The 57395-nt window shown below is 68.3% G+C and carries 52 protein-coding genes, 1 tRNA gene and 1 pseudogene; 34 read left to right on the top strand and 20 right to left on the bottom strand.

What is annotated here, in order from left to right:
* Positions 1–261: 261 nt before the first annotated feature.
* The 3 genes from AC069H_RS34660 to AC069H_RS34650 all read right to left on the bottom strand — a co-directional run bounded on the left by AC069H_RS34660 (position 262) and on the right by AC069H_RS34650 (position 2591).
* Positions 262–480 (bottom strand): hypothetical protein, encoded by a 219-nt coding sequence (locus AC069H_RS34660; protein WP_478235145.1) that lies wholly within the window; start codon positions 478–480, stop codon positions 262–264.
* A gap of 1373 nt (positions 481–1853) precedes the next feature.
* Positions 1854–2267: a hypothetical protein gene (locus AC069H_RS34655; protein WP_478235144.1), complete on the bottom strand. Its 414-nt coding sequence runs from the start codon at positions 2265–2267 to the stop codon at positions 1854–1856.
* Between the two features lie 135 nt (positions 2268–2402).
* Positions 2403–2591 (bottom strand): hypothetical protein, encoded by a 189-nt coding sequence (locus tag AC069H_RS34650; protein WP_478235143.1) that lies wholly within the window; start codon positions 2589–2591, stop codon positions 2403–2405.
* Between the two features lie 294 nt (positions 2592–2885).
* Between AC069H_RS34650 and AC069H_RS34645 the strand changes: the two genes are divergently transcribed.
* The gene (locus AC069H_RS34645; protein WP_478229152.1) at positions 2886–3155 is read left to right on the top strand and encodes a hypothetical protein; all 270 of its coding nucleotides are present in this window, start codon (positions 2886–2888) and stop codon (positions 3153–3155) included.
* A gap of 430 nt (positions 3156–3585) precedes the next feature.
* Here AC069H_RS34645 and AC069H_RS34640 read toward each other — a convergent pair whose 3' ends face one another.
* On the bottom strand, positions 3586–4461 hold the full coding sequence (locus AC069H_RS34640; RefSeq protein WP_478235142.1) for an AraC family transcriptional regulator: 876 nt from the start codon (positions 4459–4461) through the stop codon (positions 3586–3588).
* Between the two features lie 95 nt (positions 4462–4556).
* Between AC069H_RS34640 and AC069H_RS34635 the strand changes: the two genes are divergently transcribed.
* Positions 4557–5561, top strand: a complete 1005-nt coding sequence (locus AC069H_RS34635) for an aldo/keto reductase (RefSeq protein ID WP_478235141.1) — start codon at positions 4557–4559, stop codon at positions 5559–5561.
* Between the two features lie 479 nt (positions 5562–6040).
* On the opposite strand, the gene AC069H_RS34630 is transcribed toward AC069H_RS34635, so the two are convergent.
* Both AC069H_RS34630 and AC069H_RS34625 read right to left on the bottom strand, forming a co-directional pair.
* Positions 6041–6478, bottom strand: coding sequence for a hypothetical protein (locus AC069H_RS34630; RefSeq protein WP_478229156.1), 438 nt, complete (start codon positions 6476–6478; stop codon positions 6041–6043).
* A gap of 503 nt (positions 6479–6981) precedes the next feature.
* A tRNA-Ala gene (locus AC069H_RS34625) sits at positions 6982–7054 on the bottom strand.
* A 270-nt stretch (positions 7055–7324) separates the two neighbouring features.
* Between AC069H_RS34625 and AC069H_RS34620 the strand changes: the two genes are divergently transcribed.
* Complete coding sequence (locus AC069H_RS34620) at positions 7325–9478, top strand: RICIN domain-containing protein (protein WP_478235140.1); 2154 nt, start codon at positions 7325–7327, stop codon at positions 9476–9478.
* Between the two features lie 102 nt (positions 9479–9580).
* Positions 9581–10135 (top strand): HdeD family acid-resistance protein, encoded by a 555-nt coding sequence (locus tag AC069H_RS34615; RefSeq protein ID WP_478235139.1) that lies wholly within the window; start codon positions 9581–9583, stop codon positions 10133–10135.
* On the opposite strand, the gene AC069H_RS34610 is transcribed toward AC069H_RS34615, so the two are convergent.
* A complete protein-coding gene (locus AC069H_RS34610; RefSeq protein ID WP_478229159.1) occupies positions 10122–10847 on the bottom strand; it encodes a hypothetical protein in 726 nt (241 codons plus the stop codon). The genes AC069H_RS34615 and AC069H_RS34610 overlap by 14 nt on opposite strands.
* Before the next feature lie 25 nt (positions 10848–10872).
* Between AC069H_RS34610 and AC069H_RS34605 the strand changes: the two genes are divergently transcribed.
* The 7 genes from AC069H_RS34605 to AC069H_RS34575 all read left to right on the top strand — a co-directional run bounded on the left by AC069H_RS34605 (position 10873) and on the right by AC069H_RS34575 (position 19777).
* Positions 10873–12528: an NAD(P)/FAD-dependent oxidoreductase gene (locus AC069H_RS34605; protein ID WP_478235138.1), complete on the top strand. Its 1656-nt coding sequence runs from the start codon at positions 10873–10875 to the stop codon at positions 12526–12528.
* Positions 12525–13946: an ATP-binding protein gene (locus AC069H_RS34600; RefSeq protein WP_478235137.1), complete on the top strand. Its 1422-nt coding sequence runs from the start codon at positions 12525–12527 to the stop codon at positions 13944–13946. Before AC069H_RS34605 ends, AC069H_RS34600 begins: the two co-directional genes overlap by 4 nt.
* 139 nt (positions 13947–14085) lie before the next feature.
* Positions 14086–15174, top strand: coding sequence for a hypothetical protein (locus AC069H_RS34595; RefSeq protein WP_478235136.1), 1089 nt, complete (start codon positions 14086–14088; stop codon positions 15172–15174).
* Positions 15174–16328, top strand: a complete 1155-nt coding sequence (locus AC069H_RS34590) for a toxic anion resistance protein (RefSeq protein ID WP_478235135.1) — start codon at positions 15174–15176, stop codon at positions 16326–16328. Before AC069H_RS34595 ends, AC069H_RS34590 begins: the two co-directional genes overlap by 1 nt.
* A complete protein-coding gene (locus tag AC069H_RS34585; RefSeq protein WP_478235134.1) occupies positions 16325–17950 on the top strand; it encodes a substrate-binding domain-containing protein in 1626 nt (541 codons plus the stop codon). Before AC069H_RS34590 ends, AC069H_RS34585 begins: the two co-directional genes overlap by 4 nt.
* Complete coding sequence (locus AC069H_RS34580) at positions 17947–18543, top strand: hypothetical protein (RefSeq protein ID WP_478235133.1); 597 nt, start codon at positions 17947–17949, stop codon at positions 18541–18543. Before AC069H_RS34585 ends, AC069H_RS34580 begins: the two co-directional genes overlap by 4 nt.
* Before the next feature lie 130 nt (positions 18544–18673).
* Entirely contained in the window at positions 18674–19777 is a 1104-nt protein-coding gene (locus tag AC069H_RS34575) for a peptidase inhibitor family I36 protein (protein WP_478235132.1), read from the top strand.
* A gap of 285 nt (positions 19778–20062) precedes the next feature.
* On the opposite strand, the gene AC069H_RS34570 is transcribed toward AC069H_RS34575, so the two are convergent.
* Positions 20063–20857 (bottom strand): LmeA family phospholipid-binding protein, encoded by a 795-nt coding sequence (locus AC069H_RS34570; RefSeq protein ID WP_478235131.1) that lies wholly within the window; start codon positions 20855–20857, stop codon positions 20063–20065.
* A 45-nt stretch (positions 20858–20902) separates the two neighbouring features.
* Positions 20903–21157 carry a hypothetical protein gene (locus AC069H_RS34565; RefSeq protein ID WP_026467456.1) on the bottom strand — a complete coding sequence of 85 codons (255 nt, stop codon included), beginning with the start codon at positions 21155–21157 and terminating at the stop codon, positions 20903–20905.
* Positions 21158–21332: 175 nt separating this feature from the next.
* On the opposite strand from AC069H_RS34565, the gene AC069H_RS34560 reads away from it, so the two are divergent.
* Positions 21333–22037 carry a class I SAM-dependent methyltransferase gene (locus tag AC069H_RS34560; protein WP_478235130.1) on the top strand — a complete coding sequence of 235 codons (705 nt, stop codon included), beginning with the start codon at positions 21333–21335 and terminating at the stop codon, positions 22035–22037.
* 25 nt (positions 22038–22062) lie between these two features.
* Here AC069H_RS34560 and AC069H_RS34555 read toward each other — a convergent pair whose 3' ends face one another.
* On the bottom strand, positions 22063–22653 hold the full coding sequence (locus AC069H_RS34555; RefSeq protein ID WP_478235129.1) for a maleylpyruvate isomerase mycothiol-dependent enzyme family protein: 591 nt from the start codon (positions 22651–22653) through the stop codon (positions 22063–22065).
* Positions 22654–22660: 7 nt separating this feature from the next.
* Complete coding sequence (locus AC069H_RS34550) at positions 22661–24130, bottom strand: M20/M25/M40 family metallo-hydrolase (protein WP_478235128.1); 1470 nt, start codon at positions 24128–24130, stop codon at positions 22661–22663.
* An 86-nt stretch (positions 24131–24216) separates the two neighbouring features.
* Here AC069H_RS34550 and AC069H_RS34545 point away from each other — a divergent pair, with 86 nt between their 5' ends.
* A complete protein-coding gene (locus tag AC069H_RS34545) occupies positions 24217–25380 on the top strand; it encodes a HEAT repeat domain-containing protein (RefSeq protein WP_478235127.1) in 1164 nt (387 codons plus the stop codon).
* A 100-nt stretch (positions 25381–25480) separates the two neighbouring features.
* On the opposite strand, the gene AC069H_RS34540 is transcribed toward AC069H_RS34545, so the two are convergent.
* Positions 25481–26674, bottom strand: a complete 1194-nt coding sequence (locus AC069H_RS34540) for an HNH endonuclease signature motif containing protein (protein WP_478235126.1) — start codon at positions 26672–26674, stop codon at positions 25481–25483.
* Positions 26675–26792: 118 nt separating this feature from the next.
* Here AC069H_RS34540 and AC069H_RS34535 point away from each other — a divergent pair, with 118 nt between their 5' ends.
* Positions 26793–27242 (top strand): hypothetical protein, encoded by a 450-nt coding sequence (locus tag AC069H_RS34535; protein WP_478230503.1) that lies wholly within the window; start codon positions 26793–26795, stop codon positions 27240–27242.
* Between the two features lie 126 nt (positions 27243–27368).
* On the opposite strand, the pseudogene AC069H_RS34530 reads toward AC069H_RS34535, so the two are convergent.
* Positions 27369–27512: pseudogene (locus AC069H_RS34530) on the bottom strand (hypothetical protein); the annotation flags it as partial.
* Positions 27513–27795: 283 nt separating this feature from the next.
* On the opposite strand from AC069H_RS34530, the gene AC069H_RS34525 reads away from it, so the two are divergent.
* Entirely contained in the window at positions 27796–28368 is a 573-nt protein-coding gene (locus AC069H_RS34525) for an RNA polymerase sigma factor (protein WP_478230504.1), read from the top strand.
* On the top strand, positions 28361–29245 hold the full coding sequence (locus AC069H_RS34520) for a CU044_5270 family protein (RefSeq protein ID WP_478235125.1): 885 nt from the start codon (positions 28361–28363) through the stop codon (positions 29243–29245). The genes AC069H_RS34525 and AC069H_RS34520 overlap by 8 nt, the downstream gene beginning before the upstream one ends.
* Before the next feature lie 205 nt (positions 29246–29450).
* Here the strand turns inward: AC069H_RS34520 and AC069H_RS34515 are convergent, their stop codons facing one another.
* Together AC069H_RS34515 and AC069H_RS34510 are read right to left on the bottom strand one after the other, a co-directional pair.
* Positions 29451–29861 carry a hypothetical protein gene (locus AC069H_RS34515; protein ID WP_478230506.1) on the bottom strand — a complete coding sequence of 137 codons (411 nt, stop codon included), beginning with the start codon at positions 29859–29861 and terminating at the stop codon, positions 29451–29453.
* Between the two features lie 140 nt (positions 29862–30001).
* Positions 30002–30598, bottom strand: a complete 597-nt coding sequence (locus AC069H_RS34510; RefSeq protein ID WP_478230507.1) for a TetR/AcrR family transcriptional regulator — start codon at positions 30596–30598, stop codon at positions 30002–30004.
* Positions 30599–30692: 94 nt separating this feature from the next.
* Between AC069H_RS34510 and AC069H_RS34505 the strand changes: the two genes are divergently transcribed.
* From AC069H_RS34505 to AC069H_RS34495, 3 genes are read left to right on the top strand one after another with little or no spacing between them, the layout of a single operon-like run.
* Positions 30693–31919, top strand: coding sequence for a metal-dependent hydrolase family protein (locus AC069H_RS34505; RefSeq protein WP_478235124.1), 1227 nt, complete (start codon positions 30693–30695; stop codon positions 31917–31919).
* On the top strand, positions 31916–32770 hold the full coding sequence (locus AC069H_RS34500) for an alpha/beta hydrolase (protein ID WP_478235123.1): 855 nt from the start codon (positions 31916–31918) through the stop codon (positions 32768–32770). Before AC069H_RS34505 ends, AC069H_RS34500 begins: the two co-directional genes overlap by 4 nt.
* Positions 32760–34058: an NAD(P)/FAD-dependent oxidoreductase gene (locus AC069H_RS34495; RefSeq protein WP_478235122.1), complete on the top strand. Its 1299-nt coding sequence runs from the start codon at positions 32760–32762 to the stop codon at positions 34056–34058. Before AC069H_RS34500 ends, AC069H_RS34495 begins: the two co-directional genes overlap by 11 nt.
* Positions 34059–34061: 3 nt before the next feature.
* Here the strand turns inward: AC069H_RS34495 and AC069H_RS34490 are convergent, their stop codons facing one another.
* Positions 34062–34526, bottom strand: coding sequence for a VOC family protein (locus tag AC069H_RS34490; RefSeq protein WP_478230511.1), 465 nt, complete (start codon positions 34524–34526; stop codon positions 34062–34064).
* Between the two features lie 49 nt (positions 34527–34575).
* Between AC069H_RS34490 and AC069H_RS34485 the strand changes: the two genes are divergently transcribed.
* Positions 34576–35592, top strand: coding sequence for an NAD-dependent epimerase/dehydratase family protein (locus AC069H_RS34485; protein ID WP_478235121.1), 1017 nt, complete (start codon positions 34576–34578; stop codon positions 35590–35592).
* 17 nt (positions 35593–35609) lie between these two features.
* Here the strand turns inward: AC069H_RS34485 and AC069H_RS34480 are convergent, their stop codons facing one another.
* On the bottom strand, positions 35610–37961 hold the full coding sequence (locus tag AC069H_RS34480) for a helix-turn-helix transcriptional regulator (protein ID WP_478230513.1): 2352 nt from the start codon (positions 37959–37961) through the stop codon (positions 35610–35612).
* Positions 37958–39103 carry a molecular chaperone DnaK gene (locus AC069H_RS34475; RefSeq protein WP_478235120.1) on the bottom strand — a complete coding sequence of 382 codons (1146 nt, stop codon included), beginning with the start codon at positions 39101–39103 and terminating at the stop codon, positions 37958–37960. Before AC069H_RS34475 ends, AC069H_RS34480 begins: the two co-directional genes overlap by 4 nt.
* A gap of 295 nt (positions 39104–39398) precedes the next feature.
* Between AC069H_RS34475 and AC069H_RS34470 the strand changes: the two genes are divergently transcribed.
* The 3 genes from AC069H_RS34470 (at position 39399) to AC069H_RS34460 (ending at position 43577) form a co-directional block, all read left to right on the top strand.
* Positions 39399–40484, top strand: a complete 1086-nt coding sequence (locus tag AC069H_RS34470; RefSeq protein WP_478230515.1) for an IniB N-terminal domain-containing protein — start codon at positions 39399–39401, stop codon at positions 40482–40484.
* 121 nt (positions 40485–40605) lie between these two features.
* Positions 40606–42372, top strand: coding sequence for a dynamin family protein (locus tag AC069H_RS34465; protein ID WP_478235119.1), 1767 nt, complete (start codon positions 40606–40608; stop codon positions 42370–42372).
* Complete coding sequence (locus AC069H_RS34460) at positions 42369–43577, top strand: GTPase (protein ID WP_478230517.1); 1209 nt, start codon at positions 42369–42371, stop codon at positions 43575–43577. The genes AC069H_RS34465 and AC069H_RS34460 overlap by 4 nt, the downstream gene beginning before the upstream one ends.
* Positions 43578–43653: 76 nt before the next feature.
* Here the strand turns inward: AC069H_RS34460 and AC069H_RS34455 are convergent, their stop codons facing one another.
* A complete protein-coding gene (locus AC069H_RS34455; RefSeq protein ID WP_478230518.1) occupies positions 43654–44055 on the bottom strand; it encodes a PPOX class F420-dependent oxidoreductase in 402 nt (133 codons plus the stop codon).
* A 142-nt stretch (positions 44056–44197) separates the two neighbouring features.
* Here AC069H_RS34455 and AC069H_RS34450 point away from each other — a divergent pair, with 142 nt between their 5' ends.
* The 5 genes from AC069H_RS34450 to AC069H_RS34430 all read left to right on the top strand — a co-directional run bounded on the left by AC069H_RS34450 (position 44198) and on the right by AC069H_RS34430 (position 50065).
* Positions 44198–45415 (top strand): family 8 glycosyl hydrolase, encoded by a 1218-nt coding sequence (locus tag AC069H_RS34450; protein WP_478235118.1) that lies wholly within the window; start codon positions 44198–44200, stop codon positions 45413–45415.
* Positions 45416–45726: 311 nt separating this feature from the next.
* Positions 45727–46695, top strand: coding sequence for an ABC transporter substrate-binding protein (locus tag AC069H_RS34445; protein ID WP_478230520.1), 969 nt, complete (start codon positions 45727–45729; stop codon positions 46693–46695).
* Positions 46682–47581, top strand: a complete 900-nt coding sequence (locus AC069H_RS34440; protein WP_340685035.1) for an amino acid ABC transporter permease — start codon at positions 46682–46684, stop codon at positions 47579–47581. The genes AC069H_RS34445 and AC069H_RS34440 overlap by 14 nt, the downstream gene beginning before the upstream one ends.
* On the top strand, positions 47574–48341 hold the full coding sequence (locus tag AC069H_RS34435; RefSeq protein WP_478230521.1) for an amino acid ABC transporter ATP-binding protein: 768 nt from the start codon (positions 47574–47576) through the stop codon (positions 48339–48341). Before AC069H_RS34440 ends, AC069H_RS34435 begins: the two co-directional genes overlap by 8 nt.
* A complete protein-coding gene (locus AC069H_RS34430) occupies positions 48338–50065 on the top strand; it encodes an aminotransferase class V-fold PLP-dependent enzyme (RefSeq protein WP_478235117.1) in 1728 nt (575 codons plus the stop codon). The genes AC069H_RS34435 and AC069H_RS34430 overlap by 4 nt, the downstream gene beginning before the upstream one ends.
* Positions 50066–50134: 69 nt before the next feature.
* Here the strand turns inward: AC069H_RS34430 and AC069H_RS34425 are convergent, their stop codons facing one another.
* Positions 50135–51307, bottom strand: a complete 1173-nt coding sequence (locus AC069H_RS34425) for a macrolide family glycosyltransferase (RefSeq protein ID WP_478235116.1) — start codon at positions 51305–51307, stop codon at positions 50135–50137.
* 238 nt (positions 51308–51545) lie between these two features.
* Between AC069H_RS34425 and AC069H_RS34420 the strand changes: the two genes are divergently transcribed.
* The 6 genes from AC069H_RS34420 to AC069H_RS34395 all read left to right on the top strand — a co-directional run bounded on the left by AC069H_RS34420 (position 51546) and on the right by AC069H_RS34395 (position 57098).
* Positions 51546–53057 (top strand): alpha/beta hydrolase, encoded by a 1512-nt coding sequence (locus AC069H_RS34420; RefSeq protein ID WP_478235115.1) that lies wholly within the window; start codon positions 51546–51548, stop codon positions 53055–53057.
* A 143-nt stretch (positions 53058–53200) separates the two neighbouring features.
* On the top strand, positions 53201–54103 hold the full coding sequence (locus AC069H_RS34415) for an ABC transporter ATP-binding protein (RefSeq protein ID WP_478235114.1): 903 nt from the start codon (positions 53201–53203) through the stop codon (positions 54101–54103).
* On the top strand, positions 54100–54831 hold the full coding sequence (locus AC069H_RS34410; protein ID WP_478235113.1) for an ABC transporter permease: 732 nt from the start codon (positions 54100–54102) through the stop codon (positions 54829–54831). The genes AC069H_RS34415 and AC069H_RS34410 overlap by 4 nt, the downstream gene beginning before the upstream one ends.
* A gap of 20 nt (positions 54832–54851) precedes the next feature.
* A complete protein-coding gene (locus tag AC069H_RS34405) occupies positions 54852–55481 on the top strand; it encodes a hypothetical protein (RefSeq protein WP_478230526.1) in 630 nt (209 codons plus the stop codon).
* Entirely contained in the window at positions 55478–55801 is a 324-nt protein-coding gene (locus AC069H_RS34400) for a winged helix-turn-helix domain-containing protein (protein ID WP_340685043.1), read from the top strand. The genes AC069H_RS34405 and AC069H_RS34400 overlap by 4 nt, the downstream gene beginning before the upstream one ends.
* Entirely contained in the window at positions 55788–57098 is a 1311-nt protein-coding gene (locus tag AC069H_RS34395; protein WP_478235112.1) for a DNA polymerase IV, read from the top strand. The genes AC069H_RS34400 and AC069H_RS34395 overlap by 14 nt, the downstream gene beginning before the upstream one ends.
* Positions 57099–57395: the final 297 nt, after the last annotated feature.

Genomic DNA, 57395 nt, shown 5'->3' with positions numbered 1-57395 from the left:
AGAGGTTTAGCTTGTCGTTTACCCCTGAACCGAAGTCACCGCGGCCGGCTAATCCCGGACTGCCGACGAAACGGACTTTCCCCGCCCCAAAACCCCGGAGTTCGACGGTTGGCGTGCGCTGTTCTTCACCGCTGCGGTGTGTCGTAGTCGTGCTGGGAGATCGACCTGGCCGACCGGATCCCGGAGATCATGGGCGTGGCGGCCGGGCTGGGTTATCTGGTGCTGGACGGGGAGATCGTCGCGCTGCGGGGTGGCCGGCTGTTACTGGTCCGACATGCAGATGATGAAGTCCTTGGTTTCCCTGTTGGGGCAGGTCACTCCGACAGCCACGTCGAGAACGGGCTTCGCTGCTGGGGCGATGTCGAAGACGGTGCAGTAGAAGCCGCCGTCGGTCGGGTCGGTGTGGCATCCGTTGTTCCCGAACGGGCCGGACTGGTGTTCACTGCCGGCCGCCGTGGCTGCGGCGGCTGATGGTGTCATCAGTCCCATGGCGCCCAGTGCGAGGCCTGTGGCGGCGAGTGCGGCGGGTTACTCGGGCGCGGGTCAGCATGCGTGTACGTTGCGACATTCTTGTCCTTTTCAGTCCCTGCTCCCGCAGGAGTTGAGGGAGGTCGTCGCCTTCCCGGGAATGCCGCGAAGATCGAATCAACCGGTCTGTAACTAAGGCAAGCCCTGGACCGACGTCTGGGCGAAGGTATAACGAGTGTCCGTTCAGAGCCGACGTGGTGATGGCTGAAACAACTGGGAAGAAGCGTTGGCTTTGGGCAGGCTCGGTGGTGGCGCTCGTAGCTGGATTGCTTACCATGTTGGCAAATAATCGATGGTGCATGGTCGTTGGGGGAGAGATTTTTGGCACGGGCTCCGAGCCTGCGGCAGAGGCTCCTCGCTCGAGTCTCACGCCGCCGACAGGTGAGACCGGTATAGACGCTACCGCGACTGCAGGGGCAGAAACTGCTCAACCGGCGACCGAGTCGGCTCGTCAGTCTAGTGACACGGTGCTGCCGTCAAAGGTATCGCGAGCAACGCCGTCGAACCGGTCGCGAGGTCCCCTGTTGATCACTTTCGCGATCGCCGATGGTTTGGCAGTCGGCAAGGATAAGGCTGGAGCCTGCAATGCCGCACGGGTGTGGTGCGTCATCTTGAAAGACTCGGTCTCAGGGGATTCGGGACGGACTACCTCTGGGTGCACGCTGTCGTGGCGGCTCTACGCCGACGTCTCGGAAGTCCTTGTCGAAAAGGGATCTGTCGCCGGCAATGTCAACTCTGAAGGAATACGGCTTGGCGTCAAAAGGGCATGCCTGTTGGCGATTACCGTCTTGATGCCAATGAGTCTTTCCGCGTAAGCACTGGTGACTCTGGGGGGGGGCGACCTTGGGTGTGGCCGGTACCGGCGACTGAAGGTGGCGGCACGTGGTGCCGACCGCGGCTATTCAAGCCGGTGCGGTCCGAATTGTTTCCGGACCGTGTGTGGACCATCGGTAGATGCTTGTTCGGAATCGCCAGAAAAATGGGCTGCAAACTGGGGTTTGGTGCACCCAGCAATACCCGTTGCAAACCCAAATCTGCAGGTCAGTGGCGCAGAGGTGGTCGTAGAACCAGCACATACCAAGATTCGACGCCACGGATACCGGTTGTCGAACAAGACGGTCAAGCGTTGTTGATCGTTGTCCGCTCATGCCGATGAGAGCGCGGTCTAGCGGCTGGAGCGGGCATGATCAGCATTCAACAGGGTCGCGTTCGAAGCGAATGTCGACATAGGTTGATCTTCAGAGGGTTTACCCCCAGCCAGGACATCGAGATTGGAAGCGCCAGAGGGGCGATGGCGGCACGGCTAAGCGCCGCGGGCAGCTCGGTCAGGAACCGAAGAGGGCGCGGATTCCGCCCAGTGTGGTGAACCTGGCCCATAGGTCATTGTCGGGCGAGCGCAGGATCTGTCCGGTGATCAGCAGTTCGAGGAAGGCGCTGTGCAGGTCTGGCCGGTCGTTGCGGCCAGCCTCCATCCAGGCCGTGGTGATTCGGTAGCCACCTTCGCAAGGGGCGAAGATGGCGTCGTAGGCGCACTGCCCGACTCCGGCGCGATAGATGGACAGCCGGTCGCCTTCGACCAGCGCCACCCATTTGTCGTCCATGTCCTTCTCCTGCAGTCCCAGCCTGATCCGCTCCCATTCCGAATTGGCCCACAACCGTTGCGGAGCGGGCAGCTCGCGGGGGTTGGCGATTGGCAGCAAGGCGTGCTTGAACGAGGTTCGGGTCACGGGGCGGGACATGCGGTGAGGGTACTTCGTTGACACCGGTTCGAGGGTAAAACCACGACTTGCTTCCCGCTCAGGGTGATGAGCGGGCTGATCTCAGCGGCCAGAGCCGGGCTGCCGTCCGCAGCGACCGCCAGTTCTTCCTCAGGCTCAGCGCCGGAGTGCCCGGTAGCGCTTGAGAAGGGCGGTGATCCGAGCGGGGTCGCGTGCGCCGTTCAGCTCGGCGAGCAGGTCGTCGGGGCACAGTTCGTACTGGTCCCCCCACCACCGCGACGCCTTGTTGTCCCAGATCCGATAGCCGCCGGGCACGCCCCTCGCCACGTACCGTCGCTTCGCCAACCAGCCCTCCCTGTTCCGCCGTCCGCCACCATGATCGCACCGGATGGCGACCTGGTCTCCTGGGTTCAGGCTGGACGTACTCCTGGGACGCCAGCGCACGACAGCCGAAGCGACCACTCACGATCGGCGCTTGGGATGATGGCTCGGTGACTGCAACGACCCGAAGCCTGCGGTTTGAGCGGATATTGGCTCGGTCCTGAGGCACCCGGGTGGCCTGACGTTCGGTCGTTCGTCGATCAATCACTCGATGCCGCGCTGCGCGATCGAGCGGTGGAATACCGTCGTGGCGGGAGCGTGTTCGCCGCTGCCGCCGGCAGGTCGCTTTGTCGCATCTGCGGGCAGGCGAACGGTAGTGCGGAGCTGACCAACGGCGTTCGCTTCATCTGGCCGGAAGGGCTCGCGCACTACGTCGAAACGCACAACGTCAGACTGCCGACTGAAGTCACCGCTGCGATGGACGCCGCCCCACCGCGGGTGGACGTCACTGAGTTCGAGCGCCACCTGCTCGACACGGACGATTTGATCGTCGACGAACACTGGTGGCCTGACCTCAGGGGATACTGAAGGCCGGGCGCACCGGCTCACCACACTGACATTCCGCTCATGCCGCGATGAGGAACTTCGGACAGGTGGCTGTACCAGAACCGAGAACGCCCAGGTCAACAAGATCGACACGCCATGGCCGGCGAGAACCTACAACCGTTGTAGGTTCTCAATTTCGACGTCGTAATCTCACGAATGATGTCGTACGAAAGTCATATACGACATCACCTTGAGACTTGCTCCTTCGCCGGTCTGCCAGGGCTTATACGATCGCGACCTCGCGGGCGAACGGGGAAACTCGCTGTTCAAGGCCACCTTCAAGGCACTGCGCAACGTCAGCATCTGCGCCTGGATGATCGGCAAGATCGCCGCCGCGCCGGTGCTCCTCCACGTCGAGCACGACCCACCAGCTGATCATCCAAGGCCACGAACCGTTATGCGGTAAGGCCCGCTAGGAGCGGCTGTCGGTGAGTCTGCCGCGCAGGCGGGCGGCGTCGCGCACCGGCGGCAGGCCGTAGGCGCGGCGGTATTCCCGGGTGAACTGGGTGGCGCTGGTGTAGCCGACGGCATCGGCGGTGTGCGCGGCCGTGGTGTCGCCTGCCACCAGCAGGCGCCGCGCCTCCTGGAGTCGCAGGTGCTTCTGGAACCGCAGCGGGCTCATGCCGGTGGCGGCCTTGAAATGCCGATGCAGGGTGGCCGGGCTCATGTGTGCGACCGCCGCGACCTGCTCCACGGTGATGGGCTCGGTGAAGTGGGCGGCGATCCAGTCGGCCGCGGCGCGCACCCTGGTCAAGGCCGAGCCGGTGGCCGCGAACTGGCGCAGGGTCGGGCCAAGCGCGCTGCCGAGCAGGCGGTAGAGGATCTCGGCCTCCACGCGGGCGGCCAGCGGCCGGATGTCGTCGGGGGTGTCGAGCAGCCGCACCCAGCGGGTGACGGCGTCGACCAGTTCCGGGGTCATCGTGGCGGAGACCTGGCCCGCGGCCGGGGTGGCCGGGGCCTCGCCGTCGAGTTCGAGCAGCAGGTCGGCCAAGGCGGGGCCATCCAGGTGCAGCACGGCCGAGCGGTACGGCACCTCCTCGAACACGGCGGTGACCGGCAGGTCGAGCGAGTTGAGGAACATGTCGCCGCGGCGGGCCGACCGGCTGTGTTCCCCCGTGACGGTGCGCTTGGAGCCCTCGGCGATGAAGCACACCATCGGCTCGTAGCGCAGGTCGAGAGGGTTGACCACCTCGTCGAGGGCGACCACGGTGAGCCGGGGTACGGCGGTGGTGCCGGACCACAGGCCGTTGCGGTGACGGCCCACGGCCGCCGCGAGCTGGTCGAGCATGGGGCTGCTCCGAACAGGATGGGTGAGAGGATCAGGCAATCCTATGCGGTTCACCGCTCATGCCGGCGCGACGAGTGCGCTCTAGCGTCGAAGGTATGACACAGCTGCAGAACCTGCCCACACGCGTGCTCGGCGCGCAGGGCCTGGAGGTCGGCGCGATCGGCCTCGGCACGATGGGCATGACGATGGCGTACGGCGCGGGCGACGAGGCGGGCGGCATCGCCACTATCCGCCGCGCCCACGAGTTGGGCGTCACCCTGTTCGACACCGCCGAGCTGTACGGCATGGGCACTGGCAGCAACGAGCGGCTGCTGGGGCGTGCGGTGGCCGGGTTCCGGGACGAGGTCATGCTCGCCACGAAGTTCGGCTTCGACCTGACCGACCCGGCGAACGTGGGTGCGAAGCTCGACAGCAGGCCCGAGCACATCCGCGAGGTCACCGAGAACAGCCTCCGGTACCTGGGTACCGACCACGTCGATGTCCTCTACCAGCACCGGGTGGACCCGGACGTGCCGATCGAGGACGTGGCGGGCATGGTCGGCGAGTTGATCGCCGAAGGCAAGGTCCGCTTCTTCGGGCTGAGCGAGGCGGGCCCGGACGTGCTGCGGCGCGCGCACGCCGTGCACCCGGTGTCGGTGCTGCAGACCGAGTACTCGGTGTTCGAGCGCGCGGTCGAGGTCGAGGTGCTGCCGGTGGTGCGGGAGCTGGGCATCGGGTTCGTTCCGTACTCGCCGCTGGGCCGCGGGTTCCTCACGTCCGCGGTGAAGCCGGCGGCCGAGTACCCGGCGGACGACATGCGCAGCTGGGACGACCGGTGGCAGCCGGGCAACTACGAGCGCAACGTCGCCGCGGTCGAGGCGCTGACCGCGCTGGCACGGGAGAAGGGCGCGACGGTGACGCAGCTTGCGCTGGCGTGGCTGCTGGCGCAGGGCGACGATGTCGTGCCGATCCCGGGCACGCGCAGCCCGGGGCGGTTGGCCGAGAACGTGGCGGCGGCGCACGTGGTGCTGACGGCGGGCGACCTGGCGCGAGTGCAGGAGGTCCTGCCCAGAGGCGCGGCCGGATCCCGCTACCCCGAGGCGATGATGCCGACCTGGTGAGGTGGTCGGGCCAGCCGTAAACGCTACGCCCGGTGCGCTCGCGCCACAGCCCTATTGCCGGGCCCGGCAGTAGGGCTCACTCCCGGGATGCGCCGGGCCTTGTCCGCAGTGACTGAACAGCCGCGTCCCGATCTGGTCGTCGTTTGACAGCGGGCTCGATCAATAGCGAATATCCGGCTCATGCCGCTGACCGCATCGCCGCAGTGTGCGCATCACCGGAACTGGCACTGCTCTCTACGGCACAGAGCACCCCCGGCGACCCTGATGCCCTTCGCCCCTTGCGCAGCGGACCAGTTCGGTCGCGGCGAACCGGCGGGTATTTCGGTGCGGTGGTCGGTGCGGCACTCTCGGAATGAGCTCTGCAAGGGCTAAGGCTTGGTCGCAGGGGGTTCACGGCGTCGAGAAAGTTTAAGGTGCCAGTCAGAGTTGCGAGGACCCCGAGAATCCGCCTCGGAGATGGGCCTTTGCCATGTCCGGCATCAGCCGATCTTGAGCTGGATCTCCTCGCTCATCTTGTCAGACTCGACCCACGTCGTTTCTCGGTCCGGGCCGCCAGCATGGAAACCGTACCGGTCATGTCCGCCCTCAATCCCTGTGATCTCGAATGTGAAAGTTCGGTTGTAGCTCGACAGAATCGACAGCGACGGATCGTCGATGACGACTAGCTTCACCGTGCCGTTACCGATGACGTCGCCGCTACTGTCGACGACAGTGATCTGCGCGCCGTCCTTCAGATCGTCGTTGACCGAGGAGTTGCACGGGTAGCAGTTGAAGTTCAGGTAGCCCTTGGCGATGACCGGTTCCGAACCAGTGAGCAGAACGATGACGATGACCACGATCGCGACGAGAACTGTTGCGGCTGCCGCGGTGATGAGTTTCAGTCGGCGGGGTCTGGTGGATGCGGCGGTCTGGTCCATCGTGGTCTCCCTGTGAGCTGTGGGTACCTGTGGCTGGTCGTACGGATCACGGTTTCCGTTGCGCACTTGACCGGACCGTGACGTCACCACCTGCCGGCGGTGAAGAACATGACTGCGAAAGACCAGAGAGTTATAGCTGCGGTTACGTCGTCTCCGATTGGGCTTCGGTGCCGAAGCAGAGCCGGACACGCAATGACACGGCGTGACACCTGGCCGTCAGGCAAGGCCCGTTTTGACCTGCTTAGATGGTCGAAATTCGACACTTTGCGGCACTGGCTGACCTTGCGGCGGAGGGGACTTGTAAACAGAAGGTCAGGGGTTCGAGCCCTCTTGGCGACTCAAGATCAAAATAGCCTTTGACCTGCTGATTCACTGCCTGCCCCAGGTTTGCCCCAGTTACTGAACGGTAGCCGAAGTTCGGTGCGTCGTTTCTCAAAGTGAGGTCCAACGAAAAAACCGCCCTACCTCGGCGTATGTGCCAGGCGGGCGGTGTTTCGTCACTGTGGAGCTAAGGGGACTCGAACCCCTGACCCCCTCACTGCCAGTGAGGTGCGCTACCAGCTGCGCCATAGCCCCGGAGCGGCTTTGTTCTCCGCATCTCGTGTGTCCATACATTACACCGCCCGCGAGGGCCGTTCACGCGGGGGTCACTCTATGCACCCCTGGCTGCCGCAAACTGCGCTGACCAGCATCTTCGCGCCTTATTTTTAGCCGTGTATTGACTCCGCGTGTGACCGCCGTTACGTTTTCGACCATCGTGACGCCGAGGTCCCCGCCCGCTACGCCGCGTCTCCACTGGGCTCCGCCTCAGCTCGCCCCTGCCCGAATGACGCGGAGGAGGTCCCGATGCGGGCCAGAGCAGCCCTGATAGCCTTGTTTTCCCTGGTCGGCGCACTGTTGGTGGTGGCTCCGGCAGCGCAGGCGGCCATCGTTCCCGACACCTGGTACACCGTGTCGACCACCGGTGGGAAGTGCGTGGACGCGCGTGCCGCCGGCACGGCGAACGGGACGGTCGTCCAGCAGTACGCCTGCAACCAGACCTTTTCCCAGCAGTGGCAGTTCCAGCCCACCTCGGGCGGCTACTACCGGGTCAACACGCGCAACAACCCGGCCCAGGTGTGGGATGTCGCCGAGGTGTCGACGGCAGACGGCGGGCTGATCCATCTGTGGGCCTACGGCGGCGGGAACAATCAGCAGTGGCAGCCGGTCGAGGAATCGGGTGGGGCCTATCACTTCGTGAGCCGTAACAGTGGCAAGTGCCTGGACATCCCCGGTCTCTCGACCCAGGACAGCACCCAGCTCCAGCAGTACGCCTGCAACGGCACCGGCGCCCAGTCCTTCCGGCTCACCCCGGTCTCCGGCACCGCGAACCCCGACCTCGGGCCGAATGTGCTCGTCTTCGATCCGGGTATGTCGCAGTCGGCGATCCAGTCCCAGGTCAACAGCGTGTTCTCGCAGCAGGAGACCAGTCAGTTCGGCTCGAATCGCAAGGCGTTGCTGTTCAAGCCGGGCTCGTACAACGTCGACGTCAATGTCGGGTTCTACACGCAGGTGCTGGGGCTCGGCCTTTCTCCCGACAACGTGACGATCAACGGCGCGGTGCACGCGGAGGCCGACTGGTTCCAGGGCAACGCGACGCAGAACTTCTGGCGTGGCGCGGAAAATCTGTCCGTGAACCCCAACGGCGGCACCGATCGCTGGGCTGTTTCGCAGGCCGCGCCGTACCGCCGTATGCATGTCCGCGGGAACCTGCAGCTCGACGACGGCGGCTGGTCGAGCGGCGGGTGGATGTCCGATGTGAAGGTCGACGGCCAGGTGCGGTCCGGGTCGCAGCAGCAGTGGATCTCGCGCAACTCGCAGTTCGGGAGCTGGAGCGGTTCCAACTGGAACATGGTGTTCGCCGGCGTCGGCGGCGCGCCGTCGACCAGTTTCCCGAATCCGCCGTACACCACGGTGAACACGACGCCGGTCGTGCGGGAGAAGCCGTTCCTCTACGTCGACAGCGCGGGCGCGTACCAGGTCTTCGTGCCTTCCAAGCGGACCAACACCTCCGGCATCACGTGGGGCGCCGGTCAGCAGGGCTCTTCGCTGCCGATCAGCCGGTTCTTCATCGCGAAGCCCGGCACGACAGCGTCGCAGATCAACGCGGCCCTCGCCGAGGACAAGGACCTCCTGATCACGCCGGGCGTCTATCACCTCAACGAGACGCTCCGCGTCACCCGGCCGGATACCGTGGTGCTCGGCCTCGGACTGGCGACGCTGATCCCGGACAACGGCATCACCGCGATGACGGTGGCCGACGTCGACGGCGTCAAGATCGCCGGCGTGCTGATCGACGCGGGCACCACGAACTCGAACACACTGATGGAGGTCGGCCCGGCGAATTCGGCGCAGGACCACGCGGCCAACCCGACCTCGCTGCACGACGTCTTCTTCCGCGTCGGCGGGGCGGGCGTCGGCAAGGCCACGAACAGCCTGGTGGTCAACAGCGACGACGTCATCGGCGACCACCTGTGGATCTGGCGTGCCGACCACGGCAGCGGCGTCGGGTGGACCGCCAACACCGCCGACACCGGCCTGATCGTCAACGGTGACGACATCACGATGTACGGCCTGTTCGTCGAGCACTACCAGAAGTACCAGACGATCTGGAACGGCGAACGCGGCCGGACGTACTTCTACCAGAACGAAATGCCTTACGACCCACCGAATCAGGCCGCCTGGATGAACGGCTCGACGCGGGGTTACGCGGCCTACAAGGTGGCGGACTCGGTGACGAACCACGAGGCTTACGGGCTCGGCAGTTACTGCTACTTCAACGTGAATCCGAGCGTGGTGGCGGATCGCGCGATCGAGGTGCCGAACAACCCGAACGTCCGGTTCCGCAGCATGGTCGCCGTCTCCCTCGGCGGGAACGGGACCATCAGCCGGGTGATCAACGATCGCGGCGGACCGGCGAACTCGGGATCGACCGTGGCCAATCTGGTCGCCTATCCCTGATGACCCCGGTGCGCGCCGTGATGGCGGTCGCGGCGCGCACCGGCCTCACCCCAACGGGTGGCGTGCCGCGCGCTCCCGCACAGGCGCTCAGATACTCGGGGCATGCCTCTCGCCGGTCTCACCGTCGTCGAACCCCGCCTGGCCTGGCCGCTCGCCGCCGTGCGCGGGGTTTTCGCCATCCTCTTCGGCATTCTCGCGTTGATCTGGCCGGGAACGACTGTGCTCGCCCTCGCGATCCTCTACGGCATCTATGCCATCTTCGACGGCATCGGCGGCATCATGCAGGCCTTCCGGCCGGGCGACGCCGCTCATCGCGCCGCCTACGGAGTGCTCGGCGCGTTCGGGATCATCGCCGGTGTCCTGGTCCTGATCTGGCCGGGGATCACGGTGCTCGTGCTGGCCCTCCTGGTCGGTTTCTGGGCGATCTTCACCGGCATCGTCGAGATCGTCGCCGCGATCCGGCTGCGCAAGCAGATCGAGGGCGAGGCGTTCCTCATCGCGGCGGGCGCGCTTTCGCTGATCGCGGGGATCGTGATCGTGTTCAACCCGATCGCCGGTGCGTACGGGATCGCGCTGCTGGTCGGGATCTACGCCCTGCTCTACGGCGTGATGCTGCTCGTGCTGGCCTTCCGCCTGCGGAAGCTCACCCGAGCCTGAAGGCCTGCCGGAGCCGGATCCGCGCTCCGGCACGCCGCAGGTTCGACAGGCTCGGCGAGCCTTCCACCGCGGTCGCGACGGCGAAGCGGCGGCCTTCGCGTGCGGCCGCGGTCAGGCCGTGGAGGAGCAGCCGTGCCTGTGCGCCTTTGCCGCGATGCGCCCGTGGAGTGGCGGACCCGCCGAGGACGACGCCCGGACCGTGCGCACTCAGGGCCGCGGCGGAGATCGGCACCCCGTCCTCGATCAGCAGCGACCGCCTGATTCGCGGGTCGGCGTGTTCGGCGGCCATGAACGCCGTCACGACGTCGTCGCTTTCGTACCCGCCGAGCAGGACGCGGAGAAACGCGTCGAGGTCGGGTGAGTCGTCGACGTCGGCATCCGGCGGCGCGAGTTCAGCGAGCGGAAGGGTCGCGATCGGACGGACGCCGGCGGGTACGAGACCGGTGACGGGGAGCAGGCCCGGCGGCAGAACCAGCGTCGGCGGGTCGCCGTTCCAGCACGACGCCCCGGCCAACCGGACGGCCCGCGGCAGGTTCTCCCCGGTGATCCCGGAGATCGTGCGCAGGAACCGCAAGTCCGGCGCCGTGGCCAGGACCGCCAGCAGGCCGTCTTCACGCCAAGCCTCGAAACGGCCGGGAAGCCCCGCCGCGGTGGCCGCCTCGCACGCGACGGCGGCACGGGCGTGAATCACTTCTTCGGCTTCGGTCAGCATGGATCGAACGTAATAGGCTGATCCGGTGAGCCAGCCGATCCTGTTGACCGTCGACGACGATCCCGCCGTGTCCCGTTCGGTCGCCCGTGACCTGCGCAGAAGGTACGGAAAGGACTACCGGATCATCCGGGCCGATTCCGGTGCCGACGCCCTCGAAGCGTTGCGCGAGATCAAGCTGCGCGGCGACGCCGTGGCCGCGATCCTCGCCGACTACCGGATGCCGCAGATGGACGGCATCGTCTTCCTCGAGAAGGCGATGGACCTGTTCCCGAACGCCCGTCGCGCGCTGCTGACCGCCTACGCCGACACCGACGCCGCGATCCAGGCGATCAACGTCGTGGACGTCGACCATTACCTGCTCAAGCCGTGGGACCCGCCGGAGGAGAAGCTCTATCCGGTCGTCGACGCGCTGGTGGAGACGTGGCGCGCGGTGGGGGAGCGGCCGGTCGACGAGATCAAGCTCATCGGCCACCGGTACTCCTCGCCGTCGTTCCACCTGCGCGACTTCCTGGCGCGCAACGCCGTGCCGTACCGCTGGTACTCCGTCGACGACGACGAGGGCCGCCGGATCCTCGAGGCGGCGGACGCGGCGCCGCAGGACATCCCGGTCCTGGTCACCCCGGACGGCACGGTGCTGCGCCAGCCGTCCGGGCCGGAGCTCGCCGACGCCGTCGGCCTGTCCACGCGCCCGGCGCAGGAGTTCTACGACCTGATCGTGATCGGCGGCGGGCCCGCCGGGCTCGGGGCGGCCGTGTACGGCGCGTCGGAGGGCCTGCGCACCGTCATCGTCGAGCGCAAGGCGACCGGCGGACAGGCGGGCACCAGCTCCCGCATCGAGAACTACCTCGGCTTCCCGGACGGCGTTTCCGGCGCGCAGCTCACCGACCGCGCGCGGCGGCAGGCGCTCAAGTTCGGCGCCGAAGTGCTCACTGCCCGCGACGTCGTGGGCCTGGAGGCTCGCGGTTCCGCGCGCGTGGTCATGTTCGGCGACGGAACCGAGATCTCCGCGCATTCGGTGGTGCTGGCCAGCGGTGTCACCTACCGAGCGCTTGAGGCTCCGGGCGTCGCCGAGCTCGCCGGCCGAGGCGTGTACTACGGCTCGGCCGCGACCGAAGCGCCCGAGTGCAAGGGCGAGCACGTCTACATCGTCGGCGGCGCGAACTCGGCGGGGCAGGCGGCCGTGTTCTTCTCCAAGCACGCCGCCGACGTCACCATCCTCGTCCGCGGCCAGTCGCTCGAAGCGTCCATGTCGCACTACCTGATCGAGCAGATCGCCGGGATACCGAACATCCACGTCCGCACCCGGACCACGGTGGTCGAGGCGCACGGCGACGATCATCTCGAACGGCTGACCCTGTGCGAGAACGGCGGCGCGACCGAGACCGTGCCCACCGGGCACCTGTTCATCTTCATCGGCGCGGCCCCGCGCACCGACTGGCTCGGCACGGAGATCCAGCGTGACGACCACGGTTTCGTGCGCACCGGCCCCGATCTGCTCACCGAGGGCGGCCCGCCGCCCGGCTGGCCGCTGGATCGCGACCCGCACTACCTGGAGTCGTCCATCCCGGGCGTGTTCGTGGCGGGTGACGTCCGGGCGGCGTCGGTGAAGCGCGTCGCGTCGGCCGTCGGCGAAGGCGCCATGGCGGTCACCCTCGTCCACCGTTATCTGGAGGAGCAATGAGCGTTCTGCCCAGGGAGGAACTGCGCGGGCTCTTCCTCTTCGAGCACCTCGGCGAGGAACAGCTCGACTGGATCGACGAGCACGCCGTACTGGAGCACTACACCGGCGGCGAGACGGTCATCCGCGAGGGTGAACCGGCCACCTGCTTCTATCTCCTGTTGTCCGGCGCGCTGCGGATCACGCGGCTCGTCGGCGGCACCGAGGTCGAGGTGGTCCGATCCGACCAGCGCGGCGCCTACTGCGGCGCGACGCAGTTCTTCGTGCACCAGGAGACCGAACACACCTACGGCGCTTCGGTGCACGCGGTCAGCGACCTCACCTTCCTGACCCTGCCCGCGGCCGAGTTCGCCACCGAGTTCCGCCGCTGGTTCCCGATGGCGACGCATCTGCTGGAGGGCATGTACCTCGGCTGGCGCAACAGCGACACCGTGATCGGTTCGCGACGGCGGCTGCTGGCGCTCGGCGAGCTTTCCGCCGGGTTGACCCATGAACTCAACAATCCGGCGGCCGCCGCGGTCCGCGCGACGGCGGCGCTGCGGGAGCGGGTCGCCGGGATGCGGCACAAACTCGCGATGCTGGCGAAGAAGAACGTCGATCCGACGTTGCTGGAGCAGTTGCTGGACATCCAGGAGCAGCTGGTCAAGCAGGTCGCTTCGGCCCCGAAGCTGACCGCGATACAGCAGGCCGACCGCGAGGACGAGATCGGCGACTGGTTCGACGGCCACGGCATCGACCAGGGCTGGGACCTCGCCGACATCTACGTCCGCGCGGGTCTGACCGTGCCGGATCTGGACCGGCTGCTCGACTCGGTCGGGGAGACGTTCCTCGACGGCGCCGTCCGCTGGCTGGCGTACGCGCTCGAGACCGAGATGCTGATGGGCGAGATCGAGGATTCGACGACCCGGATCTCGGTGCTGGTCGGCAAGGCCAAGCAGTACTCCCAGATGGACCGTGCCCCGCACCAGTGGATCGACGTCCACGAAGGACTCGACTCGACCCTCGTCATGCTCGCCGGGAAGATCGGGCCGGGAATCCGGGTCGTGAAGGAGTACGACCACGCGGTGCCGAGGATCCCGGCATACGCGGGCGAACTGAACCAAGTGTGGACGAACATCATCGACAACGCGCTCGGCGCCATGGGATCCGACGGCACGCTGACCCTGCGGACGTCCAAAATGGACGATCATGTGCACGTCGAGATCGGCGACACCGGGCCCGGTATCCCGGCGGAGGTGCGGCAGCGGATCTTCGAGCCGTTCTTCACCACGAAGCCGGTGGGACAAGGGACCGGGCTCGGCCTGGACATCTCCTGGCGCATCGTCGTCGAACGGCATCAGGGCGATCTGCGGGTCGACTCGGCGCCCGGCGACACCCGCTTCACCGTGTGCCTGCCGGTCTCGGAGCAGTCCGTGATCTGATTTTCCTTCTACCCCAACGGTTCGCCAGGAGCTGACGACTTCTTTCGTTCATCGATCGTTCACTTCGAAATGGCTCACTCGCGCGTCAAAAGAGTCGAACGGGCTGAAAGATCGAGCTGGTGAACGAGGGGGTGGGCCGGTGAAACGCCGTCTGTCGATCGGCCTGGCAGTGGTGCTGCTGCTGGCCGTGGTCGCCGTGATCGTCTGGGGCCGGGACGGTGACGAGAACACCGCGCAGGGGGCGGATCTCACCACGGTGCGGGGTGTCATCGGATCGGAGAAGCTGGCCTTCTTCTCCGACAAGCGGGTGGCGGACGCGTTCGCCCGGCACGGGCTGAAGGTCGAGGCCGACACCGCCGGTTCTCGGCAGATCGCGAGTATGGACCTCGGGAAGTACGAGTTCGCGTTCCCGTCCTCGTCACCGGCCGCGCAGCGGATCCAGCGCGATCACAAGGTGACTGGCGTGCACACGCCGTTCCAGTCGCCGATGGCGGTCGCGACCTTCGAGCCGATCGTGAACCTCCTGAGCGCCGACGGGACCGTGCGCAAGGGCGCCGGGGATTACCAGGTGCTCGACATCGCGAAGTACCTCGAACTGGCGCAGAAGAGCACGCGCTGGGACCAGCTTCCCGGCAACACCGCCTTCCCGGCCCGCAAGAACGTGCTGCTCACGACCACGGACCCGCGCGAATCGAACTCGGCGGCGATGTACCTGTCGATCGTCTCCTTCGTCGCCAACGGGAACAACGTGGTCAGCACGCCGGAGGCCGAGGCGAAGGTGCTGCCCGCGGTGTCGAAGCTGTTCATCGACCAGGGCTACACGCAGAACAGCACCGAAGGCCCGTTCGAGGACTACCTCGCGGCGGGGATGGGCAAGACGCCGATGGCGCTGATCTACGAGTCGCAGTTCGTCGACAGGCTGGTCCGTGCCGACGGTTCGATCCGGCCGGACATGCGCCTGCTCTACACGGCGCCGACGGTGTACTCGAAGCACACGCTGGTCCCGTTGAAGCCGAACGGCGACCAGGTGGGCAGGCTGCTGGCGACCGACCCGGAACTGGGGAAACTCGCCGCCACCTTCGGCTTCCGCACCGGGGATCCGCGCTTGTTCGCCGACGTCGTCGCCGCGGCCAAGGCGCCGGTGCCCGCGGATCTGGTGGACGCCGTCGAGCCGCCGTCGTTCGAAACGCTGGAGCGTCTGCTCGACGCCGTGAAGAAGCAGTACTGATGGACGATTTCACGCTCACTCCACCCGAACCGGTGGAGGCGATCCCGGCCGAGCGGGCAGCGGGCCTGGTCACCCTCGCGCCGGAGGTCCACGCGGAGGTCGCGAAGCGCGCCGAAGACTTCGCCCGCCGCCTCGAAGCGCTCGACGTCCGATCGCCGGAGTTCACCCGGGTCCTGGACGAACTGCTCGCGGTCGGCGAGTCCGACATGCGGGCGGCCGCGACCGTCGCCGGCGCGCTGCTGGACCGCTCGACGCGGGCGCTGGCGGAAATCGGCTCACCGCAACAGCAGGCAGCGGTCAGCTTGGCCGGGCTCCGGCGGACAGTGGCGGAGATCGATCCGGCGAAACTGCCGATCACCGGCCGCAAACTGATGGGGATGATCCCGGTCGCGGGCAGCGCGAAGAAGACGCTGGACCGCTACCGCGCCGCCAACGAGCCGGTGAACGCGCTGGTACTGGAGCTGCGTGCGCGGCAGGACGTCCTGCGGCGGGACAACGCCGCGCTCAAGGGCGAGCGCGAGCGGTTGTGGGCGACGCTCGGCAAGTTGTCGGAAGCGGCCGCGTTCGCCGAAGCCGTCGACACCGCGGTCGAACGCCAGGCCGGGATCTTCGACTTCACCGACCCCGCGCGAGCCAAGTCGCTGAGGGCCGACGCGCTGCATCCGATCCGGCAGCGGCACCAGGACCTGCTGACCCAGCTCGCGGTCAGCGCGCAGGGCTATCTGGCGCTGGATCTGGTGCGGCGCAACAACGACGAGTTGATCCGCGGGATCGAGCGGGCAGTGTCGACCACGGTCGCGGCGCTACGGGTCGCGGTGCTGGTGAGCGGGGCACTCGCCGGTCAGCGGGACGTCCTCGACGAGGTCCAGGCCGTGCAGGCCACCACCGACGGGCTGCTCAGGGCCAACGCGGAGATGCTGGAACTGCGCAGCGCCGAGATCCAGCGAGCGGGCAGTGATCCCGCGGTGGCGGTGGAGACGATCCGCGAGTCGTTCGAGCGGATCTACCGGAGCATCGACGCGATCGACGAGTTCAAGGCGGGGGCCGTCTCGACGATGGCGGCGACTGTGGAGGCACTGTCGGGGGAGATCCGGCGGGTCGAAGACCATTTGCGCCGCTCTCACGAGACGGCGACGGCCGAGGGGGCATCGTGAAACGCTGGGCGGTCTTGGCGGTCAGCGCGGTTTGCGCGCTGTCACTGGTTTCGTGCGATTCGAGCGAAGGCGGGACGCAGAACCTGGGGGAGGCCGAGCCGGGCACGTTGCGGGTGCTCGCGGGCAGCGAACTGGCCGACCTGCGGCCGCTGCTGGAACAGGAGGCGGCCGCGACCGGGGTCAAGGTGAAGTTCCAGTTCACCGGCACGCTGGAGGGCACCGAATCGCTCGCGAACGGCAAGGTGGACGGCCAGTACGACGCCGTCTGGTTCTCGTCGAACCGCTACCCGGCGGCGGTTCCGGAGGCCGCGAAACGGCTGGGTGAGCAGGTGAAGATCATGAGCTCGCCGGTGGTCCTCGGTCTGTCGGCGTCGTCGGCGCAGCGGCTCGGCTGGACCGGACGGCCGGTGGGCTGGGGCGAGATCGCCGAGCAGGCCGGGAAGAAGGCCTTCACCTACGGCATGACCGATCCGTCGGCGTCGAACTCCGGTTTCTCGGCGCTCGTCGGGGTGGCGTCGGCGCTCGCGGGGGCGGGCAACGCGGTCGACGCGCGGCAGATCGCTTCCGTCACCCCGAAACTGACCGAGTTCTTCAGCGCGCAGGCGATGTCCGCGGGCTCGTCCGGCTGGCTTTCCGAGGCCTACCAACGACGGGCGACCGGCGAAGATCCCGGCAAGAAGGTCGACGGCCTGATCAACTACGAGTCCGTCCTGCTCTCGATGAACGCGAGCGGGAAGCTTCCCGAACCACTGACGCTGGTGTACCCGTCCGACGGCGTGGTCACCGCGGACTACCCGCTGACGTTGGTGCGGAGCGCGAATCCCGACGCGCGGGACGCGCACCGCAAGCTGGCCGAGCGGCTGCGGACGCCGGACACCCAGCGCAAGATCGTGGAGACCACGCAGCGCCGTCCGGTCGTGCCGGGTGTCCAGCTGGGGCAGCAGTTCGCGCGGAAGGACCTCGTCGAGCTGCCGTTCCCGGCGACGCAGCAAGCGGTCGACGCGTTGCTGGGCGCCTACTTCGACAAGATCCGGCGGCCGTCGCGGACGCTGTACGTGCTCGACACCTCCGGCTCCATGGCGGGCGACCGGATCGAATCACTGCGCACCGCGCTGATCGGGCTGACCGGCGCCGACGGTTCGCTGACCGGCCGGTACCGCCGGTTCCGCAGCCGTGAAGAGGTCACGATGCTGCCGTTCGACACCGTGCCCGGCAGCCCGGAGACGTTCACCGTCCCGGAAGGCGATCCACAACCCGCGCTGGACAAGATCAAGCGATTCGCCGAGGGCCTCGACGCGAACGGCGGTACGGCGATCTACGACAGCCTCCACCGCGCGTACGACATCATGGGACCTTTGGTCGCGCGCGACCCCGATCGGTTCACCTCGATCGTGCTGATGACCGACGGGCAGAACGCGAACGGCGCCAAGTTCTCGGACTTCCAGCTGAGGTTCCCGTCGCTGCCGGAGGCCGTGCGGCAGATCCCGGTGTTCACCGTGATCTTCGGCGAAGGCGACTCCGCCGAACTCGGCGAGGTCGCGAAACGCACCGGTGGCAACGTGTTCGACGCGCGAGGCGACGTCCTGCCCAAGGTGTTCCAGGAAATCCGCGGGTACCAGTGATCGGGTACCTCGGCTCCACGAAGAACCTGGCCGGCTGCGTCGGCGGGCTGATCGGGCTCGCGCTGTACCTGACCGGCGTCGTCGGCGGATTGTGGCCGCTCGTCGTCGCGGGGCTGTACGCGGTGTTCGCCCTCCTCGCGCCGCCAGAGCGGGTCCGGCTGGTCTCGGCGGACGCCGTCGCCGAGGCCGGGCAGCTGCGCGCTGACCTCGACTCGCTGGTAGGCAAGGTGACCGCGCGGGCGCAGCGAATGCCGGAGTCCTCTGTGGACGGTGTGCGGCGGATCGCCGAGGTGCTCGACGAACTGCTTTCGCGGCCGGAACGGTGGGCGGCCAACCCGGACGTCCAGCACGCCGTCACCCGGTTGGCGCGAACCGATCTGCCGCTGTCGGTGGAGACCTACCTGAATCTGCCGTGGTGGTTCGCCGCCAAACGCCGGGCCGCCAGTGAGCCGAGCGCGTCCGATGAACTCCTCACGCAACTGGAACTGCTGGAGACCGAAGCGCATCGCATCGCCGAGCGGTTCTACGCGGGCGACGTCCATCGGCAGGCCGACCACACGCGCTATCTGCGCGAGCGCGGCGAATCCGGCTGAGAGTCCCGATCATCGGCAAGCGAAGACACGTCTGCCGGTCGTTCTGCATGGGCATGCCGATCTTCCCGTGGTGAACTCGGGAAGCCGATCCGACCGTGGTCGGTTTCCGTCTTCCCCAGGGAGTTCAGACGTGCACAAGTACAGACTCGGGGCGGCCTTCCTGGCCGCTGTGGTGATGTGTCTCGCCGGCGGTGTCCCGGCGAACGCCGAGGAGCGCGGCGAGCACTGCGTCGCCGACACGGCGACCGGAGTGATCCGGTGCTTCGACAGCGTCGGAGATTCCCTCGCCGCGGCGTCGGCAGGCGAGGTCGGCGCGTCCGCGACGGTGATCAGCGTGCTCTACGAACACGGGAACTTCGGCGGCGCGAGCCTCACGGTCACTGGATCGCCGTGCGTCGAGGGGACCAACCAGAACCTCGGCTTCCTCGGTGCCTGGAACGACAAGATCTCCTCGTTCCAGACCTTCAACAACTGCTACATCACGATGTACGAGCACGCCGAATACCAGGGCGGCTCCCAGGAGTGGTACGCCAACGACAGCGGCAACTACGGGTCGAACATGAACGACAAGGGCAGCTCCGTGGTGTATTCGCGCGGGCCGTCCCGCGCCGAGCTGCTCAAGGACTGCGGCAACGCGACCAAGACCTGCAACGCCCACGTCGACCAGCGCGGTCAGGACTTCTACGGCAACTGGGGCCGGGTCGACACGGTGTTCAACTGCAGCGCCAACAAGATCACCCAGGTGATCGGCAAGCGGGACACCCGCAGCGGGAAGAACACGGTGTCGAACGAGATCAGCGTGAGCGCGGGCTTCAAGTTCCTCGTCGACTGGTCGGTCGCGTACAAGCGCACGTGGGGCCAGGAATGGGGCTGGGAGACCAGCGAGAGCGTCGAAACCCGGATCGAGGTCAACCCCGGCTACTGGGCGGGCCTGGACCGCTCACCGGTGATGCGGGTGGCCAGCGGCTCGTACGACATGTGGTACGACAAGCGCAGATGGGGCCACCACCAGTGGTACGTCTGGAACTTCAGCGGTGAGGGCCCGGCGCCCGGTGTCGTGGGCCAGACCCGGACCGTCGGCAAGAAGATGACTTCGGACGAGAAGAAGAAGGTGTGCGGGAAGTCGGCCGGTCTCGTACGGTCGTCCGCCGGAACGCAGGCGGAAAGCGCCGCCGCGACGTCGGTGCCGTCGGTGCCCGCGGTGCGTGTCGCGGAGGGGCCGCTGCACAGCTAGTTCGGCAGTGGTCACCATGGTCGTGAGTGGTGATTCGGATTCTTGAGGGGTGAAGGCAGATGTGGCAGATTGCGAAAGCCACTTTCGCAACGTCTGAAAGCGGTTTTCGCAACGTCAGCTGAAGTGGCCGGCCCAGGTGGTGGTGAAGGCCTCCTTGCCTACCCTGAAGGTAGGGAAGGAGGCCTTCGCTACGCCTCCACCGGGGTCACGAGCGGATCGCCCACCGCACCCGCCACGTTTGCCTTACCCCTCAATAGAACCCGAATCGTCATTCACGACCAGCCGTCAGCGGCCGCCGAGTCCCGGCAGGGTCAGCGTGGCCACCGCCGTCGTCACCCAGCCCAGCAGATCGCCGAGCGGGATGGTGGACAGCTTTTCCGGCCATTCCTCCGCCAGCGCGTGCAGGACAAGGTGACCGTCGTGCGCCTCGACCGCGATGAGCCGGATCCCTTGCGGAAGTTCGGGCAGTGGCAGGACGATCGGCTTGAGGCGGGACGGCGGGCCGAACCGTCGGCGTCCGATGTGGACGGACATCGGCCGGAGGACGACGGCGTCGTCCTCCACAGTGGACTCCAGGGCGAGATGTCCCCAGCGGGGCCGCTTCTCCCAGCGGACGTGGAAATGCCCGTCCTCGCCGGGGGTCACGATGATGCCCGGCCGGACCTCGGCGACGCGCGCCTGGAGAACTTCCGGTGACACCCGGATCGCCATCTTCACCTGCTCGGGGATGGCGGCCGGGGACGGGAGCGAGCGGAGACGGACGTTCGACGCCAGCACGGTGATGCGTTCGAGCGGCGTCTCCGGCCAGTCGACGTCCTCGACGACGATGCGGACGTCGCCGATCCTGCCGGTCGCGGCCAGGCTGAGGCTGTCGGCCTGGTAGTCGAGCCCGGTCAGGGTGAGCCCGACGTCGTGCCCGTCCACCTTGGCCGTCAGCCGCCGCCCGACCAGCTGTTCGGTGACGGTCTTCAGGATCGCGGCCGGGGTCACGGGCACATTGGGCAGCAGCGCCCGCCCGGCGGCGGCCAGGCCGAACAGCTCGGGAAGCGGGTTCAGGTCGAACCATCTGCCGTCGCTCATCCGTCCAGTGTCGCCGAACGGGACGCCGATCGCCGCCGCAGGGGGTCAGCGGGCCGCGAAACGGGCGATCACACCCGCCAGGATCACCCAGAACGCGGCGGCCAGACCGTAGTCGAGGATGACCGCGAGATTCGGGTCACTCACCGGGAAGAGTCCCGGCCAGAACAACGCCAGCGGTTTGGCCAGTGCCTGGATGAAGATGAAGAAACCGTTGCCCGCGTTGGCTCCCGCGAGCACCATCACCATGTACAGCAACTCGATGAAAGCGAACACCGCGCCGATGCCGGTGATGACCCGCACGGCGGTGTTGCTCCTGCTGGTGGTTCGCCATCTGGACATACCGGAAATGTTCCCGGGCTCCGTCGTGGCAAACGCTTCAGGTGCCAAGTTGCGCCGATCGGCCGTACCTCGCCCACTGCTCGGAGGCGTCCGGTGACGGAACGCCGTCTCGCTGATATCGATTATCATTGTCACTGTGACTCTTGGGGATTGGAACGACCGCTGGGAACGCCTCATGGCGAAGTACCAGCCAGGACGCGAGCGGGCGATCGAGCGGATGATCGACCTGGTCGCGTCGCGCTGTGACGGTCCGGCGCCGCGGGTGCTGGACGTGGGTGGCGGCACGGGCACGCTCTGTGCTCGTCTGCTCGAGCGCCTTCCCGGGGCGGAGGTCACGCTGGTCGATCTGGATCCGGTGATGCTGACGATCGCCGGTGCGTCCCTGCCGTCCTCGGTGGAGGTGGTCCGGGCCGACTTGCGTGACCCGGACTGGGCCACGCACCTGCCGGATGGCGGCTACGACGCCGTTCTGGCGGTCATGGCGTTGCATTACCTGCCGCCCGGGCGGCTGACCGAGTTGTACGCCGAGCTCGCCGGGCTCGTGCGGCCGGGCGGGTTCGTGGCCACTGTGGACGACATGCCGGACGTGGAGGTCGCGGCGTCCCCGAGCGACGGCGGCGAGAATCCCTGGGGTGCTTGGTGGGAGCAGGCCGCGGTGGATCCGGTGCTCGGTCCCGCGGTGCTGGAACGGGCCCGGTTGTTCGGCGATTCGCCTTCGGCCGAATGGCATCCTCCGGTCGCGTGGCACCTGCGCGCCTTGGGAGCCGGGCCGGTCGAGGAACCCGTCGTGGCTTGGCGAAACGGTATTCAAGCCGCCGTGGTGGCCGTCAGGCCTCGCTGAACGGCGCCGTGCTCTCCCGGCCGCTTCAGGCGTCCAGAGGCGGGCCGCGCCACTGCCAGCCGGCGCGGGAGGGCCGCCCGGGGAGGCTCGCCCGATCGGTCGCCCACAGCAACGCCGTCCATGGATCGACGCCGGCGGCGTCCACCTCGGGGAACATCCGCGCGAGCACTCGCGAACAGACGTCGCGCGGGGGATCGAGGGTGACGTCGAGTCCTCTGGCCATGTCCTCGCCGTGGACCAGGACCTCGACACAGCCCATTCCGGCGAAACCCTCGAGGTCGGCGCGGCCGCTCGGGTGGTACGCGCGGACGTCCGGGGCCACCGTGCGGAGGGTGGCGCTCAGGATGCCGCCGCCTACCGTGACGAATTCCAGCATCTCCGATGGAGTCGCGGCCCGGTCGGCGACGGCTTCGAAGCAGACGAAACGCGGCGTCGACGGCCGGGCGATCAGCAGTCCCGCGTAGGAGATGAGGCAGTCGCCGAGATGCTCGGCCGTGCGCCAGGCGTTGAGTTCGCCGGTGCCCGGCGCGGCCGGCCAGTCACGGCCCGACGCCTCGCGCAGGCTGTCCGTCACGCTCGCGATCGCCGCGTCGAGGTCGTCGGGGATGACTGTCATCGTGGCATCAGCTCAAAGGTGTCGGGAACGCGACCGGACCGCGGCGGCCGTTCTTCCCGACCGCGCGCACACCGAAGAACACGTTGTCCTTCGACAGATCCACTTTAGCCTCGGTCCTGTCGCCGACCTTGATCGCGTGCGTCCAGTCGGCCGCCGTCGTCTCCCGCCAGACGACCTCGTAACCGGCGAGATCCGGGTCCGTCCCGCGCCGCCACACCAAATCCGTGTCGTTCGTAAGCTGGTTCGTCCGGATTCGGACGTCTTCGGGGGTGCCCGGCGCGGTCGCCAGCGACCACATCGTCGCGGCGTTGACCCGCGCGACCCTGGCGATGAACGGGAAGTCGCAGAACTCCGGCAAATCGCCGAACCGCTTGCCGTTCTCCACCCGGACGTCCTGGTGCTGGTGCGCGTAGTCCTCGTGCGGTTCGGTGAACCGCGCGGCCGGATATCCCTGCTCGAGGAACGGGATGTGGTCGCCACCCCGGAGGTAGCGGTCTCGCCGGTGGATCACCCGCACGGTCATACCGGTCGCCTCGTTCTCCGCGACCGACCGCACGAACCGCGCCAGCTGGCGGGAGGGCGAATCGTTCTCCCCGCCGACCGCGCGCCGGATGTCGGCCTGTGCCGGGGTCTCCGACGTCGGCACGCCCTCGGCGAACAACCGGATCGTGCGCGGATCCCTCGTGCCGTCGTCCGCCCGGCTCGAACCGACGATGTCGTTGGTGAACATCGCCTGCACGTTCGTGCCCGCCGCCTTGTACAGCGTGGCCATGTGCCGCGCGCCGAACAGGCCTTGCTCCTCGCCCGCGACCGCCGCGAACACGATGGTCGCCGCCGGGCGGCGAGTGGCGAGCACCCGGGCGAGTTCCATCGCGACGGCCACTCCGGAAGCGTCGTCATCGGCGCCTGGAGCGTCCTTCGTCGCGTCGAGCGGATCCGAACACCGGGAGTCGTAGTGGCCCGACACGACGTAGACCCGTTCGGGGGTGGTGGAGCCGCGCAACGTGGCGACGACGTTGGTGATCGTGGTGGCCACCGGGATCCGGGGCGGGGCGGGCTGCTGGAGATACGACTGCAGTTCAACCGTCATCCTGCCGCCCGACCGCTGTGCGGATTTCGTCATCTCCGCGAAGATCCAGTCGCGGGCGGCGCCGATTCCTCGGACGGGATCGGTCTGCGAGGACAACGTGTGCCGGGTTCCGAAGGCGGCGAGTCTGCGTACGGTGGCCTCGATGCGGTGTTCGTCCATTTCTCGGAGGATCGCCCGGAGTTCCGCGTCGGGGCGTTGCGGAGAGAGGCGTTCGCCTGGGCCTCGGACTTCTGGTTCTTCGGGGCCGGCTGGAACATCAGCGAGGGCAGGGGAAGACAGGGCAGTGGTCGACAGGGCAGTGGTCGACAGGGCGGTGGAAGACAGGGCGGCCGCCGAGAGCGCCGCCGAGGTGGACAGGAAAACTCGTCTGGACCTTTCCTCAACCATTCTCTTGTTCCTACGCGCCTTGTGGTCGGGCGTCTACCCGCGAAAAGGATGAGCGCGGTGGCCGCGAGATGAGGGAGGATCACCGGGTGATCTTCGGGAGAAAGAAGTCCGTGGCCGAGGCGCTCCGGGAAACGCTGGAGAGCCGGGGGCGCAGTGCGGACGTGCTCGTCGACGCGCTCGTGCGCGTCGACAAATCCGGCGATGCCGCTGAAATCGCGGCGGCCTTCGAGAAAATCACTGAGACACCGGCCCTCATCGCGACACTCGACGAGTACTGGCGGTACGAGCGGACTCTTGATGACGTCGCCTTGCCACTCAGGACCGGCAAGGCAGGGCTGCTGGCAATCGCGATCGCTGCTTCGCATCACAACGGTCGGATCCGGGAACTGGCGGTCACGAGACTGCTGGCGAAACCGCGCCCGGAGACACTTCCTTTCCTGCTGGTGCGCATGACGGACTGGGCATCGCCGGTCAGCGACGTCGCCCGCGCGGGTGTCGTCCGGCTGCTGCACGATGATCCGGCGACCTACCTGCGGCCGGCTGCCGAAACGATGCTTCACCTGGGGCGCCGTCGCCGCGGCGGTTTCGGCGTGCGACAGCTGTACGCGGCTGCTTACGACGTTCCCGTGGCGGTGCTCGAGCAGCTGATGGGCTCGGTGAACTCCGCGGTGCCGAGGTTCGCGTTCGAGGTGCGAACTCGGCGTGGCGATTTCAAACTCGACGAGCTGATCGGGCTCGCCCTGACGCATTCCGACAAGGGCATCCGTGTACGAGCCGGTGAGACCGCCGCCCGCGACGCCGTCTGGACAGGTCGCGTGGACGTTCTGCGCAAGCTGGCCGCCTGTCGCCACGGCGAAGTACGGATCAGCGCGCTGACCGGACTCGCGCGTCTCGGCCATTGGGAGGAGATCGCCGGTCTGCTGGACGACCGTTCCACGCTGATCCGGGCGCTCGCACGGGATGCCGCCCGGCGTACGGGCGCCGACGCCGTCGCTTGGTACCGGTCCGCTGTGTCTGGGGTAAACCCTTCTCTCGGAGCCATCGCGGGACTTGCGGAGGCCGGGCGGGCAGAGGACGGGCAGCGGCTGTACCCGTTGCTGAGGCATCCCGTGGCCAGGGTGCGTGCTCAAGCCGTTGGGGCACTTCGGATTCTGGATGCCGTTCCGGTCGATTCGGTGCGGTCGATGGTCGAGGATCCTTCGCGGAGGGTGGTCAGGGCGGCGTTGAAGGCGTTGGAGACACGGGCTTGATGTTCGCTGCCCTCGGGCGTCGAATGACGGGCCGCGAGTGCCTCGGACGAGCGTGTGGGGAGTCCTCTCAGCGTTGTTCTGCGGCCATCCGTCTCCGTGCTCAGACTTGAGGTTCGTCGTCTTCGGGATCCGCGCGTGGTTCGTGGAACGGCTCGGGCGCTGTCTCGTAGGTATGACCGCTCGGCGTGGTGATGATCATGCCGCCGTCGCCGGTGGGCACGGCCGACCACCCGGGTTCCTCTCGAAGCAGGTTGTGGCCTTTGCAGTAACTGTGGCAGTCGTGCTGGTTGGTCTTGCCGTCGCGAGCCCAAGAGGTGATGTGGTCGATCTCGGAGAATTCGGCAGGCCGGTGACAGCCCGGTTGCGTGCACTCGCGATCCCGCGCTTTGATCAACCGTGCCAAGGACGCCGGTGACCGGTATTTGTCGGCGCCGGCTTCGAACAGCCGGCCTGTGGCGGAGTCGGTGATCAGCCGCGACCAGGTCGAGCCTGGGGCGGAAGCGATCTCGCGGACCAGCCAATCGGGGATGGGTCCGTACCCGGCGAGTGCCGCGGGGTCGTTGCGCGCGCCGGCCAGTGTCAAGAAATCGACATAGACATGGATATGCGCACGCGGCTTGCCGTGTCCGTCCTCAGCCAGCAGGCGTTCGGCGAAGATATCGGCGCGATGCTGGTCGAGGGTGCGGGATTTGTCGTTGTTCCGCCGGGCTCGCGCGGCTCGGCTCAGCGACGCGTAAACGGAACTGGCGACTTCCGTGGGAAGATGGCCGGAGAGCGTGGACATGGTCTCGTCGTGGTGTTCCAACGAGATATGCCGCAACGCGCGTTTCTTGGCGGCTCGTTCGCGATAGCCGTCAGGATCGAATTTCTGCACGGCGTGACTCACCGAGCCCCGGATCGCGCCAGGATCGCGATCGGCGAGACGTCCGGTCAGCCAGGCGTCGACCTGCGCCGCGACTTCGTCCGATACTTCCCGTGTCAGTTGCATGACCTTGGAAGCCTTGTACAGGTCGATATCGCCACGCTCCAACGCCGCCAGTGTGTTCGGCAGGCGAGCGACAAGAGCACAAGAGGTCTCGACGAGCAGGAACGCGTGATTGCGGGTGACCGAGAAGCGCAAGGCGACCTCCTCGGTCACAGATCTTCGTGATCCACCGCGAGCGGCGAAGTCGGCTAACGCTCGCACCTGACGTCCCTGTGTCCGGCGAAGTGAAAGCTCTTCGTCGAACGCGGTGTCAAGAAAGCGAGCGGCCTTCGGGTTATAAGGGAGAGTTGTGGTCATGCCCATGATCATACTCGAACCTACGTTCGAATGCGATCGCGAGCGTGATCGGATTTACGCGGAGAGTGAACGGGACTTTCGTGCAGTCGGAACGCCACCGACGGCCCGGCTCGCCTGCTTGAATAACTGAGTGAGCGAGGACTATCCGAGACTGCTGGAAGACCGGGAAGTGCTGGTGGCGCGGGGCGCCGAGCGACGACAAGCGAGGCTGCGGGGCTGGCTGGACGGCTACGACGGGCCACGGCCGCTCTATCGGATCGAGCTGTTCCTCGACGGTGACCGGTATACGGCCACCGCCATGGACATGTTCGAGTCTCTTGTCCGGCTGCGTCGTCAGCTGGAGCCTGGGGGTTGGGCGATCGCCGTTCAAGGGGCCCGCCGCGATACGTACCCGAGCGGGATGTGCAGGGATATGGGCGGCGGTTCGCGGATCTACGTCATGCGGACCGGCCACAAGGCTTCGGAAGCCGACCTGGTCGCCACGCTGGCCGATGCCGAGCTCGACCGGATCGCAACTGTCGCGGAACAGGAGACCTGTCACGCCGAATGGCGGGAAGCGGCCACAGGCCGCCGACTCTGAGCGCACGTGACGTCGTCGGCTCACGCCGCTGGGCGGTGCAGGAAACCGGTACGAGCCAGTCGCCAGTACCTTGATCCCTCGGGTGATTCGCGACGATTGCTCTCCGGGCTCGATCGTCAAGTCACCGGTCGCGGCCCAGCCGGTCGGGGTGAAACCTCTGGAGGGTGACCCGCGGCCGCACCTGGCCGTACTGATGGGACGCATCGATTCCAGCTCTCTTTCGAGGCACTTCCAGGTTCGGACTCCGTCCCAGCCTCGCTGGTCATCCATGTGCTGCTGGAAGAACTCCGCCTAGCTCGGCAAGCAAGAACTGTGGCGGACCACCTTCGGCGGCATCGGCTGTCAGCTGCAAAAGTCGTGGTCGGAGCAAGCCGTGCCTGGATCACGTTCGCGTCATGGCGGTTCAGACGCTGAGGCCACACCGGATGGGAGCCGTGACATGACGGCGCGGGCGGCACGTCACAGCCGGGCGGGAAGAAGAAACCGGCCGTCGGCGAAGTGGTGGTGAAAGCTGACTGCAGACGGGAAGGACCCACATGTCAGAGGCGGGCACATGACAGCGGGAACGGGCGAGCAGGTGACCGATGCCGACCTGGCCGCCCGGTTGCCGCAGGACCCGGAACTGTTCACCGAAGTGCACGATCGCTACTTCGCGGCCATCTACCGGTATGTGGCCGGACGGCTGGACGCGCAGACCGCGGAGGACATCGCCGCGGAGACGTTCCTCGTCGCGTTCGACCGACGCGGCGCGTTCGACGCCGAACGCGGTGAGGTGCGGGTCTGGCTGTTCGGTATCGCCACGAATCTGGTGGCCAGGCACCGCCGCAGGGAGGCTCGCCACTATCGGGCGCTGGCACGGGTGAGCGTCGCACCGGCGGTCGAGGGGCACGAGAGCAGGGTGGTCGCGTCGGTGGCCGCCAGGCGGCTGCTTCCTCAGCTCGCGAACGCGCTGTCGCGGCTGTCCGCCGGGGAACGGGACGTGCTGCTGCTCGTGGCGCTCGGCCAGCTCGGGTACGAGGAAGTGGCCGCGGCGCTCGGTATCTCCTCCGGCACGGTCGGTTCCCGGCTCAACCGTGCACGCAAGAAGCTCAACTTCATCCTCACCCCGGAGGCACTCGATGAATGACCTGCAGACGCTGCGCGCCGCGCTGGCCCTGGACGAGCCGTCCCAGGACGTGGTCGACCGCAGCCGGCACCGGCTCCAGAACCGGATTCGCGGTGGCCGGACTTCCCGGCGGCGGACCGGATGGCTGGTCGCGGGAGCCGGACTCACGGCGGCCGCCGCGGCCGCCGCGGCGATCGCGGCCATGCCGGCCGCACCGGTCGACGGTCCGCCGGTGCGAACGGTCACTGGGCAGGAGATCCTGCTCGCGGCCGCCACCGCCGCTGAGCGTTCCCCTGAGGGGGCCGGCACGTACTGGCACGTGAAGATGACCGAGGCGGAGGGCTCCGCTGCTTCGAGTGGGTATGAGTACTGGATCAAGCCGGACGGTCAGTCGTGGATGCGGGGAGCGAAGACGGGAGGCAAGGTCACACCGGTGAAGGCGCTTTCGACCACCCCGTTCTCACTGGTCGCCGTCGATCTGACCCTCGAGCAGTTGCGTGCCCTGCCGACGGACCCGGGCGCGTTGAAGGCCTGGATCGCCGAGGCCCTCGAGCGCAGCGACGCCAGGACGAGCGCGGGTGAGCTCACCGCGAGCGACCGGGAACAAGCCGGCTTCCAGTCGTTGATCTCACTGGTGTCCACCCTGCCGGCCACGCCGGAGGTCCGGGCCACGGCCTTGCGCGTGATCGCCGAATATCCAGGTGTCGAAAACCTCGGCACGGTGCCGGGCGGGCTGGGACTGTTGCTGCCCACGGGCGAGCGGCTCGTCGTCGATCCGGCGACCGGACGGGTGAACGGGACGTCGGTCTTCGTCACCATGGACGGGGCGGTGTACAAGGTGGCCGACCCCGCCGGCGCCAGGATCGACGCCGAGTGGACCGACACCCTGCCCGAATAGCGGGCCGGTGGCCGGGGGGCATGTCCCGCTCCCGGCCACTTGCGTGCGGTGGATGCGGGAAGTCCGGCGGTTCGAGCCCGAGCGGCGTTCAGGACGTCCGCACTCCGCGGTGAACCAGCACGACGACCGCGCTGGGCGTTCAGCGCGGTCCTCACGGTCAGAGGCAATGATGGGTCGTTCCCGGCCGGCCCTGACCTGGAAGTTGTTACGCCCCTTCAGAACCGGGGTCGCCGCCTCGGTCCCAGAGCGCGTAGAACGTAGCTCGGGAAACAGGTGTGAGGCCGGGGTCGAGTGCCTGGTCGGTGAGCCCGCCGGTGTCATCCTCGATGTTCCGCCACCAGTAGCGGTGAACAGCCCCGGAAGAATCCTGCTCGATCTGCTTGATGGCCACGGTCTCGTGGTCGACCGCGATCGCCTCCCACAGCCGGCGGGCTCCTTCGTCGACCAAGCCTTCGTGGTCCACGTACTCGTAGTACTGGCGAGGCTCGGAACCCTCGTCCAACGCCCGGTACCACGCGACGCTCGCCCGGAACGCGGATTCGGTCTCCGGTGGCCAGTGTCGTTGTGCTGCCAGACGTCGGTAGTGCGTCTCCACGTCCGCCGGAAAGTCGGTCACGGCCAGAGTGTGCCGGTGTACCGAGCCGGGCGCATCCGGGCACGCGGGAGACCGCGCCGGCCTTCTTTGTCGCGCAAGCATTTCCCGACTGGATCGACGCGGTGCGGGGATCACCCGCCGTCTCCCGCCCCTGAGCCTGCTCAAGGCCCCGGACATGTCCGTGGGACGGATCGGCCCTTGCTCATGCGCAGGATCAAAGCGACCGCGGCCTCCGAGTGGCCTGCCGGAGTCAGGACCTCCTGGAGGAGAAGGCCACGCATCGCGGCAATGGTGACGGTGGCCAAAGTCAGCGCTTCCTCGGCGTCGAGTCCTTCGCGTTCCGCGAGCGAGGCCAGCATCTTGGTCAGGTCGTCGAGCGAGTCGATGAACTCGCGAAAGTCCTCTGGGCTGTACGCGGCCAGACCTACGACGTGGAAGAAGCCGCGGACACGCGACAGCTGCTCCGGACGGGTGTAGGCCCGCCAGGTCGCCACGACGAAGTCGTCGAAGGTGCCCCGCTGGGCGGCCTCGAAAAGCACCTCGTTGTCACGAGATCGCTGCGCCTTGAGCATGGCTGCCAACACGCCCGGGAGCGACCCGAAGTGGTATCGCAAGAGGGCGTGGCTGGTCCCGGCCCTGGCGGCGATCTCACGGAGCGACACCTCCGGCGCGGGAAGCGCCTCGTCGAAGGCGTCGAGAAGCCGAGCCAGGAGACGCTCGCGTGCGTCGCCCTTGCGTTCCGCGCTTGACAAGATCACTCCCACAGTTTATCCATTGGAAAAGAAGCGCTGACGGTGCCGTGTCGCGTCACACATGGTCGCAGCCGGCTCGCAACGGCGGAGGGAACGACTCGTGGGACGTGTTCAGGTGGTCGGCGCGGCGGTCCTCGACGGATCGGGTCGCGACCCAGCCGACGTCGACGTCAGCATTGAAGACGGTCATATCGCCCACGTCGGTGCCTCCGTCGCACACGGCGAGCGCCTGGATGCCGGAGGCCTGACGATGACGCCCGGCCTGATCGACGCTCACGTCCACTTGGGCTTGTCGAGCCCGATCCAGCCGCAGTTCTCGTTTCGGATGAGCGCCGCCGAGCTCGCGGCGGACATCTTCGCGACGGCCGGCGCGGCGCTCGATTCCGGGTTCACCACCGTTCGGGACACCGGCGGGATCGACGGCGGCCTCGTCACCACGATCGCCAAGGGCAAGGTCAGGGGGCCACGCGTCCTGTCCTGCGGACCGGTTCAGTGCCAGATCGGTGGGCACGGCTACTACGGAGCCGACTGGGAACCCACCGAGCTGTGGAGCAGCCATCACGTTCCGGGTCTGTGCGCCCTGTCCATGATGTCGGGCAACGCGGACGAGCTGCGGCACAACGTGCGCGAAGCGTTCCGTCGCGGAGCCTCCTTCCTGAAACTCTGCGTGACCGGCGGCGTGGTCGGGGCGCACGACCGGCTGACCGACACCCAGTTCACCGTCGAGGAGATCGCCGTCGCCGTCCAGGAAGCCGCGGCGCGGGGCACCTACGTGACCGTTCACGCCCACAACAACGACGGCATCCGGAACGCGGTCGAGGCCGGGGTGCGCTGTGTCGAACACGGCACCGACCTCGACGAGTCCACGGCCACCCTGATGGCCACTCGCGAGGTCGCCCTCGTGCCCACGTTCGCCGTCGTCGAGCAACTGCTGCACGACACCGCTGGCGCCGGCCTCGACGAATCGACCCGCGATCGTGTGCTGGGTGTTCGCGAGCGGATGACCGAGGCGCTCGCTGTCGCCAAGGAGGCCGGAGTGCGGATCGGGCTCGGTTCCGATCTCATCGGTCCGGCTCAGCACCGTCGAGGTGAGGAGCTCAGGCTGCGCGCAAAGCTCGAAACACCGATGGAAGCTCTCGTGGCGGCCACCAAGACCAACGCCGAGATCCTCGGACTGTCCGGCCAAGTCGGTGTCATCGCGCCCGGCGCGCAGGCAGACCTCGTGTTGTGGAACGGCAACCCGGTCGAAGACCCGGAGCTGTTCGCTGATCCCGCCAATGCCGTCCTCGTTCTCAAGGCCGGCCGAGTCGTGAAGGACCTTCGATGAGCACTATGTGGCACGGCTGTCTCGCCGGCACCGACTACTTCGAGATGCGCTCCAGCGGTGGGCACGACTACGGCGTCTGGGTCACCACACCACCGGGCTACGACCCCGCCACGACGCAAGCGCCTGCCGTGTATGTGCTCGACGGCAACTGGGCCGTGGGCATGACGGCTCCGCTCATCGTCACCCAGGCGGACCCCATGCAACGGATACAGCCCTACATCCAAGTCAGCGTCGGCTACGCAGGCGAGGAAGCACAGCACTGGGATCGGCTGCGCAACAGGGACCTCGTGCCACCCGGCGAGCCGATCGCCAAGGAGCTCATCGATGCCGTGGAGATGGGAGTTCGAGCGGGCGCGAGGACCCGGGAGGAATCCGATGCCTACCTCGCCGAACTGCGCGACACCCACGCCGATGCGTTCCTGGGCTTCCTCACCGCGGAACTGCACCCGCGGATCGAACGCGACTACGGCACAGCCACGAGCGGTCACGGGCTTTTCGGCTACTCCTACGGCGGCCTGTTCAGCCTCTACACCTGGCTCACCGGTTGCACGCTCTTCGAGAGCATCGGAGCGGGCAGCCCCGGCGTCGCCAGTGAAGACAGCCAGATCTTCGCCCAACTCCAAGAGCTGGGGGACAGGCACCATGCCACCCAGCTGCATGTGACCCTCAACGAGCGAGAGCTGCTCGGGGACCTGGCCATCTACCAAAACCTCACGAAGAACACGGCCACCGTCCTGCACCGCCTCTCCTCACGCGGCGGAGCGGTCACCAGCGCGGTCCTGCGCGAAACGCACGTGACCGGGCTGCAGGCTTCGTTCCTCAGCTACCTCAGGACCTGCCGTGCCCGGTAAGCGCCCGAGTGCCGACGTGGTCGTGATCGGGACAGGGGTGATCGGTTCGTCGATCGCCCTCGAGCTCGCCCGGTCGGGGTACCGGGTCATCGCGCTCGATCGGGCCGCGGGGGCCGGACAGGGGTCGACCTCGGCATCGAGTGCGATCGTCCGGTTCAATTTCTCCACCACCGCCGGGGTGGCGACGGCGTGGGAGGCGCATTTCGGCTGGCTCGACTGGGCAGGCCACCTCGGGCACGATGTCGGCGACCTCGCGATGTTCCGCAAGAGCGGGCTGGTCATGCTGGACGTCGAGGCGGCTCCGCGTACGTCGTGGCTTCCGTTGTTCGATGAGATCGGGGTTCCCTACGAGGAATGGGACAGCGCGACCTTGGCCGAGCGCGTTCCAAGTATCGACGCTGGCCGCTATTGGCCGCCGAAGCGGCTCGACGACGAGGAATTCTGGGAGGACGCGAAACACTCGCTCGGTGGCGTGTACACCCCGGACGCCGGTTATGTCTCGGACCCGGGCCTCGCCGCCGTGAACCTCGCCTCCGCGGCCTCGGCATGCGGGGCGGAGTTCCGCTTCCGCAGCACGGTGACAGCGGTGGAGAAGGCAGGCGGGCGCGTGACGTCGGTGCGACTGTCGGACGGCACCCGGATTCCCTGTGCCGTCGTGGTCAACGCGGCCGGTCCGTGGTCGGGCGCGGTGAATCGCTTGGCAGGCGTGGGTTCCGACTTCACCGTCGGTGTGCGACCGATGAGGCAGGAGGTAGCGCACGTGCCGGTCCCGGAGGGCTATGGAGGGCCCGTGGTGGCGGACATGGATCTGGGCACCTACTTCCGCGGTGAAGGAGGAGAGGGCCTGCTCGTCGGCGGAACGGAACCGGAGTGTGATCCGATGCAGTGGACCGACGACCCGGACGCCGTCGACATCCACCCGACGGCCGCGGTCTTCGAGGCTCAGGTGACGCGAGCCGCGCGGCGGATGCCCGAGCTGGCGGTGCCCAACCGGGCGCGCGGCGTGGTGGGCGTCTACGACGTCGCCGACGATTGGACTCCGATCTACGACCGCACCGATCTCGAGGGCTTCTATCTCGCGATCGGAACGAGTGGCAACCAGTTCAAGAACGCGCCGGTCGTGGGGCAGCTGATGACGGAGCTGATCGACCAGGTGGAGAACGGCGCCGACCACGACGCGTCGCCCGTCCGGTTCCGGGCCCCGCGCACCGGCCTGGAGATCGGCCTGGGTGCGTTCTCCCGTAAGCGCGACCGAAACGCCGCGAACTCGGGCACGGTGCTGGGCTGACCGTCACGGACCGGCGGCCGGGTCGTCGAAGCCGAGTGGCGGCATCGTCGCCGCGTCCTTGGCCCAGGTGTCGCGAAAACCCGGCTGGACCGCGAGATCGACCAGCTCGATCCGGGCCCCGATGCTGTCGAGCCGGTGGTAGGTGAAGGAACGACCGTACGGGCAGGAGTCGAACTCGATCGGCGCGCCTCGATCCGCCAGGCGCTGTTTGTCCGTCATGACGTCCTTGGACCAGTAGCCGATGTGGTCGAAGCGGGAACCGCCGGTCGCATCCCACGGACTGCCGGCGGGTCCTTGGATCACCTCGAAGAACGGTGGCCCGTCGGTCGAGAACACGATTTCGTAGTCCCAATCCCCGAGGGTGCCCGCACGGACCGGACTCCAGGTCACACCGAGAGTGCGGGTGAGGTCCTCGGTCGCCTGTCCGATATCTCGGACGACGAAGCACAGGTGATAGAAGGCGTTCACCCGTCCTGTCTATCAACCCTCAGCGGACGAAGGGCGTTATCGTTGATCGATGTCGCACGCGGTCGTTCTCGGTGGGACCGGGCTGATCGGTCGCGCCACAGCACGCCGGTTGCTGGCCGCCGGTTGGGAGGTGACCGTTGTCGGCCGGGACTCCTCGCGTATGCCCGAGGACATCGCGGTCGCGGGCGGCCGGTTCGTCGCCGGGGACCGCGGCGAACCCGGCAGCCTCGCGGCGGCGCTCGGTGCGGGGGCGGATCTGGTGGTCGACTGTCTGTGCTTCACCGCCGCACACGCCCGTGATCTGCTGCCGCTGCTGGACGATGTGGGGTCCACGGTGATGATCTCCAGCAAAGCCGTGTACGTCGACTCGGCGGGCAACCACGTGAACTCGGCCGTCGCGCCGGTTTTCGACGGGCCGATCCGCGAGTCGCAGCCCACCATGGCCCCACGCGAGGATGTCGACTACCGCACTCGCGACGGCTACGGCGCCAACAAGGTGGCCGCGGAACATGTCCTGCTCGACAGCGGATACCCGGTCACCGTTCTGCGACCGTCCAAAGTCCATGGAGAGGGGTCGGCCAAGCCCGGCGAATGGGTGTTCGTCAAACGCGTGGCCGACTGGCGCGAAGTCCTTCTCCTGTCCCGCGGTGGCCGCGGCGTCGACCACCCGAGTGCGGCCGGGAACATCGCCGCGCTGATCGAAACCGCCGCGGAAAGCCCGGGCAGGCGTGTCCTCAATGCCGCGGACCCGGACGCACCCGACGCCCTGGACATCTCGAGAACCGTCGCGAAACACCTCGGCCATCGGTGGGAGGAAGTGCTCCTCGACGACCACGCCCCCGCCGGACTCGGCCGGCACCCCTGGGACCGTCTACCGGGTATCCGGCTGGACATGTCCGCGGCCGGGCGACTGGGCTACCGGCCGGTCGGCGACTACGCCGCCACCGTGACCGCCGAGCTGGACTGGCTGGGCTCCACCGATCGGCTCCCGGCAGGTTTCGACCACGACTATTTCGCGCCGATGTTCGACTACGCCGCGGAGGACGCCTACCTCGCGGAGCGATAGGCAGGCCCGAACCCGCCTCAGCCCTCGCCCGCGGGGAGCAACTCCCGCAGCATGGCCAGCAGCTCCCGCCGGTCTCCGGCGCCGAGTTTCCCCCGGATCCGCGCCATGTGGTGCTCCACGGTCTTCCCCGAGATGAACAGTTTGCTCCCGGCCTGCTTGTACGTCAGCCCGTCGACGACCAGCCGGGCGACCTCCAGCTCCCGTTCACTCAGCGCGCTCAGCCCGGTGGGCGCGGCGGGCTCCGGAGCGCGCCCTTGGAACTGCCGCGCCGCTTCGAGCAGCTGGACCATCGCTTTCCGGTCCGAGGTCCGGATCGCCGCCTGCCCGGCCAGCCGGGAAGCGTCCCAGCAGAGCCCGAGTTCGTGCAGTTCCGAAGAGGACGCGGTGATCGCCTCGGGATCGACGGTTCCGGTCAGGACGGCGAGCCAGCCGGTCGCGGCGGCGGCGAGTGCGGCCGGATAGCGGCCGCAGGACGCGAAGTCGTTGAGCGCGGCCAGATGTTCGCCCGCCGACGCGTGATCTTCGACGGTGATGGCGGCGTGAAGTTCATGCCAGCGCAGGGTGGCTGTCCACAGTGGAGGGTTGCCGAGCGCGTCGAGTACGGAGTGCGCCCGTTCCAGCTGGCCCGCCAGTTTGGCGCCCGCGCCGCCCCGAGCGGCCGCGATCGCGAGTTCTCCCAGTGGCAGCAACGAATACAGGTCCGGCTGCTGCCGCATCGAAGCCTGGTACGCCCGGTCCCAGGAGCGTTGCAGACCGGGAAGATCGCTCGCTCGCCGCGCCAGCCCCAACTGCAGGGTGGCGGCGAAAAGTTCGTCTCGTGCTTCGAGACCGTCCGGCGGCATCAGCGCCTCGGCGGCCGTCTTGAGGTCGCCCGCGGTCATCGCGACCCAGCCGAGCAGCAGCCGGTGCCGTTTCGCGAGCAGATCACCGCCGATCCGCCCGTCCACCGCGCGTCTCAGCACCGACTCGGCCAGCGCGAGTTCGCCGGAATGCAGGCCCACCAACGCCGCGAGGGCCGCCGGGCTGTCCGGGAGCGGCGCCGGCGCGCCCGCCGATTCCAGCATCGAGGCCGCGCCCAGCAGGGCCGACAGCGTCTCCGCGCCGCAGCCGGACACCGAATCGGTGACCGCCCGCGCCATCCGTGAAGCGGCGCCCGCGAACAGGGTCGGGACTTCGGGAGTCTCCAGCACGCCTCGGGCGGCTTCGAGATTTCCGGTGCCCAGCAACGCGATCGCGGCCAACGCCTTCGAGCCCGCCCGGCCGGACCATTGGTACAGCTCCGCGCTGTGCGCGAGTTCGCCGCGATGCGCCAGCACGGTCGCCGCCACTTCGGCGCCCGCGGCCCTGGCGTCCGTATCCGATGTGCTGCCGAGCATGCCGTCGCCGAGCCGGAGCGCGGTGTCGAGGTCACCGGCCAGCGCCGCGGCGTGCGCCCAGCCGACGGTGAGCGCCGCGCCGCGCCCACCGGCCTCGGACGCGGCTTCGTAGAACCGCGCCGCGAGTTTCGTGTCGTCGGACATCGCCTCACGGGCGGCCGCCTCGAAGGCCGCCGCCGCGCTCGCGCCCGAACTTCCGGTCCCCAGCAGGGAACGAGCGAGCTCCAGCACCGGAAGCCCGTCCCGCAGCTGGAGTTCAACCAGCCGCTGCAGCACCGTCAGCCGCCGCCCTGGCGACCCCCAGGTCCGGATGGCTTCGGCGGCGATCGGCAGCAGCACGTCGTCCTCGCCGAGCAGACCGGTCGCCCTGGCACTGTCGAAGACCTCGGGCAGCCCTTCGCGATCGCGGTTCAGCAACGCCGCCAGCAGATCGAGATTCCGGCCCGCGCCCGCCTCCGCCGCGATCAGGTAGCGGTGCACGTCGTCGTCCAGCTGCTCCAGCTCACCGCGGAAGTCCGCGAGCCTGCCGGTGACCGCGCGGAGCACGAATCCCGGGACACCGCCGGTCCTGGCGTGGACGTCCTCCGCCATGGCCACGTCACCTCCGGCGTGCTCGACGAGCCGCCGGACGTCGTCGACGCCGAACGCGCCCAACGCCACCGACCTGCCGAAGGAATCGGCGAGGACGCGCAGGGTCGTCGTCCGCGCCGCCGGCCGGAACGCCAGCACCACGGGTGCCGTGGTTTCTTCGGCCTGGGCCTTGATCTTCGCGATCTCGTCGTCGTCGAGCTGGTCGGCGTCGTCGACCAGCAGCGCTTCGACCCCCGCGTCCGCGTAGTGACGTCCGAGCTGGCCGAGCAGATGGGTCTTGCCGTGCCCGCCGGGGGCGACGACGGTGACCCGCACCGGGAGTTCCGGGGCGGTGGTCACCTCGTCGAGCAGGCGCCGGGCACCCGGATGGATGATGCCGGGCTTGTCGAGCAGTGCGTTCAACAGCGACCTTCGGGGGTGGACGGCGTGGCACCGGGGGTGGGCGGCGCGCACGAGCTCGAAGTGGTGGGAGGGGCTTCGGGACCCTTGTCCGCGGTGGCTTCTCGAGTGGTCAGGGTGAGCAGCAGGGTGGACGCGGCCAGCACCACGACCGCGGCTCCGGCGACGAGAGGCTTGCGCCGGCTGAGCAGTTTCGCCGCCCCGGTGCGTTCTGGCAAGGGGAAGGGGGTGATGTCCACCGGCGGCCGTTCGGGTCGCTCGGTGAGCTCTTCGGGCATGTCGACCCGGGGGAGCAGGGTGGTTTCGATGGTCGCGACGGCGTTCGATCCGGCCCCGCCGGGTTGAGGAACGTCACGTCGCGCAGCGATGTTGGCCGCCCCGGTCGCCACCGTCAGCACCGGGTCGCTCGACGCGAAGAGAGGGCACGGGGTCCGGCCGGGAACCGGCGGGGCTTCGCCGCAGAGCACGATGCCTGCCAGCGCTTGGGGCGGGATCCCGGCGCCGTGCGCGAGTTCGAAGACCTTGCCGACGGCCTCACCGGGCTCGACGCCTTCCACCGTTTTGACCGGCTGCCAGCCGTTCACCCCGGCGGCGGCGATCGTGACCACCGCGCCGTCCGGGCCGAATTCGCAGACACCGGCGGTGACGTCGCCGTGCGGGGCGAGGTACGCGTGCAGGGCGGCGACAGGCGCCGCCACCAGCGCGGCACGGGGGAATCCGGCTTCGGCCAGCGCCCGGCGCAGCAGGTCCCGGCGGAACGAACCCCAGCCGACGGGGTGCGTGAGCACGATGTGGCGCGGTTTCTCGCCGAAGCGTTCGGCCGCTTGATCCACCGCGGCGTCCACGAGGACCGCGCTGAGGGATTCGGGCGGGAACCGTTCACGGCCGACGATCACGGGGACGTCGTCGCCGACCCGTTCGTGGAACCCGGTGAGCAGGCGGGCGGGCGCGGACCGGCCCGCCTCGACCGCGGCGTCCCCGGTGAGCAGGTAGCCGTCGTCGTCGAGGAACACCGCGGACGCCGCCGCCGGGCCGCGCGCGCCGAGCCACGACGGCTCGGGCACGCCCCAGCCGTCGCCGGAGTCCACGCAGGTGGCGGCGGTGGTGCGGGTCGAGGCGATATCGATGCCGAGGACGTAGGGCAACGAGCATCCTCCTTCGCTTGACCAGCCCCTAAGGACCAAATAGGGCCACTCACCTGAACGGCTTGACCCATCCGGGTGAGGGTTGGCATTAAACCCAACCGAGTGCGTCTCGGTTAAGCCCCTAACGCCCTAACGATGTCATACCGATCCCCTATTGGCTGAGTGAGCGACGACCAGGAGTGATCCCCGATGTGCTCAGTGGCACCGGCTCACTAACTTCGGTGACCTGCGCTCAGCCGTGCCCTCCGGCCGCTGTGCCAGCCCCATCGACCTAGACCTCCAGGAGAGTCCTTTCATGGGTTCCGTCCAGACCCTGCACGACTTCACGCTGAACCTGCTGAACGACACCGCGGCCCGCGCGGCGTTCGCCAACGACCCGCAGCAGGTGCTGGCCGACGCCGGCCTCGGTGACATCAACGCCGCCGACGTGCACGAGGTCGTCCCGCTGGTGCTCGACTTCGTCCCGGTCGGCACCGCCACCGACCTCACCGGGAGCACCGCGGCCACCGCCGACAACCTGGCGGGCTTCGGTGGCGTCACGAACGCCGTCAACGGCACCGACGGCGAGTGCGCCGACGGCGTCCAGGGCGCGATCGACCAGCTCACCGCGCTGACCGCCGGCCTGCCGGTCGCCGTCCCCGGTGCCGACGCCCTCCCGGGCCTGCCCGAGGCCGGTCTCCCGGGTGTCCCGGCGGTGCCGGGTCTGCCGGAGCTGGGCCTGCCCGCCGTCCCGGCCGTGCCCGCCGTGGGCGACCTGCCGGTCGACGTCCCGGGCCTGCCCGCCGTCCCGGCGGTCTCCGACGTGACCGACGTGTCGAACGCCGCCGCCGGCGTGACCGCCCTCGCGCAGAACACCGTCGGCAGCTTCGGCCTGACCGGTGATCTTTCGCGTGGCCTCGACGCCGCGTCCCTCGGCCAGGCCGGCGACATCGCCAACGGCGCCGTCGACACCGCGACCGGCCTGGTCCCCGAGGTCCCGGCCGTGGACGCCGTCCAGGTTCCGGCCGTCGACTCGGTGCCGGCCGTCGGCGACCTGAGCAGCGACCTGCCGCGCACCGACGGTGTCGCGGGCGGTGCGCCGGACTTCCTGTCCGAGGTGGGCGACCTGACCAGCACCATCGGTCACGTCGACGTCGCCGACGTCACCACCAAGGTGCACGACATCGCGAACAACTACGGTGACGTCGCCAACAACCACGGCGACGTGACCGGCGAGGTCGCGGGCAACGTGGCCAACGAGGTCGCCAACGTCGCGAACCACGCGGGCGTCACCGAGGTCCACGACACGGTTTCCGAGGTCACCAACACCATCGGCAACATCGGCGACGTCAACATCGGCACTGGCGACATCGCGTCGAACAACGACATCCACATCGGCTGATACGAACATCTTTCAGCTTTGTGTCAGGGCCCCGCGACCGCACCAGGTCGCGGGGCCCGCACGGCGTTGTTGGCCCATGCCACATTGATTCCGCGCTTGGTTAAGGGAACACTGCATCCCCGTGACAGCCCCCGCCTGGCTCGACGTGCTCAACGAGACCTTGGACGCCTGTGCCGCCCACGGCCGCGCCGACCTGGCCGAACGCCTCCGGCGCAGACGAGACGAGCGAGCGCCGGGCACCCGGATCGCGGTGGTCGGTTTTCCCAAGCAGGGCAAGGGTTACCTGCTCAACGCGCTGGTGAACGCGCCGGTCTGCGCGGTCGGGGACGCGAGTACGCCCGCCGTTCCCACGGAGATCGGCTACGCCGCCGATCCCGCCGCGACGCTGGTCGGGCATGCCAGGGAAAGCGTGCCGGTCGGTGACCTGGCCAAGGAACTCGAAGTCCGGCCGCCCGGTTCCCTGCGCCGGGTCGAAGTCGGCCTGCCGCGCGAACTTCTCGGCACGGGACTGGTGCTGGTGGACACCCCGGCGATAGGGGATCCCCGATCGCCGCGCACTGCCGCCACCCTCGACGTCCTCGCCGACGCGCACGCGGTGATCCTCGTCTCCGACGCGACACAGGAACTCCAGCCCGCGGAACTCGCGCTGGCGAGGCATATCCGCACCTGGTGCCCGGCGTTGGTGCTGGCGCTGACCAAGATCGACGTGAGCCCGGACTGGCGGGAACTCGCCGCCCGCAATCGCACCGCGCTGTCGGAGACCGGTGTCGTCGCCGACGTCTTCCCGGTGTCCGCGACGGTGCGCCAGGCCGCCGCGAAGGCCGGTGACGCCGTCCTCAACGGACGGTCCGGTTTCCCGGAACTGCTGAACTGGGTGGGGGAGCAGGCCGCGCGCCCGATCGAACGCACCCGTGCGCTCGCCGCCGCGGTGAGCGTGCGCGCGGCGGCGGTCGAGCTGGTCGAGACACTGCAGACGCGGCTCAACGCGGTCTCGCAGGACAACGGGGTCGACCAGGTCACGCTGCTGCACCAGGCACAACGGCGCACCGAGGAGCTGCGGCGGCAGAACGTCCGCTGGCAGAACATGTTGTCGGACGAGATCACCGATCTGATCTCCGACGCCGAATACGACCTGCGCGAGCGGACGCGGATGATCGTGCGGCATATCGACCGCACCTTCGACGAAGGCGACCCCGTGCAGATCTGGCCGGATTTCCAGACCTGGCTGGAGGAGAACCTCGCCGAGGCCGTCGAAACGAACTACAACTGGGTGTCCGACCGGTCGGAGTGGATCGCGCAAGCAGTCGCCTCGACCTTCGGGCCGCACTACGGCCAAGCGCCGGAACTACCACTGACCGGGTCCGGAGTGGACTCGATCCCCGAGGTCGGCGCACCCAGGATCGAGCGGTTCAAGATCGGGCAGAAACTCTTCACCGGCTTGCGTGGTTCCTACGGCGGCGTGCTGATGTTCGGCCTCGTCACCAGTCTCGCCGGGCTGCCGCTGATCAACCCGGTGTCGCTCGGCGCCGGTGTCGCGTTCGCGACCAAGAGCGTGCGCGACGAAGGCGGGACACGCTTGCAGCGACGTCAGGCGCTGGCGAAGGCCGCCGCGCAGCGCCACGTCGACGACGTGTTCATCCGGTTCAGCAAGGAGATCAAGGACGAGGTCCGTCAGGTGCAGCGGCGCCTGCGCGACCATTTCGCCGCGGTGTCCGACCAGCTCTCGGAAGAGCTGACGCGGCAACGGGAACTGATCATCGCCGGATCCGCCGAACGGGACCGGCGCACCCAGCGGGTCAAGAAGGAGATCGACCGCCTCGCCGCCCTGCACCGGAAGGCGGGGGCGCTCGGCACCGGCGCCGCGCCGCGCCGGGAGCTTTCGGCGTGAACACCGCCTTGGACGTCCGGGAACTCCTGAACGAAGCGGCGGCGCACTACCGGGATCGTCCGCACGCGGTGTCGATGCTGCGGGAATGCCTGGAGCGCCTGGAAGAACCGCTGCGTGTCGGCTTCACCGGCACGCCGGGAACCGGAAAGTCCACTTTGGTCTCCGCGCTCGCGGAATGGCCGACGCGGGCCCTGCGCGAAATCGAGTTGTCCGACACCCCGGCACCCGCCGAACACGTCGACGCGACGGTGCGCCTGGTTCGCCATCTGGAACCCGACGAACTCGCGGGCACCCGGCCGGTGGGCGGTTCGGCGTTCGCCCGGCAGACGGCGGTGAACTCCGTACTGGTGCTCGGCAGGGCGGACGAGGTCGGCGCGGGCCGGATCGACGCCTTGCTCACCGCGAAACAGCTGGCGCGGCGGGCCTGGCGCGAGAACCCGGACTGCGCGGGATTCCAGGGAGTCATCGCGGTCGCCGGGCAGCTGGGTTACGCGGGGCGGGCGCTGCGGGACGACGAATTCGAGGTGCTGCGCGCGCTGGCGTCGGTCTCCCGGCCGGAACTGGAGCGGTATCTCCTGTCCGTTGATTCCTTTGTGGACGATCCGTTCCCGGTGGGGGTCCCGCCGGGAACGAGGAAGCACCTGGTGTCGCGGTTCGGGCTCTACGGGGTCCGGCTGGCGCTCACCCTGATCCGCACCGGTTGCGAGAGCAGGCTGAAACTCTCGGCGGAACTCGTGCACCGCAGCGGTCTCGGCGACCTGAGGGACACGCTCGCGGGCTGCTTCGTCGCGCGGGCCGAGGCGTTGAAGGCGCGCACGGCGGTAGTGCGGCTGGAAGGTCTTCTCGCCGCGGAGCCACTTCCGCACGGCGACCGGCTCGCCGCGCGTGTCGAGCGTTTCGCCGCGGCGGCGCACGACTTCCGGGAACTCCGGCTCATCGCCGGTATCCGCGGTGGCCGCACGGCGTTGACCGGAGAGGTCGCCGAGGAGGCCGTCCGCTTGCTCGGCGCGCAGGGAATCGCGCCCACCGAGCGGCTCGGTCTCGAACCGGACGCGGATCCGGCCGAGATCCACGCGGGTGCGGAGAGCGCGCTCGTCCGGTGGCGGCATGAGGCGGAACGGGCCGACGCCGCGCACGCCGAACGCGCGGCCGCCCGGGTGATCGTGCGCTCGGTCGAAGGGCTGCTGAGCCTGTTCGTGGCTTGACGCCTGCCGGTCCCCGAGTCACCATAGACCTCTCTATGGTGACTCTGACCAGGCGAACAGACTCGCAGGACACCGCCTAGGCGTTGCCGAGGACCCGGGTCACGGTGATCTCGACGACCACGCGTTCCGGGTTCGGCTTGGGCTGCCGGTAGCGCGCGGCGTAGCGGTTTTCGGCGTCGCGCACCGATGCCGGGTCTTCGCGCAGCACGGCGCGTCCCTCCAAAGTGGACCAACGGGGCCCGTCGATCTGGCAGGCGGCGACCGGAATGCCCTGTTCGCCCGCTTCTTTGATCAGGCGGGCCTTCTTGGACGAGCGGAACGTGATCACCCTGGCGATCCCGGCCTCGAAGTCCACCGTGACCCCCACCGCCACGACGTGCGGGGTCCCGTCGGGGCGGACCGTGGTCAGGGTGGCGAGGTGTCGTTCGGTCCAGAAGTCCAGGAAGGACTCGCCGCGCGCGCTCAGGTCGATCGTCATGCCGTCAACGCTAAGGCACGCGTCACGAAGACGTCCTTTGAGGTAATAGTAAGGAAACTTTCTTAACTCTCTTGTTTTTGCCCGACCCTGCTGTCACTCTCGAAACGCGCCGCCGCCATCAACGACGTTTCCGGAGGAGCCGATGAGAAAGACCGTTCGGACAGTGCTGGCCGCGGCCGCGCTGACCGCCGGGCTGGTCGCCACGACCACCCCCGCCACCGCGGTGACCACTCAGGGGACCCCTTACCTGCCAGGGGTTCTGCGCCCGTCCGTGGCCCAGTCGGCACAGGACGCGGCGCTCGCCAAGTACTACGACTACTGGAAGAAGAACTTCCTGACCACCAAGTGCGGGGCGGGCACGTACGCGGTCAAGGCGCCGGACGCCGACCACGCCTTCGTGGCCGAGGGCCAGGGCTACGGCATGACCATCGCGGCGATGATGGCGGGCAAGGATCCGCAGGCGCGCACGGTCTTCGACGGCATCCTGAAGTTCGTGAAGGCGCACCCGTCCGTGATCGACAAGGATCTGCACGCCGCCGAGCAGGACGAGAGCTGCAAGAGCGTCAACGGCAGTGACGCGGCGACCGACGGCGACCTCGAGATCGCGTACGGCCTGCTCCTCGCCGACAAGGTCTGGGGCAGCGGGGGTTCGGTCGACTACAAGGCCGAGGCGCTGCGGATCATCAAGGCGATCAAGCGCAGCGAGGTCAACCCCGACACCAAGTTCATGCGGCTGGCGGACTGGGCCGACAGTGGCAAGTACATCAACAGCTCGCGTTCCTCGGACTGGATGCCGGGTCACCTCCGCGCGTTCGAGAAGGCGACCGGCGACTCCTTCTGGGGCCAGGTCCGGACCCGGCAGGAGAAGGCGGTCACGCAGCTGCAGCAGCAGTACGCGCCGAAGACCGGTCTGATCCCGGACTTCGTCGTCAACACCAACGCCACGCCGAAGCCCGCTCCGGACGGCTTCCTCGAGGACCACGACCCGCACTACGGCTACAACGCCTGCCGTGACCCGTGGCGGCTCGGTGTCGACGGGATCACCGTCTCGGGCAGCCCGGCGCAGGGGCAGGTGCGGAAGATGAACACCTGGATCCAGCAGAACACCGGCGGCAATCCGGCCAAGATCACCACCGGCTACACGCTGTCCGGCTCCAAGCTGCCGGGCGAGACGGGGCAGCACCCCTGCTTCACCGCGTCGTTCGCCATCGCGGCGATGAACGACCCGGGCAGCCAGGCCTGGCTCGACAAGCTGTGGACGTCGATCACCACCTGGTCGCCGAACGCCAAGGACTACTACGGCACTGGCATCACCGTGCAGGTCCTGATCATCCTGTCGGGGAACTACGTCGCGGTCTGACCTGACTCAGTTACCCACGTGGATTCCGGCCGAGTCCGTGAAGGCCTCCTTCCCTACTTTGAGAGTAGGGAAGGAGGCCTTCACTACCTTGGTGACGGCCACGTGCGCCCCACCTGCAGCAGCGGTCGCAGCGGCTGCGCGTGAAGGCCCCCTTCCCTCGGCTTAGTCGACCCTGGGTCACGGAAGCCGCGTGAAGGGGCCCTTCGCACGCGAAACGGACATCCACCGGACAAGATTTCAACTGTGAGTTGACCTCTTCAACAGCCAGTTGTAGCGTCGGCGACCACCTGAAGCCCCCGTGGAGGTCCGTCATGCCGTCGACGCCGCTCACTTTGACCCGAACCTGGCGCCTGGCCGTGCTCACCGGCGTGGCCGCGCTCGTCACCGCGGCCTGCGGAGGCGGGCCCGACGGAGCCGGCGGACAGGAACCCGCTGCCCCAGGCGCACCCGCCGCGATCCCGGACACGACCGCGCTGATCGAGTCCGTCCAGAAGGACGCCGCCGTCGCCGGCACCCTGCCCGCGAAGTACGCGCAGGCCGGAATGCTGCACCTGGCCTCGAACCTGCAATCCGCGCCCAACAACTTCTACGCCGCGGACGGCAAGACGCCGATCGGCTACGAGGTCGACCTCGCCAAGGCCATCGGCAAGAAGCTGGGCGTCACCGTGCACCACCAGGACATGGCGTTCGGCTCGCTGATCACCAGCCTCCAGTCCGGCCGCGTCGACCTCACGATGGCCGCGATGAACGACACCAAGACCCGGCAGGCGCAGATCGACTTCGTCGACTACTTCTCCTCGGGCATCACGATCATGGTCCGCAAGGGCAACCCCGACCAGATCTCTGGCCCGGACACGTTGTGCGGCAAGAACGTCGCGGTCGTGCAGGGGACGAGCCACCAGAAGTTCGCCGAAGAGCAGAACGGCAAGTGCACGCAGGCGGGCAAGCCCGCGCTGACCGTGACCGCGACCGATTCCGACACGCAGAACCAGAACCAGCTCCGCACCGGCCGGGTCGCCGCCATCCTCAACGACCTGCCCAGCGCGGTCTACATCTCGCGGACCGCGGGTGAGGGCAAGTTCTTCGAGGTCGTCCCCGGCGAGCCGATCAACGGCGGGCCGTACGGGATCGGCGTCAACAAGGAGAACAAGCCGCTCGCGGAGTCGATCCAGAAGGCGTTGCAGTCTCTGATCGCCGACGGCGGATACGGCAAGATCCTGCAGGCCTGGGGCGTCGAGCAGGGAGCGGTCAAGGAGGCGAAGCTCAATGGCGGAAGCTGAGCCGCTGCCGATCGTCCGGCTGAGGCACTGGGGCCGCTGGGTCAGCGCCGTCGTCATCCTCGCGCTGCTGGTGCTGCTTGGGATCGCGCTCGCGAACGCGCAGATCCAGTGGGATTCCGTCCCGGAATTCCTGTGGTACCGGGTGATGGCGGTCGGCCTGCTCAACACCGTGTTGCTGGCGGTGATCGCGCAGGGATCGGCGATCGTCATCGGGATCGTGATCGCCCTGATGCGCCGTTCGGCGAACCCGGTGGCGCGCTGGTTCGCGGCAGGCTACATCTGGCTGTTCCGCGGGCTTCCGGTGCTGCTGCAGATCCTGATCTGGTACAACCTGGCGCTGGTGTTCGAGTTCATCTCGATCCCGTTGCCGTTCGGCGGCTACCTCCTGCACGAGCAGACCAACGTGCTGATCACGGCGTTCACCGCCGCGCTGCTGGGCTTGGCGCTCAACGAAAGCGCGTACATGGCGGAGATCGTCCGCGCGGGGCTGAACAGTGTCGACAGTGGACAGACCGAGGCGGCGAAGTCGATCGGGATGTCGCCGGGCGCGACGCTGCGCCGCGTGGTGCTGCCGCAGGCGATGCGGGTGATCATCCCGCCGACCGGCAACGACTTCATCAACATGCTCAAGGGGACGTCGATGGCGTCGGTGATCGGCGTGACCGAGCTGATCCACGCCGCCAACAACATCTCGTCCAACAACCTGCTGGTGATGGAGACGCTGCTGGCCGCCGCCGTCTGGTACATGGTCGTGGTGACCGTCGCCGGGGTCGGGCAGCACTATCTGGAGCGCGCCTTCGACTCAGAAGACCGGTCGAGGAGCGCGTTCTCCCGTGCCGCCAAGGCGTTGCGCACCGCTCCGCTGGTGAGGAGTGAACGTGTCTGAGCCGCTGCTCAAAGCCGTCGGCGTCCGCAAGAGCTACGGCCACACCGAGGTGCTGGGCGGGATCGACCTCGAAGTCCACAAAGGACAGGTGGTCTGCCTGCTCGGCCCGTCGGGCGCGGGGAAGAGCACCTTCCTGCGCTGTGTCAACCATCTGGAGACGATCGACGCCGGGCAGGTCTGGGTCGACGGCGAGCCGATCGGTTTCCGGCTGCGCAACGGAAAGCTGTACGAACTGAAGGAACGCGAGGTCGCCCGGCAGCGGCGCGACATCGGCATGGTGTTCCAGCGGTTCAACCTGTTCGGCCACCGGACGGCGCTGCAGAACGTCGTCGAAGGGCCGGTGCGCGTGCTCGGTCTGAACCCCGAGGAAGCGCGCGTCCAAGCGCTCGAACTGCTCGACAGGGTCGGCCTCGCGCACCGCGCCGACGCCTACCCGGCGCAGCTGTCGGGCGGGCAGCAGCAGCGGGTCGCGATCGCCCGGTCGCTGGCGATGAAACCGAAGCTGATGCTGTTCGACGAGCCGACGTCGGCGCTCGACCCGGAACTCGTGGGCGAGGTGCTGGCGGTGATGGGTACGTTGGCCGCGGAGGGGATGACGATGGTCGTGGTGACGCACGAGATGGGGTTCGCGGCCGAAGCCGCGGACGAGGTGGTGTTCATGGCCGACGGCATGGTCGTCGAGACCGGTCCGCCGGGGGAGATCCTGAGTTCGCCGAAGCACGAGCGGACCAAGCAGTTCCTGGCACGGGTCCTCGCATGACGCGGATCTCCCCACGGTACCTGCTGCAGTTCGACGAGCCGGCCGGGTACCTCGACTTCGCGCGGTTCGGCCCGCCGTCGCACGCCGTGCTCGACACGACGGCGAGCCTGCTCGACGCCTCGACCAAGGCCGGTCCGTCCACTGTGGACGACCTGATGCGGCAGGAGACCAGGGCCAAGGCCGCCGCCGCGCGGCTTTCCGGCAGCGACACCGACCACACGGTGCTGCTGCCGCACACCAGTCTCGGGTTGTTCCAGGCGGCGTTCAACGCGCCCGGCGGCGAGGCGCTGGTGTCGGCGGCGGAGTTCCCGGCCAACACCTACCCGTGGGCGCGGGCCGAACAGGCGGGACGGCTGACCGTGCGGCGGCTGCCGCTGGGAAACGTCACCGCGGACGCGGTCAAGGCGGCGCTGACGCCGGACACGTCGCTGGTCAGCGTGAGCGCGGTCGACTTCCGCACCGGGTATCGCGCCGACCTCGCGGCGATCCGGGAGGTGGTCGGCGACAGGCTGCTCGTGGTCGACGGCATCCAGGGCTTCGGGGTGACCGAGGCGCCGTGGGAGGTCGCGGACGTGCTCGTCGTCGGCGGGCAGAAGTGGCTGCGGGCGGGCTGGGGCACCGGTTTCGCCGTGTTGTCCGACCGGGCGCTGGAGCGGATGGAACCGATCCTGTCCGGCTGGACCGGCGCCCGCGATCCGGGACTGTTCGACGACGAGATCCATCCGGCCGACGACACCGCGGCCTCGTGGTCCATCTCGAACCTGAGCCCGATCACCTCGGGCGCGTTCGCGGCCGCGCTGGAACTGGTCGAGGAAGCGGGCGTCGGAGCCATCGCCGGACGGATCGCCGAACGGGTCGCCGAACTCGAAGAGGCCGTGAAATCCGCTGGCGGGGAAGTGGTTTCGGCCGTCGACCGGCGGGCGGGGATCCTCGCCTTCACGCTTCCGGGGCACGCGGCCGAACAGGTGGGTTCCGCGCTGGCGAACGCCGGGATCGCCGCGACCGTGCGGCCGGAACACGTCCGGCTGTCGCCGCACGCGTCGACTCCGGCGAGCGCGGCGGAACAGGTGCGGACGGCGCTGGAGCGGCTGAAGAAGCCGGTCACGGTGTTCGAAGCGCCGGTTGTCGCTTCGGCGGCTTCGGGAGATCTGCTCACCGCGCTCGTCCCGGCGGTGCACGCGCTCGCGGCGATGCTGGGGCCGGGCAACGAAGTCCTGCTGCACGACCTGAGCAGGCTCCCGGACTCGATCGTCGCCATCGCGGGTGACCTCACCGGCCGGACGGTCGGCGGGCCGATGACGGATCTGCTGCTGGGCCTTGTCCGTCGCGGCACCACGCAGGACCTGACGAATTACGAGACGCACGGCCCCGACGGCCGGGCGATCCGCTCCTCGACGCTGTTCCTGCGAGACGCCGACGGGGTCGCGATCGGCTGCCTGTGTGTCAACCGGCTGTCCGACGGCGCGCCGAAGGCCGACGGGCACGAACCCGAGACGTTCCCGCCGGACGTCGACAGCCTGCAGCGGTTCCTGGTCGGGCGCGCCGTGGCGAAGGCAGGGATCCCGGTGGACCTGATGAAGAAGCGGCACAAGGCGGCCGTGGTCCGGGAACTGGACGAGGCGGGGTTCTTCCTCATCAAGGACTCCGTGGACCACCTCGCCGGGGAACTCGACGTCACGCGGTACACGATCTACAACTACCTGAACGAGATCAGGGGGACCTGACGCGCGTGCCATGAAGGAGTCTTTCATCGCAAAATTTGCGATGAAAGACTCCTTCATGGCAGAAGGGACCTAGCTCAGGAAGGACTCCACGGCGTCGGCGGCCTTGTCGATGCCGCCGTTCCCGCGCGTCTCGGCCTGGACCTCGGCGAGCCGCGCGGCCACCTCGGGCGACCCGGAGACCCGCTCGACGGCGGCCCGCAGCGTCGAGGCCGTCACCTCGTCGGCCGGAAGCTGCTCGCCGACACCCAGTTCCGCCAGCTTCGCGGCATTACCGAAACCGTCGGTGGCGAGCGGGATCGCGACGGTCGGCACGCCGTACCACAGCGATTCCGTGCTGCCGCCCATGCCGGCGTGCGTGATGAACGCCGACGCGGCCTCCAGCACGGCGAGCTGCGGCACGAACTGATGGACCTCGATGTGCTCGGGCAGCGGCCCGAGTGCGGCCGGATCGGTCTGGCCGATGGAGATGACCACGTGCCAGTCCGAGTCGCGGAAGCCGTCGACACAAGCGCGGAACAGGTCGAGCTGGTCGGTGAACGCCGTGCCGAGCGACATCAGCAGGACCTTCCTGCCGCTCGGCGGCGGGGTCCAGCTCCGGTCGGCGAGGCGTTCCGGGTCCAGCGCAGGGCCGACGAACCGGACCGACGACGGCACGCGCTCGACGTTCGGCTGCATCGCCTTCGGCAGCAGCGCGAGCACCTGGGGCGGATGGGAGATCCAGTCCCAGGCGTCGGCCTCGATGCCGTTCTCGTTCAGCCACCCGGTGAACGTGGCGAAATAGTCCTTTCCGGACGGTGAGGTCCGGATCGCGGTCAGCATCTCGCCCATGTCCTCTTCGTAGCCTTCCCAGGCGACATACGTCGGGGAGAGCTGCACCGCCGGAATGTCGTAGCGCCTGGCCAGCAGCGGGGCCGGGAGCCCGCCGATGTCGTAGAGCAGCAGGTCCGGGCGGTTCTCGTCGTAGAAGCCGGTGAGCACCGGCATCGCCTGGATGCCCTCGTCGAGGAAGACCCGCATCTGCGAAGCCGGATCCTCCGGCCACGCCGCCTGATCACCGAGCGGAAGGATCGAGGGGTGCGAGACGATCTCGGCCCCGGCCGGCTCGATCAACCCGGTGAGCGGTTCGCCCACGGCGTAGCTGACCCGGTGCCCGCGAGCGACCAGCTCACGAATGATCGCCAGCGACGGATAGATATGGCTCGGCGCGGTGCTGCCGATCATGGCGATGTGCTTGTTCTGCATGATGTCCTGTCTCAATCCGTGGAGGAATGGCAGACGGCGCGCAGAAAAGGGGCCTCCCGATCGCGGGCGGCCCTGCGGTCACGCCGTCTCAGGCGGTGCGCATACGGATGTGACAGATCATGATCGAGATCCTAACGCGCGTCGCGAGAGGGGCTCAACCGATTAACGGGCTGCCCCGGTTCGCCGCGATCGGGACCCGCCGTTGGTAGAGACCTTCGCCGGAAGGCTTCCGCAGGTCATGGACGTGGACAGGGTTCCGGGGCTTTCACCTTTGGCGGGAAAGAGAGAAACCTTGAGACGTGTGCTCATCACCGCGCCCGCCGTCGCGGCGGAAGAGGCGCGGCCCGCCGAGCCGATCACCTGGGGTGCTTGTACCGACCAGACCCTGATCAACGCCGGTGCCGAATGCGGCTACCTGCCCGTTCCGCTGGACTATTCACGGCCGCGCGGCGAGAAGATCCAGCTCGCGCTCAGCCGCGTCAAGCACAAGACACCCGACGCGCGGTACCAGGGCGTCATGCTCACCAATCCCGGCGGGCCCGGCGGTTCCGGGCTGCTGCTCGCGATCCGTGGGACGCGCGTGCCGAACCACGCCGGCGACGCCTACGACTGGGTCGGTTTCGACCCGCGCGGTGTCGGCTCCAGCAAACCCGCGCTGTCGTGCGTCCCGAACCACATGGACTACAACCGGCCGAACTACGTGCCGACGACGCGGCAGCTGGAGAAGACCTGGTTGCGGCGTTCGAAGTCCTACGCCGACGCGTGCGCGGAGAAGAACAGCCGCGCGCTGCTGGAGAACATCAAGACGACCGACACGGTCAAGGACATGGAAAGTATCCGCAAGGCGCTCGGCGCGGAGCGGTTGAACTTCTACGGCACCTACCTCGGCCAGGTCTACGGGACGCTGTTCCCGCAGCACGTCCGCCGGATGGTCCTCGATTCCACTGTGGACCCCCGCAACGTCTGGTACCAGGCCAATCTGAACCAGGACGTGGCGTACGACGTCAACCTCGACATCTGGTTCGGCTGGGTCGCTTCGCACGACGGCGTCTACCACCTCGGCAAGGCCCAGGCCGCGGTGAAGCAGGTCTTCGACGAGCAGCTGAAGAAGCCGGCGGCGGTTCCGGCAGGCGGCTACATCGGGCCGGACGAGTTCCTCGACGTCTTCCAGCAGGCTTCCTACTACCAGCTGCGGTGGACGCTGCTCGGCGACGCGCTGGCGAAGTTCGTCAACAAGGGCGACTGGCAGACGATGAAGGGCCTGTTCGAGGGCTTCGGCGGACGCGGCGACGACAACAGCTACGCCGTCTATCTCGCCGTCCAGTGCACGGACGTGAAGTGGCCGCCGAGCTGGCAGCAGTGGAAGCGCGACAACTGGCGGACCTATCAGCAGGCGCCGTACTTCACGTGGCAGAACGCTTGGTTCAACGGGCCTTGCCTGTACTGGCCCGCGAAGCCGGGCAAGCCGGTCAAGGTCGACGGCTCGAAGGTGCCGAGTGTGCTGATGATCGGCGAGACCCTCGACGCGGCGACGCCGTACGAAGGCAGCCTCGAGGTGCGTAGCCGGTTCCCCAGTGCTCGCCTGATCGGTGAGCCGGGCGGGACGAGCCACGCCATCACCCCGCGCGGCAACGCGTGCGTCGACAACCGGATCGCCGACTACCTGGCGACCGGGGCGCTGCCCGAGCGCAAACCCGGGCGGACGGCAGACGTCGAATGCGCGCCGCTGCCGCTCCCCGTCCCCGCCTAGCCCAAGTCCGTGAAGGCCTCCTTCCCTACTTTCAGGGTAGGGAAGGAGGCCTTCACGGACTTCCAGGGTTTCCGTGGCAGGGGACTTTGTGTTACAAAGTGAAAGTGAGCTTTGTGGTTCAGAGTGCTCGAAGGGGGAAAGTCATGACGGACGCGTTCAGCCTCCAGGGGCTGGTCAAGCGCTTCGGCGACGTCCTGGCCGTCGACGACGTCAGTGTGCGGGCCGCACCGGGGGAGGTGGTGGCGCTGCTCGGGCCGAACGGCGCGGGCAAGTCGACCACCATCGACATGCTGCTGGGCCTCAGCAGGCCGGACGCCGGTCAGGTGCGGGTCGCCGGGCTCGGCGCAGCCGAGGCGATGGACCGGGGGATGGTCGGCGCGATGGCGCAGAACGGGACGCTGCTGCGGGACGTGACCGTCGCCGAACTCGTCGGCCTGTTCGCCTCGCTGCACCGGAACGCGCTGCCGGTCGGTGAGGTGCTCAAGCGCGCCGGCGTCACCGAATACGCGAATCGCCGCTGCGGGAAGCTGTCCGGTGGCGAGCAGCAGCGGGTGCGGTTCGCGCTCGCGCTGGTCGGCGATCCGGACCTGCTGGTGCTCGACGAGCCGACCGCGGCCATGGACGTCGACGGACGGCGCCGGTTCTGGGCGTCGATGCGCGAGTACACCGAGACGGGCCGCACGGTCCTCTTCGCGACGCACTACCTCGCCGAAGCCGAGGACTACGCGGACCGTGTCGTGCTGATGCGGCACGGCCGGGTCGTCGCGGACGGTCCGGTCGGTGAGGTCCGGGCCGCGGTCGCCGGACGCGTGCTGCGTGCCGTCGTCCCGGACGCCACCGAAGCCACGCTCGCCGCCTTGCCCGGGGTATCGCGCGCGGTGCTGCGTGCCGGGCACGCGGAGCTGAGCTGTGCCGATTCCGACGCCGCCATCCGCGGCCTGCTGCGCGGGTTCCCGCTCGCCTCGGACATCGAAATCACCGCTGTGGGACTGGAAGAAGCCTTCATCGCGCTGACCGCCGATGCGGCTGAAGGAGCTGTGAGATGAACCTGAACTACCTCGCGCTGGAGATCAAGCGCATCGTCCGCAGCCCGCAGTTCGCGTTGTTCACCATCGGCATGCCCTTGGCGATGTTCCTGTTGTTCGGCGGGATCTTCGGCGCCCGCGAGATCGCTCCTGGGATCTCGACCGCGACGGTGACCATGGTGAACATGGCCGCGTACGGCGCCATGACCGCCGCGCTGTTCACCGGCACCCGCGTCGCCACCGAGCGTACCGACGGCTGGCAGCGCACCCTGCGACTGACACCGATGCGGGCGCCGGGCTATCTGATGGTCAAGGTGTCGGCGGGATTGTCCGTCGCGTTGCCCGTCCTGCTGGTGATCTTCGCGGCCGGGATGATCCGCGGTATCCGGCTCGAAACCGGCCAGTGGCTGACGATCTTCGGCACACTCTGGCTCGGGACGCTGCCCTTCGCGGTGCTGGGGCTGATGATCGGCCTGTTCGGCAAGGGCGACACCGTCCAGGCGGTGACCGGCGCGCTGATGCTGCCGCTGGGCATGTTCGGCGGATTGTGGATCCCGCTGCAGGTCCTGCCCGGCTGGATGAACACGGCCGGGCACCTCATGCCGACGTACTGGCTCGGCGAGATCGGCCGCGCGCCGGTGCTCGGCGGTTCGGGCACGCTGACCGCCGTGGGGGTGCTCGCGGCGTGGCTCGTGATCCCCGCGCTCGTGGTGATGGCGAGGTTCCGGCTCGACACGGCGAGACTGTGAACCCGTGTTAGTTTTCCGAAGTGGTGGAGGATGAACGGGACGGCGACGAGCGGCCGATGACGCCCGAGGAGTCGCTCGCGCTCATCGCCACGCAGGCGGAGAAGACCCGGCGCGAGATCGGGCCGAATCCGGCGGTGCTGCTCGCCGTATGGGGTCTGGTGTGGCTGCTCGGCTTCGGGCTCGTCTACCTTTCCGCCCCGCCGACCGCGCTGCTGCCGATGTGGGCCGCCGGCGTGATCGCCGTCGCCGGTTTCGCCGGGGCCATGGCATATTCGGCGATCTACGGCATCCGGTCGGGCCGCGGGGTGCACGGGCCGTCCCGGCTCGTCGGGGCGATGTACGGGTGGAGCTGGATGATCGCGTTCGGCGGCCTGACGGTGGTGAACACCGCGCTGATCCGCCTCGGCCTCGACAGCGAGTTGATCCCGTTGCTGTGGTCCGGGACCTCGCTCATACTGACCGGTCTGATGTACCTCGCCGGCGGGATGCTGTGGCAGAGCAAGCTGCAGTACGGCCTCGGCGTGTGGATCATCGCGTGCGGCGCGGCGAGCGTGCTGGCGGGGGGACCGCACAACTTCCTCGTACTGAGCCTCGCGGGTGGCGGTGGCTTCCTGGTGGCGTCGCTGGTCTTCCTGGTGCGGGCGCGATGAGCGAAGACGGGTTGCCCCAGCTCGACCCGGTGATCCACGCGCAGGCGCGGCTGCGGGTCACCGTGGCGTTGTCGAGCCTGGGGCCGGGGGACAGCATCACCTTCCCGAGGCTGCAGCAACTGCTGGACATGACACCGGGCAACCTGTCGACCCATCTGCGCAAACTCGAGGACGCGGGCTACGTCGAGATCACGAAGGCGTTCGAGCACCGCACGCCGGTGACCCTGGTCCAGCTGACCACCCGTGGCCGGGCCGCGTTCGAGGAGTACACGAAGGCCCTGCATCGTCTTCTCGAGGTGCCGGGCGATGGGCGGGCATGACCGGTGGGTCATCCACCTCGACATGGACGCGTTCTACGCCTCCTGTGAACAGCTGACCCGGCCGACCCTGTCCCACCGTCCGGTACTGGTCGGCGGCGCGGGACCGCGCGGCGTGGTCGCCGGGGCGAGCTACCAGGCGCGCGAACACGGGATCAAATCGGCGATGCCGATGTCGCAGGCCCGGCGGCTGCTGCCGCCCAACGGAGTCATCCTGCCGCCGCGGTTCAAACTGTACGAACTGCTGAGCACCCAGGTGTTCGACCTCGTCGCCCAGTACGCGCCCGTGCTGGAACGGATCTCCCTCGACGAGGCTTTCGCGGAACCGCCTTCACTGGCCGGTGCCTCCTCGGACGAGGTGCGGGAGTTCGGTGCTCGCCTGCGGGAGCACATCCGGTCCGAAATCGGCCTGGTGGCGTCGATCGGGGCGGCGTCGGGGAAGCAGGTCGCGAAGGTCGCGTCGGATCTGGCGAAACCGGACGGGCTGCTCGTCGTCGACCAGGGCACCGAACGCGACTTCCTCGCGCCGCTGCCGACCAGGGTGCTGTGGGGGATCGGCCCGGTGGCGGAAGGAAAACTGCGGGCGATCGGCGTCCGGACACTGGGCCAGCTGACCGCGCTCTCCGACGCCGACGCGGTGTCCACTTTGGGCAGTGTGGTCGGGCGGGACCTGCGGCGGCTGGCCACCGGCGTCGACGACCGGCCGGTGTCCGACCGCGCGGAGCTCAAACAGGTCAGCGCCGAAACGACCTTCGACCGGGATCTGATCGACCTGACGAGCCTGCGGCGCGAGGTCCGCGACCTCGCCGTGCACGCGCACCGGCGCCTCGTCAACGCCGAACGGGTCGCGCGGACGGTGGTGGTGAAGCTGCGGCACACCGACTTCAGCACCGTGACGCGTTCGGAGACGATGGCCTCGCCCACCGACGAATTCGACCAGCTCGCCGCGATGGCGGAACGGCTGCTGATCGATCCGACCGAGTTCGGCGGGGTGCGGCTGGCCGGGGTCGCGTTCTCCGGGCTTTCGGTGCCGCATCAGGATCCGCTGTTCACTCTTTCGGTTCCGGCCGCCGAGACGCCCGTGGTCGAGCGAGCCCCGGCGCCGGTGGTGTCGTCGAGCTGGCGGCCCGGGGACGACGTCGTGCACGAGTCGTACGGGACCGGGTGGGTGCAGGGCGCCGGGCACGGACGGGTGACCGTCCGGTTCGAGACGCGCACCAGTGGGCCGGGGGTGGCGCGGACGTTCCCGCAGGAGGAACCGGCGCTGCGCAGGGGAGAGCCCGGCGACTGCCTGGCTTGAGCCGGCAAGCGGAGCGTCCACAAGGGACACTTGGCGCCAGCCGAATGCCCTTTTTGCAGAGGGGTCGTGAGTGATAAAGAGCGTTCTAACCCAATGTCACGTAGCTCAAGATGATCTTGGGCGGGGTTGACGGGTGGGGTGAAGGCTCCCTTCGCTGTGTCTGATGCGACGAAGGGGGCGCCTTCGGCCTGGCCGTGGGTCGAGGGGGTCGTGGGGGGGGGTTTTGGTTTTCCCCCCCAAAACCCCCCCCCACCCCCCCCCCCAACCCCCCCCCCCCCCCCCCCCCCCAGAACCCGG

It is taken from the genome of Amycolatopsis sp. NPDC043887 (assembly GCF_056435665.1).
The sequence above is the reverse complement of the archived record's forward strand: the minus strand, read 5'-3'. Positions and strand labels throughout refer to the sequence as shown.

Bases quoted from the DNA above. Each gene is read 5' to 3' on its own strand.
- AC069H_RS34660 (WP_478235145.1), bottom strand. From the start codon at position 480: ATGACACCATCAGCCGCCGCAGCCACGGCGGCCGGCAGTGAACACCAG.
- AC069H_RS34655 (WP_478235144.1), bottom strand. From the start codon at position 2,267: ATGTCCCGCCCCGTGACCCGAACCTCGTTCAAGCACGCCTTGCTGCCA.
- AC069H_RS34640 (WP_478235142.1), bottom strand. From the start codon at position 4,461: ATGCTCGACCAGCTCGCGGCGGCCGTGGGCCGTCACCGCAACGGCCTG.
- AC069H_RS34635 (WP_478235141.1), top strand. From the start codon at position 4,557: ATGACACAGCTGCAGAACCTGCCCACACGCGTGCTCGGCGCGCAGGGC.
- AC069H_RS34630 (WP_478229156.1), bottom strand. From the start codon at position 6,478: ATGGACCAGACCGCCGCATCCACCAGACCCCGCCGACTGAAACTCATC.
- AC069H_RS34620 (WP_478235140.1), top strand. From the start codon at position 7,325: ATGCGGGCCAGAGCAGCCCTGATAGCCTTGTTTTCCCTGGTCGGCGCA.
- AC069H_RS34615 (WP_478235139.1), top strand. From the start codon at position 9,581: ATGCCTCTCGCCGGTCTCACCGTCGTCGAACCCCGCCTGGCCTGGCCG.
- AC069H_RS34610 (WP_478229159.1), bottom strand. From the start codon at position 10,847: ATGCTGACCGAAGCCGAAGAAGTGATTCACGCCCGTGCCGCCGTCGCG.
- AC069H_RS34600 (WP_478235137.1), top strand. From the start codon at position 12,525: ATGAGCGTTCTGCCCAGGGAGGAACTGCGCGGGCTCTTCCTCTTCGAG.
- AC069H_RS34590 (WP_478235135.1), top strand. From the start codon at position 15,174: ATGGACGATTTCACGCTCACTCCACCCGAACCGGTGGAGGCGATCCCG.
- AC069H_RS34570 (WP_478235131.1), bottom strand. From the start codon at position 20,857: ATGAGCGACGGCAGATGGTTCGACCTGAACCCGCTTCCCGAGCTGTTC.
- AC069H_RS34555 (WP_478235129.1), bottom strand. From the start codon at position 22,653: ATGACAGTCATCCCCGACGACCTCGACGCGGCGATCGCGAGCGTGACG.
- AC069H_RS34550 (WP_478235128.1), bottom strand. From the start codon at position 24,130: ATGGTTGAGGAAAGGTCCAGACGAGTTTTCCTGTCCACCTCGGCGGCG.
- AC069H_RS34540 (WP_478235126.1), bottom strand. From the start codon at position 26,674: ATGATCATGGGCATGACCACAACTCTCCCTTATAACCCGAAGGCCGCT.
- AC069H_RS34525 (WP_478230504.1), top strand. From the start codon at position 27,796: ATGACAGCGGGAACGGGCGAGCAGGTGACCGATGCCGACCTGGCCGCC.
- AC069H_RS34520 (WP_478235125.1), top strand. From the start codon at position 28,361: ATGAATGACCTGCAGACGCTGCGCGCCGCGCTGGCCCTGGACGAGCCG.
- AC069H_RS34500 (WP_478235123.1), top strand. From the start codon at position 31,916: ATGAGCACTATGTGGCACGGCTGTCTCGCCGGCACCGACTACTTCGAG.
- AC069H_RS34485 (WP_478235121.1), top strand. From the start codon at position 34,576: ATGTCGCACGCGGTCGTTCTCGGTGGGACCGGGCTGATCGGTCGCGCC.
- AC069H_RS34470 (WP_478230515.1), top strand. From the start codon at position 39,399: ATGGGTTCCGTCCAGACCCTGCACGACTTCACGCTGAACCTGCTGAAC.
- AC069H_RS34455 (WP_478230518.1), bottom strand. From the start codon at position 44,055: ATGACGATCGACCTGAGCGCGCGCGGCGAGTCCTTCCTGGACTTCTGG.
- AC069H_RS34450 (WP_478235118.1), top strand. From the start codon at position 44,198: ATGAGAAAGACCGTTCGGACAGTGCTGGCCGCGGCCGCGCTGACCGCC.
- AC069H_RS34445 (WP_478230520.1), top strand. From the start codon at position 45,727: ATGCCGTCGACGCCGCTCACTTTGACCCGAACCTGGCGCCTGGCCGTG.
- AC069H_RS34440 (WP_340685035.1), top strand. From the start codon at position 46,682: ATGGCGGAAGCTGAGCCGCTGCCGATCGTCCGGCTGAGGCACTGGGGC.
- AC069H_RS34430 (WP_478235117.1), top strand. From the start codon at position 48,338: ATGACGCGGATCTCCCCACGGTACCTGCTGCAGTTCGACGAGCCGGCC.
- AC069H_RS34425 (WP_478235116.1), bottom strand. From the start codon at position 51,307: ATGCAGAACAAGCACATCGCCATGATCGGCAGCACCGCGCCGAGCCAT.
- AC069H_RS34420 (WP_478235115.1), top strand. From the start codon at position 51,546: ATGGACGTGGACAGGGTTCCGGGGCTTTCACCTTTGGCGGGAAAGAGA.
- AC069H_RS34415 (WP_478235114.1), top strand. From the start codon at position 53,201: ATGACGGACGCGTTCAGCCTCCAGGGGCTGGTCAAGCGCTTCGGCGAC.
- AC069H_RS34410 (WP_478235113.1), top strand. From the start codon at position 54,100: ATGAACCTGAACTACCTCGCGCTGGAGATCAAGCGCATCGTCCGCAGC.
- AC069H_RS34400 (WP_340685043.1), top strand. From the start codon at position 55,478: ATGAGCGAAGACGGGTTGCCCCAGCTCGACCCGGTGATCCACGCGCAG.
- AC069H_RS34395 (WP_478235112.1), top strand. From the start codon at position 55,788: ATGGGCGGGCATGACCGGTGGGTCATCCACCTCGACATGGACGCGTTC.